This window comes from Nostoc sp., from assembly GCF_036917635.1.
Classification (GTDB): Bacteria; Cyanobacteriota; Cyanobacteriia; order Cyanobacteriales; family Nostocaceae; genus Nostoc.
Genome location: NZ_JBALCW010000095.1, coordinates 1 through 48,396, shown reverse-complemented (window position 1 = coordinate 48,396; position 48,396 = coordinate 1). Strand labels below are relative to the sequence as shown.

The following is a 48,396-nucleotide window of genomic DNA, read 5'->3' as shown; positions in this document are numbered from 1 at the left end:
GATGAAAATGTGGCAGCCAACACCGCCATCGGCACATTCAGCAGCACCGACCCAGATAGTAACACCTTCACCTATAGCTTAGTTAAAGGTACTGGCGATACTGATAACAATGCCTTCACAATTAATGGCACTAGCCTGGAAATTAATACTTCCCCCAACTTTGAAACTAAGTCTAGTTATAAAATCCGCGTCCGCACCACTGATGATGGTAATCTCACCTTTGAGAAGAGATTGACTATTAATGTTAATAATAATGTTGAAACACCCACCCGTCTTACTAACCCGGATGATGATGTCTTTAACATTACAGCTAATAATGTCAAAGTCAAACTGGAAATAAAACTCACTGGACACAGTTCTAAGAAGGTGAATGAACTGGGTTTATTTACTGTTGATGATGCTAAAGGTATGATTGACGGTATTGCCCCTGGTGCTGAAGGTTATGCCAAAGCAGCTTTAAAACGGTCAAAGGTAATTTTATCCGCGATCGCTAATACTCCTAATGGATTTGACTACAATAATCTCAGCAGTCTGCTGGAATTAAATTCTGGTCAGAGTTTTAGATTCTTATTAGTCCAAGACGGTACGCTTGATGCTGTACGCAACGATCCTAATTCCATCGGAAAATTACTGTTTTCTAGTGTCTCAACCCAAAAAATTACAAAGTTGGGTGATGATGGTTTCTCTCTAGGTTGGAAGGATACTTCTGGTAACAGTTCTACAGATTTTAATGATCTGGTAGTGAAAATTAAACAGACAGATCAAGCTTTACCTTTGGGTACAAATCTCCAAGATAAATTCCAAGGGGAAGTGATTGATTTGCGAGATGTCAAACAATCAGTCAACGCTAAATTTAACGTTTATAGAGAGGCGTCTTACAACAATTACGTCGGGTTCTATCAGGTAACTGATGAAAATGGTGGAATTGATACCAATGGCGACGGCAAGCCTGATATTCTCACCGGACAGGCTGGTTATACTCAGGCTGCTGTGCGTGGTAGGATTGCTGGTATTGATTTGAGTGTGAGTAATGAAGGTAGTGCTACTTTGAGTGGTACTTTCCAACCTGGGGCGATTTTTGTTCCCTTTATTATTGTTAACGGTAGCCCTGATGCGCTTTTAGATAAGGATTCTAATAACGATCCGGCGGTTTATTTTCCATTCTTGGGTGCTAATTCTGATAAATCGGCTCACATTCGCATGTTAGCAAGTAATACCTTTGGCTTTGAGGATTTGCCTGGTGGTGGCGACAAGGATTTCAATGATCTGATTATCAAAGTTAATTTGACAACTACAGTTTAGTCATCTTGGCAGAAAATTGCACTGGCTCCTCTTAGAGGATGTTCGCTTGATTACTTATTAAACCAGGAGTTCCCCTAAGAGCCTGCACTTAGGGGTTGGGGCTATACGGTTCGGTTAAAAATATTTGTAGGTTGGGTTGAACATTCGTGTTACCCAACAAACTGCACAATAAGTAATCAAGCGCACATGATAAGTAAGTGGGTCAAATTAAATATAAAACCTCACCCTCAATCCCTCTCCTTAGTAAGGAGAGGGATTGAGGGTGAGGTTTTTTCTTATGTTTAACTTTTTTCCTCGTCTCCCAACATTTTTAATAATTTTCTGGCAACTAAAACACCTACAACTCCAGCACCAACTAATTCAACTGCTTGCACCACTTTTTTCCCTACATCTTGAGGGTCGAGGTGCTGATGAAAAATATTTTCATCTACCCATTCAGTTGCTGCTTTAAAGTCATGAATTGGTGTTGGCAATAGCGTTAAATAAGTGGCTTGACGGATTAAATGTGCAGGTTCGCCTCCAACTTCAAAAACATTTAACAAGTTGACAGCAGCATCATTTATCCCCAACTTTAACAAAGTTCCCCGGATGTTAACTTTAGCAGGTTTGAGTTCTTCTCCTAGAGCGATCGCTTTCAAATTCCTAGCAATATTAGCTCCTTGTTGATAAGCAACTTGGGCTGTTGGTGGTAGCGAACTATCTTGAACTGCTGCACAATCACCACCTGCAAAAACTTCTGGGAAGTCGAGCAGTTGCATGGTGGGAGTAACTAGGGGACGATTATGATGATCCCGATGTTCTTGGGGAATTGCTAAATCTTGAATCAGTGGATGAATGGAAGTACCAGCAGTCCAAATAGCGGTGTATGTTGGCACTGTGTGAACTTGATTATTGCTCTTATATTCAATTGTATTGGGGTGAATAGCAGTGGCTTCTGCTCCCGTGAGGATTTCAATTGGGATAGTGCGTTTTTGTAATTCTGTCTCAGCAATTGGGCGTAGTGGATCGTTAATATCGCCATCAAGAATTTTTTGACCATGATTGAGTATAATTACACGGATGTCAGCAGAATTTCCTCCCAAAGCGCTATACCAATGTGGAAGCAAATCTGCTAAGGTAGCCGCCATTTCTACACCACTTGCACCACCACCAACTACGACTACTGTTAATAGTTTTCGGCGTTGTTCTACATCTTCGGTTTGGATGGCTTTTTGTAAACAGTCGCGTAAATGACGCTCAAGAGCGATCGCATCTGCTTCCGTCCAGAAAGCAAAAGCATTAACATTCGCACCCTCAACATGATGATAGGTAGTAACGCTACCCAAAGCTAATACTAAGTTACTGTAATTATAAGAGTTTCCTGATGCTAATTTAACTTCCCGTTGATGCAAATCTATAGACTGTACTGCATCTTGAACAAAGATGACACCACTACCTTTAAGTAATTCCGAAAAACGCGGTAATACTTGAAAGCTATCCATTTCGCCATCGAAATACTCATAAAGTAATGGCTTAAAGCAAAAACGCTCATTTTTATCAATCAAGACCACAGAGCGAGGATAATGTTCATGAGCTAGGTGTAAGGCTGTAAATAAACCGGTAAAACCACCGCCGATAATCACCGTTTGATAAACTGGGCTGTTCATAAAAACCTTTGAATTGCTAATTTGTTAGGTGTTTGAATTCTTTTTGATCGCGCAAAGGCGCTTTAAGAGCAAAATAACAAATAACTAATGAGAAATTAGCTATACCAATAAGAAGAAACCAATCAGAAGGGCGCTAAGAAAAATAGCGAACATTATAGCATATTCAACTCTGCGGCTAAAAAATCCCACAGCAGCAACGAGTGCGATCGCTAGCCCGATAATCCCAATATACTGCTCTTTTTGTAACCCACGAGCAATGAGTGGGTCTTGGTTATTACCAGGTGCTGGAGTTTCTTGGATTGCTTTTGGAGATGGTAATTCTTGCGCTAATAACTTCATAAAATTACTCCTTAAAATACTTTGATTTTCTGATTAATTATGCTTTCCAAAGGTAGAGAAATGAGAATAAAAACACCCAAATTATATCCACAAAGTGCCAAAATAAAGTTGTCGTACTTGCACCGAAGTGTCCTTTGTTATAGTTACCTACAATGAAAGAACGCACAAGCATAATTATTTGGAGAATCACACCACTAAGAATATGCAGACCGTGGAAACCCGTTAATAAGTAAAATGTTGAACCAACAAGTCCTGTGCTTAACTTAAAATCAAGTTTACTCCACTCAATTGCTTGGCCAATTAAGAAGTAGGTTCCCATGCAAATTGTCATCAGCCACATCCAGCGAAATTTTTTGAGCTTGCCACGCTTGAGAGCATTTTCTGCTAGTTGGATCACCAAGCTGCTAGAAAGCAATACCACCGTATTAATAATAACGAAGGTAGACAATTCTGGGCCAGAAATACCGGGTGGAAGCCAATCTTTTGAGTGCGTCAACCGCAGAGCAATATATGTAAAGATGAAACTCAAAAAAATTAAGCTTTCTGACAGCAAAAACACGGTAAACCCAAACATCCCTTTGCCATGATGGTCTTCAGAGTTTCCACCACCATTTGGCAAAAAGCGTTGTAACCAATTTGGTAGGCGGCGATGCAACCGCTCAAAACGGATGGGACTTTCATCTATATGGATGGGGCGACGGGTCATAGGTTAGGGATTGGGGATTGGAGATTGGGTATTGAGAGTGCTGAGTTAAGAGTTAAGAGTTAAGAATTATTCTCCTTGTCCCCTTGTCCTCTTCTTTCTCATCCCTATTACACTGATTCACCGTTGTCGGAATCTTCGATAACTGAATATTTGGGATCGCCATAGTCGTAGGGTGGTTTTATCACTATTGGAATTTCCTCAAAGTTATTTGCTGGTGGTGGTGAGGTGGTTGTCCACTCCAGTCCCGTGGCGTGCCAAGGATTGTTAACTGCCCTTGGGCCATATAGCCAGGAACCGACAATGTTAGCAATAAAGGGCAGTGTAGATACTCCCAACAAGAAACCCCCAAGGCTAGCTATAATATTCAATCCCTGATACTGTGGTTCATAGGAAGCAATGCGGCGCACCATTCCTTGTAAACCCAATGGGTGCATCGGAAAAAAGGTGAGGTTAGCACCAATAAAGGTTAACCAGAAATGCAACTTACCCCATCCTTCGGCATACATTCTCCCAGTTATCTTGGGAAACCAGAAATAAATGGCAGCAAAGATTGCCATCGTGATGGTATTAAAAACAACGTAGTGGAAATGACCCACTACAAAGTAAGTGTTGTGGACGTGAATATCAAACGGGGTTGCGGCAAGCATAACTCCGGTAATCCCAGCGAAAATAAACATTGCCGCACCTCCCATCGCAAACAGCATCGGTGTTTCTAAATGCAGCTTACTCTTCCAAATGGTAGCAGTCCAACCGAATGCTTTTACACCAGTGGGTACAGCAACTAACATTGATGTAAACATGAAAGTCATCCGCATCCAGTCTGGGGTAGCACTGGTAAACATGTGATGTACCCAAACAAAGATGCTCACTAAAGCAATACCTAAAGTAGCAATAGCTAATGACCGATAGCCAAACAAGGGATTACGAGAAAACGCAGGCAGAACCTCCGCAAAAATCCCGAAGGCTGGTAGCGCCATGATGTAAACTGCTGGATGAGAGTAAAACCAAAATAGATGTTGATAAATTATCGGGTCGCCATTTTCCAACGGTTTGAAGAAATGCGTACCAAAATTCAGGTCAAATAACAGTAATATCAATGCACCTGTCAACGAAGGCAAGTTAATCAGTTGCAATAACTGAGCGCTGAAAGCTGACCAAACAAACACAGGCATTCGGAAAAATGTCATCCCCGGTGCCCGCATCCAAAAGATGGTAGTGACAAAGTTGACAGCCCCCATGATAGAAGAAATGCCTAGCAGCACCAAACTGACAATCCAAATCAATTCACCATTAATCGGTTGACCGGGGGGAATTTGCAGACTAACTGGTGGATAAGACCACCAACCGGACTGTGCTGGACCATTGGGTAGCAAAAAGCTAGACACTAGCAAAATACCAGCAGGTGGAATTATCCAAAAAGAGATGGCATTGAGCAGGGGAAAAGCCATGTCCCGCGCTCCAATCATCAACGGTACTAGGTAGTTAGAAATACCTGCATTAAAGGGGATAATCCATAGGAAAATCATGATTGTCCCGTGCATGGTAAACAAGCCGTTGTAGAGGGGACGGTCTACTACATTTAATGCCGGCGTAATCAGTTCAGCCCGGATGAGCATTGCTAACAGCCCACCAATCAGAAAGAAAATGAAGGTCGTCACCATGTACTGAACACCGATAACTTTATGATCGGTGCTGAAGCTGAAGTAGGGTCGCCAGTTATTTAGAGATTCGTTAGCCTCAGCTATATTTGCAGTAGAATCATGTGTCATTATTCACTTTCCTTTCACCTGTAATTATTGATGGTTGCGCTGGTGTGACAGTGTACCAGCTAGTTTTAAACCATGCCTTCGTCGTTTGTGTATGCTCGGCAACTGCTTGATTTGTTGCTGTTGGTTGTTGAGCAGCAGTCTGGGTGAGCCATTGGTTATATGCTTCTTGGGATTCAACGTATACATTTGCATCCATCAAAGCAAAGTAAGTACCGCTAAATAGAGAATCTTTTAAATGGTATTTACCTGTGCGAATGGGCGTTAGCACAATATCAATATTGCGTCCGGGGACAATATACTGCTGTAAGCGGAATTCTGGGACGTAAAAACTGTGAAGCACATCTTTGGCGTGCATATTTAGACGAGTCGGAAGGTTTACAGGTAGGTGTAATTCATTACTAGTGAGATTATTTGGATATTGGAAAGACCAATCCCATTGCTTGACAAAAACACGAATAGTTTCAGATGCTGGTTTGGGTTTGTTGTCACTTGATTCGGCGTAGGCTGGTTCTTCTAGAGGCGTATGCAAATGTACAATTTGCTGCAAACCTGTGATATCTAACTGCTGATAAATATTAAAGCCTTGGAAAGCAATCCACAATACCAGTAGAGTTGGGGTTACCGTCCACAAAATTTCTAGCCTGACATCACCTCTAGAGGGGTGTCCTTCACTGTAGTCTTTTGGAGATGCCCGGAAAAAAATTACTGAATACACCATCATGCCAACAAGCCCAAGGAAGACGAATGCTCCCACTGAGACTAAAAAGCTAAACAAATAATCTACCTTTTGTGCTTCTGCTGTAGCTTCAACAGGCATCCAAGAATACGCTTGCTGCCCAATCCAATGACTGAAGACAAGCAAAACTGCAATACAACCAGCTATTAGGAAATATTCTAAAAATCTAACCATAATATTATATTTTGTTTATTTAAGCAGTAAATTCGGGTCTTTGCCGTTTTTGAGTAACTCAGCAGCAGTAATGTGAATCCCGAACTGCTCTCCTAGATGCGCCCCTAAAGTTCCGTGGACAAAAAATATCCCCATCATTGCAATACCTGCTAACAAGTAGCTCCACTGCACTTGCCTGGAAGCATCTTGACGCCAGCGATAGCGTTGTAAACCTCTCCATACAGTCATGGCAACGATCATCCCCAACAGCGAAACACCGCCTAAACCATGCAATAGCATTGTCCAACCAGGACTCAACCCCCAATCACTTTTTTGATTCACTGCTGGGTTTGCTAGCAGTAGCTCAAAAAAACCAAATGCGACAGTGAAAAATGTCACAATAGCCGCTCCTACTAGGTTGTACCAGCCAACATCAAAGAAGCTAGAACGGATGGCAGTTAAACCCAAAAATTTCAATATTGGTCGTTCTATGGGAAAAATAGCTCCTGCTATATCAAATAAGATGGCGATGATGAACAAACCCAATGTCAGATGCACCAACTGAGGATGCATGGGAATTTCATAGGGTAGTCCGTTTGCACCCAAACGCAACCTCAAAGAGTCAATCAGTTGCGAGTTCATTGTGAAACTCCCTGCTTCATGGCTTCAACCACAGGCTCGACATGCAAACCATATACCCAAAACAGCTTGCTTCCTAAATATACTTGTAAGAATACCAGACAAATCAAAAACGTTGCTGCCCCAAGATAAGCAGGTGGTACTTTCCTTGAGTTGCGGTTACGAATTACAAAGCGCCAAGCCGTGATGGCAACAACAAGCGCCGCCAGCGACCAACCCATGACTGTGTGAAAATTCAGTGTTGGCTCAACAGATGCGTAATTATTTGCTAGACCTGCTTCAAATTGACCAAAGATAACTGCTAAGAAAATAGCTCCTGAAGCAACAAACATATTCCAGAAACTTACTTCAAACAACCGCACGTTGTGGGTAAAATACCCGATCGCGTCACAGATATACGAAAATAACACCATCGCAATTACAAAGTGGACGAGGATCGGATGTATGGGGTCTGGATATGGGAGATTTTGACTATTGAGAGAGAGGCCAAGCATCGTTTTTCCCTTAAGGTATCTACGGGCTATGATGACTTCTGTTAGTAAAAATAAAATTCAGTGTTGAATTTTTAAGTCTTTTTATTAAGAAAAATGTTATAAAAATAATAATCTTACAGAATATCTAAAAACTAGAAAAAAACATACTATCTTAGGGATGATTTCTCTAAAAAAGCACATTTTAATATCTTTGATCGTTTTGATTGTAAAAATGACCTGTGAAAAAATGTTGGGTTTCGTTCTTCAAACGCCATTTGCAAGGCTCGGCGGGAAACTACTTTCTTCGCAGTGGCTCCGCAACCTACGATTCTCTTTAACCGAAGCGTATTGTTGTATAAATTAAGCCGACATCAAAAATTTCAATTTTTATAAAATCTATTGTATTTTTAGAAGATAAGTGCTGCTAAACCAAATCTAAGTTGAGAACCGTAGTTTTCACCCTCTCCCTAAATCCCTCTCCCAAATCTGGGAGAGGGAGTTTGAAATTCTGGCTCCTCTTGGACTATATATGGGGGATAGGTTGGGGGATGAGGGCAAATCCTTTTGAAAACAGTTGAACTACAGGTTTCAAGATAGACGTGGTTTATAAGGATTTTAGGGACTGACAAGAAATAAATTATTCCAATAAACGAACCACTTCAGACAAGGCAGCGCGGTCTTGGGGGTTTCCCCCATGAGCGACTGCCGCACAGAGAACGCAGAGAGAAGAAATAGAGAGAGTTTTTGCGTCAGTTTTGGAACATTTTTTTATTTGTCAGTCCCTTGTTCAATAATGAAAATTTTTCTAAGCCTTTAGTTAGATATATTTATTACTCCAATAGTTAGAAGCGATCGCCACTACAAACCCTTAAAGTAATCCCATAATCTGATAAATTTGCGTAACAATTAACTATTAATTAAGTAGCAGTTAATACAAGTATGTGATAAATTGATTTAGCAAGCAATTTTGTGATTGAGGCTGTCAAATCAGCGATCGCTCATGATTTCTGAATTCTGCTGTAAGTTTTCGCTATCAGAGACACTCAAGCTCTACATTCTGAGGAAATATTATGAGCTATTCTCCTTACCTGCTCAAAGGTCAAAAAGCACTTGTAACGGGTGCTAGTTCTGGCATTGGTGAAGCTATAGCTCGCAATTTGGCTTTGTCAGGTGCAGCAGTAGCTATTAACTATAATTCTGAAGCCGAATCAGCCCAAAAAATTGTCGATGATATTAAGGCTGCAAATGGTGAAGCTTTCGCCATACAAGCTGATGTCAGCAAAGAAGACCAAGTAAAGGCGATGTTTAGCCAGACAATTGAGCAATTCGGAACGATTGACATTTTGGTGAACAATGCTGGTCTGCAAAAAGATTCACCTTTTATAGATATGAGCCTTGACCAATGGAATACAGTCATTGGGGTGAACCTGACAGGACAATTCTTATGTGCTAGGGAAGCCGCAAAGGAATTCTTGCGTCGAGGTGTGCAACCGGAGATTTCATCTGCCGCAGGTAAGATTATTTGCATGAGTTCAGTACATGAAGTGATTCCTTGGGCGGGTCATGTTAATTATGCTGCTAGTAAGGGCGGTATCAATATGATGATGAAAAGTATTGCCCAAGAACTTGCACACCACAAAATTCGCATTAATAGCATTGCTCCTGGTGCAATCAAAACTCCAATTAATAAATCAGCTTGGGATACTTCAGAAGCTGAGGCGAAGTTATTACAATTGATTCCATCAAAACGAGTCGGTGATGTAGAAGATATCGCCAAAGCAGCAGTTTGGTTGGCTTCTGATGATTCTGATTATGTCAACGGGACAACACTGTTTGTAGATGGTGGCATGACTTTATATCCAGGGTTTACCGAGAATGGGTGAACTACTCCTAGTAGTCTATCCCAAAAGTTTTCAGAGGTTCGTGGTGTTCAGATCCCCGACAACTTCTGCGAAGTCGGGGATCTCGCAGCCCCGCAAAATTAATGGGACAGACCACTAGGGACTTCCAAATAAAAAAATACCCCACAAGATTGGGTAATTTATTTCTTGGAAGTCCACTAGGCTCGACGGGCGATGTCAAAATCCTTTTGGTGTAAGGTTTCTTGCTTAGTTGTATTGCCTTTTGGTCGGGTAGAAAGCCCCATCTCCTTGAGCAAACGGTTAATGTGGCAACTGCTAACCTTAATTCCCAATTCTTTTGCCAAATGCTTGCTTAACCATTGTGCTGTCCAGCGTTCAAATGAATAGCCAACAAGGCGCGGACTATGACTTACCAATTCTTTCAAGCGAACGAGGTATTGCTCATTCACAGTTTTAGGGCGTCCCATCAAGCGATCGCTCCATTTGTGAGCTTGTCCTGTTTGGGCGATCGTAATCCAGTAGCGTGCAGTCTCTTGAGAACATCCCAAAGCTTCACAGATTTGAGCCTGAGATTCACCTGCATCGAAAAGCAGCATAATTTCAATGCGACGGCGGTATTCTGCACGTAAGTCGCTTCCTAAGCTTTTCAGTAGGTATCTGCGCTGAAACGGTGTTAAGCAAAGACCTGGATTTTCCATAATGATTCCTCTTGGTAGAACTTGCACTCTTTGGAAGTTCGTTTAGCTTCTTTGCGAACCTCTGCTTACTTCTCGGAATTAAAAGTCTATGAATTCTGCAACTTGTTACAAAAATTTATAATTATCGGATGAATGGTCAGAAGTTAGGCTTTTCAGGCGTTGATGCTGTGACTGGTCAAAAGCAGCGATAAAAAAGCGACGATGAAATCAAAGATATAGCTTCAGTATCAAGGTGGGTGACTTGGATTATCTCAGAGCGTCAAAACACTTTAATTTACAAGACAAAAATACCTTCAACTTGAAATTTAAAAAAATTAAATAATGAAAACATAAGTACTTGAGTTATGCGAATAAAATCAGTTTTTGACCGTTGATTTTATTGATTTAATCTCAGAAGATGTAAATGGAGTTAGACAATTGATTACTAATTCCACGCTCTAGTCTTCTGACAACAGTTCTAGAGATTTGTGCTCAGACACAAGGAACAAGGAACTCTAACAACACTAAAGGATAAAACGATGGAAACGCTCAACTATCTTCATAATGAACACCTAATTGTTGAATTGAAACCTGAAGAAGCAGAAACTATGGAGGGAGGAGTCTCTTTTAAAACGTACACGACTAAGGATGTCTCTACTTACCTAAACTTTCGTTCTGGACCTGGCACCAACTACCCCAGTATTGGGCGCTGGTTTCCTGGTCAGCTCTACAACTTGCAAGTACCAGCTATCGTGAAGAACGGATTCCGTAAATTAGCTTCTTCTCTGAATGTGTGGGTATCGACGCGGTACATCAAGCCGGCATAGGCAGCCCTCTTGAATAGCCAGACACTTAGAAATCTAAGTTAAAAGCTGAACATTAGTGGTTCATGTCATTAAATTTGAGAGGTTTGTAGTGAGCGATTTATCGCTGATTTTCAAGGGCTAGATCCGCTTAATACGAACTTTCATAAGCCATCAAAACTAATGACATGAAGCACTAGCTCTAATCTGAGCATAATAATCTGCTTACACTCGCCAAGACCATATACATGACACCTGTTGGGGCGTAAAACGATCGCTCCTACATGAAATTTTTTATATTTAAAAACAAAGTTGGAAAATCAAAGTATTTTTTATACAAAAGATTTGAATAATCAAAACATAAGTCCTTTAGTTATGCAAATAAAATTACTTTTAAACTCTTGACTTTATAAAATGAATCTCAGAATATTTAAATGCAGTTAGACAATACATCACTAATTCCACATCAACATCAATCTAGAAAAGGAAAGTGACAATGTTAAACACCAAAGAATACTTCAAACAAATTGATGCAACTCTTGCCGTTAAGCAAGTTGATAATAAGACTGCTGCTTTAGACTCTCTGATTGAAGATATTTCAGATGACAAGTCTGCTTCTGTAGCAGGAGGAGCCGTATCAAATTTCAGTGGCACAGTTAATTACGCATCTGGGATATTACCAACGGTATATAAAACTACCCGCCAATTCAACGACATTTCAATTCGACTGACTAAGAACCCTTACGACTTATACGTTTATGCCCCGCGCCCTAGCGGTGGTCAGGTCAACACTTATGACAGGTTTATTCCTGCAAACTACCGTGGTGTCATCACTGTGGCGGCGGATGTGAAAGATGGAACCTCTTTCCGGCTAGGCTTTTATTCTCCATCGTCCTTTGCTACGTTTAAAATAGCAGGGCGAATAACCTATTAGCAAGATGGTGTCAGGTTTTCGCTGTTAATCTTGTCCGACTTTTGCACCAACGAATTTAATTAGGTTGACCTAACTTACTCATTTTTAAGTTGAGTCAACACCTCTAACATTTTGAAAACTAGCTCTGGTCGGGGCTTTCACCCCGACTCACTTTCTCTTTTGTGTAAGTTCTAAGTTATGAAATACCAAACTGTACTTCAACACAGCGAAGAAGACTGTGGTGCTGCAAGTCTTGCTACTATTGCCAAACACTACGGACGCACTTTTGCCATTAGTCGAATGCGGGAAGTAGTTGGTACAGGATCGCGGGGAACCAGCTTGCTGGGGTTGAGCCGGGGTGCAGAAACTCTAGGATTTAATACGCGTCAAGTCAAAGCCTCGGTGCAACTACTTGAGCAATTAAATAAAGCCCCTCTACCCGCCATCATTCACTGGAAAGGCTACCACTGGGTCGTTTTATACGGTCAAAAGGGGAAAAAATATGTAATTGCTGACCCTGGTGTAGGTATCCGCTATCTCACCCGCGAGGAGTTGCTAGAAGGGTGGGGTAATGGCATCATGCTGCTGCTAACGCCAGACGACAGCCGCTTTTATCAGCAATCAGATGATAAAATTGGTGGCTTTGGGCGTTATCTGATGCGGGTTTTGCCCTATCGCGCTATTCTGATTCAAGCGATCGCAATTAACATCGTCATCGGACTGCTCTCCCTCGTTTCTCCCTTGATGATGCAATTGCTTACCGATGATGTACTCGTGCGGGGAGATACCCAATTGCTAACCGTGGTGGCAATTGGAGCGATCGCTATGAGTCTATTTAGCAGTGCGATCGGTTTGGTACAATCTCACTTAATTGGTCACTTCGGTCAAAGGTTGCAATTAGGTCTGATTCTAGAATACGGACGACAACTATTGCGTTTGCCCCTCTCGTACTTTGAAGGACGGCGCAGTGGGGAAGTAGTCAGCCGGATTGCCGATGTGAATCACATCAATCAGCTAGTTTCCCAAATTGTCCTCGGTTTACCCAGCCATTTTTTTATCGCCTTGGTTTCCTTGGGCTTCATGCTCTTTTACAGTTGGGGGCTGACTTTGGCTTCCCTTGCTGCCTTTATAATTGTCACCCTTGTTAACCTGCTTTTTCTCCCAGCTTTGCGCCAGAAAACCCGCAGTGCGATCGTGTTGGGTACAGAAAACCAAGGCTTTCTCGTTGAAACTTTTCGCGGTGTCCAGGTGCTAAAAACTACCCAAGCTACTCCCCAAGCTTGGCAAGAGTATCAGGCGAATTACGGTCGGCTTGCTAACTTGGGCTGGAGTACGATGAAGCTGGGACTTTACAGCGGCACTATCACCAGTATTATTTCTACTTTTACTAGTATTGCCTTACTGTGGTTAGGGTCATACTTGGTAATTAATCGCACTTTGAGTATCGGTCAGTTGCTAGCGTTTAGTGGGATGAGTGGCAACTTTCTCGGCTTTTTGGGTTCAGTCATCGGCTTAGTTGATGAGTTTATCACTGCCCAGATTGTCATCCAACGCTTGACGGAGGTGATTGATGCTACCCCCGAAGACGACAAAGACGAGAAAAAGCCTTGGGCAGAACTTAAGGGCAATATAGATATTACTTGCACCAACCTTAATTTCCACCACGCAGGTAGAGTTGACTTGCTGCAAGATTTTTCGCTGATTATCCCTGGTGGTCAAGTTATTGGGCTGATTGGTAAATCCGGTTGTGGTAAAAGTACCCTCGCCAAACTGCTTGCTGGTTTATATTTCCTCCAATCTGGCAATATCCGCTATGGCATCTATAATCAGCAAGACCTCTCGATGGAATGTCTGCGGCAACAAGTGGTGCTAGTACCTCAAGAACCTCACTTCTGGAGTCGCTCAATTATGGAAAACTTCCGCTTCAGCTATCCTCAAATAGCCTTTGAACAAATTGTGCAAGCTTGCGAGATTGCTGGTGCAGATGAGTTTATTAGTAAACTGCCCGATAAGTATCAAACTGTTTTAGGCGAATTTGGCGCGAATCTTTCTGGTGGACAACGACAAAGATTAGCGATCGCTAGAGCTATAATTACTGACCCGCCGATATTAATTTTAGATGAATCTACTGGCGCTCTCGACCCAGTGAGTGAAGCCAAACTCCTAGATAGACTGCTATCTCATCGGCTGGGCAAAACCACAATTATGATTAGCCATCGCCCCAAAGTCATCGGGCGGGCTGATTGGATTGTATTGCTGGAAGAAGGACGTTTGAAAATTCAAGGCACTCCAGAGGCTCTGCGCCATCAACCTGGTGAACACTTAGACTTTTTAGACGGCGTTGAGCCATTTACAAATGGTTTAGTGTCTAAATCCTCTAACTCTAACGGTAAATTCAGCACAATCATTAACTAAAATAGCATGATTAGCCATTCCAACTCAGACTACTTGCCCCCAATTCAAGACAACGAGTTTCTCCCGCCGCTTGGTCGTTGGACTACTTGGGGCGGACTAGTTCTTGTCTGTGCTGTGGGGTTAGGCGTTCCACTTGCCTCTATTACCAAATATAAAGTGACGGTTAAAGGACAGGCACTTGTCCGTCCTGCTGGGGAATTGCGGCTGGTTCAAGCTGCTACCGAAGGTCAGGTGACGCGGGTTTTTGTTGCAGAGAATCAAGTTGTCAAAAAAGGGGATGTCATTGCCACTATTGACAACTCGAAGCTACAAACTAAAAAAAGCCAACTGCAAAGTAACATTGGGCAAAGTCGTTTACAACTATTTCAAATCAACGCCCAGATTAATGCCATTAATAACCAGGTTTTAGCTGAAACTGAGCGCGTCAACCGGGTTATTGCTGGTGCTGAAGCTGAATTAAGCGATCGCAGCCGGAACTATCAAGATAAAGTTATTACTACCGCTACTGATGTCGAAGAAGCGAATGCAAATGTAAATGCAGCAGATGCTAGTCTCAAAGCTGCCCAGTTAAAGCGAAATCGTTATCAGACTGTAGCCAAAGCTGGAGCCTTGTCTCAAGATCAATTTGAGGAAGCACAACTAGCTGTTCGCCAGCAAGAACAAGCACTCTTAGCGGCTAAAGCCAAATTGCAAAATGTCCAAACTTCTATTAATCCCAGTAATGCACAAGTAGCGATCGCTTATAATCGCATTGCCCAAGAAAAAGCTACCGGTCAAGCCAACATTGCTACTTTAGATAAAGAACGCCTTGCTCTAATCCAGCAACGAATTGAAATCCAAAAACAGCTAGAGAGCGACAAGAGCGAACTCGAACAAATAAATATCGACCTCAGTCAGACTAGAATTACTGCCACAGCAGACGGAATTATTTCTAAATTAAACCTGCGAAACTCTGGTCAAACAGTTCCTGCTGGACAGGAGATTGCCCAAATTGTCCCCACTGATGCCCCCTTGGAGATTAAGGCAGCAGTAGCACTTCAGGATAAAAATAAATTGAAACAAGGCCAAACGGTACAAATGCGGGTTTCTGCTTGTCCTTATCCAGATTATGGGACTCTCAAAGGCAAGGTTAAGACGATTTCCGCCGATGCGTTCGCACCTCAAGGGAATGCTGCTAATGCCACCGACACAACATCTGTCAGCCAAAAGATGGCTGCCGTTGGTGGGTTCTATGAGGTGATAATTGAGCCAGAAACCCTTTCTCTAGGTAGGGAAAAACACCAATGTGCTATTCAATTGGGAATGGAGGGTACAGTCGATATTATTTCTAGAGAAGAGACTGTGATGCAATTCTTTTTGAGGAAGGCGAGGTTGATTGCAGACTTGTAGTGCGTTGGCGTAGCCCGCCGCAGGCATCGCAGCGTAACTATTCGTAACTATTTCTCGCAATCCTACCGTGCGTTTTCTATCTATCCTTATAAAAAGGTGTAGTTTTCTTGCTAGTTATTTAAGGGTTGCAATGTCTAGAATGAAGCGATATAGGCAGCATTGGCGCTGGAAATTCGCACTGGGAAGTTTTTTGGTGATCGGTAGTGCGATCGGCGAAGCTGTATTGCAAACATTCGCTTTCTCTTTTAATTGTGCTTTTGCCCAAATTACCCCCGATAGCACTCTACCCAATAATTCGAGTGTTACAACACAGAATAACATCAGTACCATTGAAGGGGGAACCCAAGCTGGAAGAAACTTGTTCCACAGTTTTCAGCAGTTTTCTGTTCCAACTGGCGGCACTGCAATATTTAATAATACTGCGAATATTCAAAATATCATCAGTCGGGTAACGGGTGGGTCAGCTTCTAATATTGATGGGATAATTCGCGCTAATGGTACAGCTAACCTATTTCTAATTAATCCCAATGGGATTATTTTTGGTCAGAATGCTCAATTGAATATTGGTGGTTCTTTTGTTGCGACAACAGCGAATGCACTGCAATTTGGAAATCAAGGTTTTTTTAGTGCTACTAATAAAAATATCCCTTCACCGTTGTTGACTATTAATCCTTCAGCATTGGTGTTTAATCAGATTAATCAAAACGCAGCGATTCAAAATAACTCAGTTGCATTTGCAGGACAAGATACAGCAGGCTTTGATGCATTTGGTTTACGAGTACCAGATGGAAAAAGTTTACTGCTGGTGGGTGGTAATGTCAGCATGGATGGGGGAGAATTAAATGCTAGTGGTGGACGAGTTGAGTTAGGAGGATTGGCGGAACCTGGTAGTGTAGCGCTGGGTGTAGATGGTGATAATCTCAGCTTGAAATTTCCTGAGAATGTTGCACGAACTTCGGTATCCCTTACTAATCTAGCTGCGATATATGTAGAAGGCGCTGGTGGCGGTAATATTGCAGTAAATGCCAGAAATCTAGAGATTTTAGAAGGAACTGTCCTAAGTGCTGGAATTGGGGAAGGTTTGAAGACATCTGAAACTGTTGCAGGAGATATTACGCTAAATGCTACCGGAGAAATCAAAGTTGCAGGTGGAAGTGATGTTCGCAATCTTGTGGGTTTGGGGTCAAAAGGTAATGGGGGTAACATTACTATCGATTCTGGTTCTTTCTCGTTACAAGATGGTGCTCAAGTTCAAGCCTTAACTTCTGGACAAGGGAATGCGGGGAATATCAATCTTAATGTAACTGGGAAAGTTGATATTGCTGGGGAGAAAAATGGTTTTTTTAGTGCGATCTTCAGCTTTGTGCAAACTGGGACACTTGGTAATGGGGGTAACATTACTATCGATTCTGGTTCTTTTTCATTACGAGATAGCGCTCAACTTTCTGCCTCAACCTCTGGACAAGGGAATGCGGGGAATGTGATAGTTCGGGCACGAGATGCTGCTTCTCTTGCAGATAATGCTTCCATCTTCAGCACAGTGGAAGCCGGGGGTGTAGGTAAGGGAGGTAATATCGACATCAATGCTGCAACACTATCACTAATTGATGGCGCTCAACTGCAAACTGTTACTAAGAGTGCATCTGCTACCCAGCCAGCAGGACGGGGCGATGCGGGGAATGTCAATGTTAATGTAACTGGGAAAGTTGATATTGCTGGGGAGAAAAACGGTTTTCTCAGTGGGATTCGTAGCTTAGTGGAAACTGGGACACTTGGTAATGGGGGTAACATTACTATCGATTCTGGTTCTTTCTCATTACAAGATAGCGCTCAACTTACTGCCTCAACCTTGGGACAAGGAAATGCGGGGAATATAAATGTTAATGTAACTGGGGCTATTAATATTGCTGGGGAGAAAAATGGTTTTGTTAGTACAATTTTCAGCACTGTCGGAACGGGGACAGTTGGCAATGGCGGTAATATTACTATCGATTCTGGTTCCTTCGCGTTACGCGATGGCGCTCAACTTGCTGCCTCAACCCTCGGACAAGGAAATGCGGGGAATGTGATAGTGCGGGCACTTGATGCTGTTTCTCTTGCAGATAATGCTTCCATCCTCAGCACGGTGGATTCTGGGGGTGTAGGTAAGGGAGGCAATATCGACATCAATGCTGCAACATTATCACTCATTGATGGCGCTCAACTGCAAACTGTTACTAAGAGTGCATCTGCTACCCAGCCAGCAGGGCGGGGCGATGCGGGGAATGTCAATGTTAATGTAACTGGGAAAGTTCATATTGCTGGGGAGAAAAACGGTTTTGCCAGTGGGATTCTTAGCTTTGTGCAAACTGGGACACTTGGTAATGGGGGTAACATTACTATCGATTCTGGTTCTTTCTCTCTAAGTGATGGCGCTCAACTTGCTGCCTCAACCCTCGGACAAGGAAATGCGGGGAATGTGATAGTGCGGGCACTTGATGCTGTTTCTCTTGCAGATAATGCTTCCATCCTCAGCACGGTGGATTCTGGGGGTGTAGGTAAGGGAGGCAATATCGACATCAATGCTGCAACATTATCACTCATTGATGGCGCTCAACTGCAAACTGTTACTAAGAGTGCATCTGCTACCCAGCCAGCAGGGCGGGGCGATGCGGGGAATGTCAATGTTAATGTAACTGGGAAAGTTGATATTGCTGGGGAGAAAAATGGTCTTATCAGCGGGATTCTTAGCTTTGTGGACATTGGGACACTTGGTAATGGCGGTAACATTACTATCGATTCCGGTGACTTCTCATTACGCGATGGCGCTCAACTTGAAGCCTCAACTTCTGGACAAGGAAATGCGGGGAATGTGACAGTGCGGGCACTTGATGCTGTTTCTCTTGCAGATAATGCTTCCATCTTCAGCACATTGGAAGCCGGGGGTGTAGGTAAGGGAGGCAATATCGACATCAATGCTGCAACATTATCACTCATTGATGGCGCTCAACTGCAAACTGTTACTAAGAGTGCATTTGCTACCCAGCCAGCAGGGCGGGGCGATGCGGGGAATATAAATGTTAATGTAACTGGGAAAGTTGATATTGCTGGGGAGAAAAATGGTCTTATCAGCGGGATTCTTAGCTTTGTGCAAACTGGGACACTTGGTAATGGGGGTAACATTGCTATCAATTCTGGTTCTTTCTCTCTAAGTGATGGCGCTCAACTTTCTGCCTCAACCCTTGGACAAGGAAATGCGGGGAATGTAAATGTTAATGTAACTGGCGCTATTAATATTGCTGGGGAGAAAAACGGTTTTGTTAGTACGATTTTCAGCACTGTCGGAACGGGGACAGTTGGCAATGGCGGTAACATTACTATCGATTCTGGTTCCTTCTCATTACGCGATGGCGCTCAACTTGAAGCCTCAACTTCTGGACAAGGAAATGCGGGGAATGTGATAGTGCGGGTACTTGATGCTGTTTCTCTTGCAGATAATGCTTCCATCCTCAGCACGGTGGATTCTGGGGGTGTAGGTAAGGGAGGCAATATCGATATCAATGCTGCAACATTATCACTCATTGATGGCGCTCAACTGGCAACCAGTACTCGTGGTGCATCTGCTACCCAGCCAGCAGGACGGGGTGATGCGGGGAATATAAATGTTAATGTAACTGGCGCTGTTAATATTGCTGGGGAGAAAAACGGTTTTGCCAGTGGGATTCTTAGCAGTGTAAAAACTAGGACAGTTGGCAATGGCGGTAACATTACTATCGATTCTGGTTCCTTCTCATTACGAGATGGCGCTTTACTTGAAGGCTCAACTTTTGGAGAAGGGAATGCAGGCACAATTAAAGTTAATGCTGCTGATTTTTTCACCATTTCTGGCAAGAGTGCCAACTTTACCAGTGGCTTGTTCGTTAACTCCGAAAGTACGACGGGTACTGCTGGAGATATTCTTGTCACCTCACCTAGAGTTACCTTAGATAACGGTGGCAGACTCAACGCCCAATCTGCATCAGGTAACGGTGGCGACATCAACTTACAAACTGATTTACTTCTTCTCCGTCGTGGCGCTCAAATTTCTACCACCGCAGGCACAGCACAAGCTGGTGGTAATGGTGGCAACATCACCATCAAAGCCCCGTCCGGCTTCATTGTTGCTGTCCCAAGCGAAAATAGCGACATCACTGCTAATGCTTACACAGGCAACGGTGGAAGAGTAGATATTCAAGCCTTTGGTATTTATGGCATTCAACCCCGCCAGTTCCCAACTCTCTTTAGTGATATCACCGCTAGTTCTAAGTTTGGTATAAACGGCACTGTAGAACTTAACACGCCGGATATTGACCCTAACGGTGGCTTAGTTAACTTGCCAACCGTACCAGTTGATACCCAAGTAGCACAGACTTGTACCGCAGGTAGTGCTGTAACTAAGAGCAGTTTTACAATTACTGGACGCGGCGGCTTACCACCTAATCCGGGTGAAGCCCTCAACGCTGACGCAGTGCAGGTAGATTTGGTGGGGAGCAACCGAGAAGTAGGTAAACCCTCTACTCCAGCAGTTTCCACAAATTCGATTAAGCCAACACCAACTCCCATAGTAGAAGCTACTGGTTGGGCGATCGCTGCTAATGGCGATATAATTCTCACTAGCTCTGCACCCACCCTCACACCTCATTCTTCCTGGCAGAATCCAGCCGATTGTCGTGTGTTTAATCAACGTCAGGGAGGTTGAGCAACTTACACTGTCTATTTTTAGTAAAAACGCGGTGCAAGTGGGGGCAAAAACATGACAATAAAAAAATCTAGATTACGGAAAATCAAGCGCCTTTTAAGTGTACTGCTGCTTTTGGCTATGTTCTTAGGCGCTCTTTTGTTGCCCCCTACTTTCGCATCCGTAACTGCGGAAAACTCTAGTGTTCAAAGCTTGCTAAATGCCAAAAACTTCCTCGAGCAGGGCAGTAAATTTTATGAAGCCGAACGGTTTGCTGAAGCTGCTACTTCTTGGCAACAGGCTATCTCTGCATTACAAGCTAATGGGGAGGAATTGAGGCAAGCGATCGCACTGGGTAATCTCTCATTAGCTTATCAGCAATTGGGACGGTGGTCAGAGGCAGAAACTGCGATCGCTCAAAGTCTCAACTTATTACAAACTACTCAAAATATAGACACCAAAGACTCTTCGCAAATTCTAGCCCAAGTTCTAGATATCAAAGGTCGCCTGCAATTGGCTCAAGGCAAAGCTGAAGATGCCTTAGATACTTGGCGAGTATCACTTGACATTTATACAAAAATCGGCAATCAAAGGGCGGTTATTCAAAATCGGATTAACCAAGCCCAAGCTTTGCAAGCTTTAGGGTTTTATCGGCAAGCCGAGAAGACATTAAGAGAAAGTACCCAGATTCTCCAAAGTCAACCCAACTCTCCTGTGAAAGTCGCAGCTTTGCATAGTCTTGGCAATGTCGTGCAAGTCACTGGTGATTTAGAAACATCTCGGCAGATATTGCAGCAAAGTTTAGAATTAGCTTCATCGTTGCCAGATCAAAAAGCGATCGCTGATATTCTCCTCAGTCTGGGTAATACAGCCCGTGTTCAGCAAGACACGCAAACAGCTATAAAATATTATCAACAAACTATCAAAACTGCAACCTCACCCACTACACGCATCCAAGCTCAAGCCAATCAACTAAGATTACTGCTGAAAACTGAGCAATTGTCAGCTTTCCAAACATTGTCCTTCCAAATTAAAACTCAGCTTAACGACTTACCCATTAGTCGGACAGCAATTTCTGCGCGGATTAACTTTGCCCAAAGTCTAATGCAATTCCGAAAAAAAACCGCCGCAGACACGGACTCATGGTTGGATATTGCCCAATTACTAGCAACTGCTATTGAGCAAGCAAAAAGTTTACAAGATAAACGCACCCAATCCTATGCTATTGGTGTTTTAGGCCAAGTTTACGAACAAACTCAACAGTTGTCTGATGCTCAAAACCTCACCCAACAAGCCTTGCTTATTGCTCAAGATATCGATGCTAAAGACATTGGCTATCAATGGCAATGGCAACTAGGACGTTTACTTAAAACTAAAGGAGATATAAAAGGAGCAGTAGCAGCTTACACAGAAGCAGTTAATAACCTCCAAACCCTCCGCAGTGATTTATTTGCTGTCAATTCTGCGGTGAAATTTTCCTTTCGAGAAGAAGTTGAACCGGTTTATCGCCAGTTAGTTGATTTACTTTTGCAATCTCAGGGTAATCAAGTTAGCTCAGAAAATCTCGCAAAAGCCAGCAATACAATCGAATCACTCCAAATAGCAGAACTAGAAAACTTCTTTCGCAACAACTGCTTAAATGCTCAAATCCGTAATCCAAAAAAAGATCCAACGGCAGCAATTATTTATCCATTTATTTTACCAGACCGACTAGAGGTGATCGTTGAGTTGCCTCAACAGCGTTGGTTGCACTACACTACTCCTGTAGTTGAAAAAGAATTGGAAACTACTTTAGCGCAACTACAAGAAAATCTACCCAAACCACACACGCTGCGACAGGTTCAATCTTTATCCCAGAAGGTTTACAAATGGCTGATTCAACCTGCTGAAGCTGCCTTAGCTGAAAATAAGACTCCTACTTTGGTGTTTGTGCTGGATGGTTGGTTGCGAAATATTCCGATGGCAGTTCTCTACGATGGCAAACAATATCTAGTTGAAAAGTATAACATTGCACTCACCCCCAGTCTGCAACTGATTGAACCCAAACCATCAAAGAAGGAATTAAAGGTAATAGCCGCAGGATTGAGTGAAGCAAGTTCAGGATTTTCTGCACTACCCAACGTCGAACTTGAATTAGAACAAATCCGCTCTCAAGTCCCTAGCAGCATCCTTCTGAATCAAGAATTTACCAGCAAAACTTTGCAAAACCGGATTAATTCTCTATCTTTCCCTATCGTTCATCTTGCAACTCATGGTCAGTTTAGCTCCAAGGCTGAGGAGACATTTATTGTTGCTTGGAATGAGCGTATTTATGTGAAAAAGTTAAATGAGTTAGTGCGAACGTTAGAGCAAAATAGACCCGAAGCGATTGAATTGCTCATCCTTAGTGCCTGTCAAACAGCCGCCGGGGACGAACAAGCTGCACTAGGAATTGCTGGTGTTGCTTTTCAAGCAGGAGCACGCAGTACGATCGCTTCTTTGTGGAACTTGGATGATGAGTCTACTGCTGTGTTGATGAATCAATTTTACCAAGAGTTAGGCAACAAAAATCTAACTAAAGCTGAAGTACTCCGTCACGCCCAGCTAGCTCTTTTGCAAAATCCCAAGTACAAACGTCCCAGGTTTTGGGCCCCCTATGTTCTTTTAGGTAATTGGCTTTGAGCCATCACCACTTGAAGCGGTGGGATTCACGCTAAGAGTTGGAGTTAACTTTTTGTCCATTTATTTATGCAGATGCGATTGTATCGACTGACAATGCCATTGTATCGGCTGACAATGCCATTGCATCGACTGACAATTCGATTGTATCGGCTGGCAATGCCATTGTTTTGACCAACAATTCGATTGTATTGGGTGACAATGCGATCGCATCGACTAAGAATGCGATTGATCGCATCGGCTGATAAATTTATGTAAAGAAATTAGCAAGTTTTGCGTAAAACTAACGCGATCGCAACTGAGAATTATCCAGGGGTGACGCAGTAATACACACCTCGACCCTAACAACTACGTTCCTGTAGAACTTCAAGCAAACGCGAGGAGCGTCTCGTAGAGAGGAAAAATTAGGAGTGTGTATGCAAGCATGAACCTTCAGCATCGCTGCCTTCTCCCTTGGCGTTAGCCTCTCCCTTTGGGATTCGGAGAGACGCTAAAAGCGATCTGCCCTCTGCCTTTCTTTGTAATTCTTAGTTTTAGACCAAAGTGCTGTAGTCCAAAGAGCCATCTGCAAAGATAAAATTCTCAAAACCTGTTGTGGTCAGTGTAATAACATTTCCATTGTTATTGAAGCTGATGTTAGCTGGGTTTAGGGCATTGCCCGAAATTAGACCAGAAAAAGTGAGTTCAGAACGATTGAAAGCACTGAGGTCTAAGGTGTCAAAACCTTTTCCACCATCCACAGTCCCAGTACCAAACCCTTTGAAGTAGTCATTTCCAGTGCCTAGATCAATGTTGATACCGCCACCAATAGTAACTTTTTGTTGAACTCCATTGATGGTACTGGTGGATGTAATTTTGTCATTGCCATCGCCAGTCTTGATAGTTCCTTTTCCATAAATGCCATAATTCCCATAATTACTACCAAATTTTGCTGTAGCCTGTCCGGTAAGGATGTCACAACCATTGCCAGTATCAATTACTCCATCGTTGGAGATGCCTATGAAGATGAGGTCGGGGATTAAACCATTGCCATAACCAGTAATTGTGTCGTTACCCTGCCCTGTGGTGATGGTGGCACCTTTCATGTTCTGAATGCCAGTTCCATCATCAATTTTTTCCCTATAGATACCAATAGAAGTGCCAGTGCCTATGATCGTGTCTTCTCCGTCTCCGGTATCCAGTTTCTTACTGTTAATAATGCCAGTTCCACCAGTACCGCCGATGCCAAAAAAGCTGTCAAGGTCAGTTCCCGTACCTGTACCAGTGCCTGCGATCGTGTCATTTCCGGCCCCAGTATTGAGATTACCATTATTGCTGATGCCAGTCCCTACACCGCCATTGCCGGGTTCTAGAATATTATTGGCGGGAATCCCGGCAATACCGATGCCTGTGATCGTGTCTTTTCCGTCTCCGGTATCCAGTTGCCCAGTGTTGCTGATGCCAACCCCATCTCCACCCATGCTGCCATAGCGAGTCCCACCACTAGTGCTGCCCTGACCAGTGCTAGTGATAGTGTCATTGCCCAACCCAGTATTCAGTTTGCCACTGTTACTGATGCCAGTCCCAAATCCACCGCCGCCGCCAATGGAGAATGGACCGCGGCCGCTTGCGCCGTTGCCGCCAGTGCCATTGCTGATGATAGTGTCATTGCCCAACCCAGTATTCAGTTTGCCACTGTTGCTGATGCCTGTCCCTACACCGCCATTGCCGCCACCACCATCATTAGGAGGGGGCACATCCGCGCCGATGCCTCCAAGACCCCCAATACCGTTGCTGATGATAGCGTCATCGCAGGGCCCAGCATTCAGATTGCCATTATTGCTGATGCCGATTCCAGCACCGCCTTCGCTGCCATTGATGTCCTTACCGATAACACCATCAGCCCCTTTACCGCCAGTGCCGTTGCCTTTAATGGTGTCCAATCCTAAGCCTGTATAAATGAAACCTCCAGTTAAAATATCAATCCCAATTGCTGGAAATTTATTTAAATCTTCCCCTACTATTGTGTCCGAACCAGCAGTGCCTGTGAAATTGGGTGGAACCGTAAATCTAGGCATAATCAAAATCCTCTAAATTTAGATTAGTACTGAGCTTCTATACATGTAGGTTAAAAAATAATACCAGATACTGCATCAGTAAACCAAAAAGTTTTTTAGAAGCCTTACCATCTGCACATTTCTTCTTAGCCACCTACCTCGCCAATGCCATAACCCTGTTGGGTGCGATCGCATCAACTAACAATTCGATCGCATCGACTAACAATTCGATTGTATTGGGTAACAATGCGATCGCATCAACTAACAATGCGATTGTATTGACTTACAATGCCATTGCATCCATTTACAATGTTATTGTATTGACTTACAATGCGATCGCATCAACTAACAATGCCATTGATCGGCTTACATAATTTACAGCAGTCTTCATGTCTTTAGACCACACTCTTGATTTCTCTGTGCGCCTGGAGCGGCTTTGCGTGAGATAAAAAAGATGTGCTACATTTACCCGAAAATAGCTGTAAAAGCCTCCTGTTAGCTTTAGAGTTGTAATGGGCATATTAAATGTATACTTTATTACGGTATACATATATGCCTACCCAAGATACAACACGCCGTTTGCCTCCTCAATCAATTAGTCAAGATATTAATTCATTGCACGGTTTTCAAACCATCAGCACATACAATACAACCCGTGCTGATGCCTCTGCTGCAAACTTACAGCAAGCTTATCAAACTATGTTGAGTTTTCAACAAGCCGAAATTGAGAAACTAACTTTATACCGTGCTGCGGCTGATGCTGCGCGATTAGCAGAATGGGAATTTCACAATGCTGTATTAGCTATGAAAGAAGTTGTGCGCGGGCAATATGGGTCCGACAGCGATCAAGCTCAAGCAGTTGGACTGAAGAAAAAATCAGAGCGCAAGCGTTCTAACCGTAAAAAGTCAGTTGCGGCTGTAAGTTAATCAACTCAACCATTGAGTCAGTGTAGAGCATCGCTGACCTTTCTCCAAAAGCGATCGCTCTTCACTGCTAATTCTGGCGTTGCATAGTTGCGGGATTTATCTCGCACAAAGACAAGGCAGTGCGCCCTTGCGGCTCTGCCGATAGCCAAGCAACTGCCGTGCAAAGGAAACTCTATATAAATCATCCCACATTTATGCAACGCCCTAATTCTCTAAATTGCAGCACTCCACCTTTGGTTCAGTTGCAAAATCATTCAAACCAACAGCTTTTAACAGCGCCGTCCAAGAAGTATCTTGCGAATTGGTGCGACGCAGTTTACTAGCAACGCTCAACGCATCATACCAAATACCATTAGCCGCATAAAGGTTTACTTGCTGGCGTGGTGTTGCTTTTTCTAGTTGAGTTTTCAAAGCAGGCTTTAGTTGCTCCCGTTTTACATAGCCTTCAACATTAGCAATAATTTGCTTATCCTTCTGACAGTAGATGTTAAAATACCATCGGTATTGTTTGCCAATCTCTAAAGGTGCTGCTTTTGAGGGCAAACGAAGGTTTACTACTCCTGGTGTCCCCGTTAAAGAAGTTTTGTAAATAGTCTGATTTTGTGCATCATCTTCTAGCACAAGCTCTCCAGATACATAATCGGATGCATAAGGAACATAGAATAAGAAAGTAGGATACTCTGCGATCGTTGTGCCAAACACCAATTCTGAATTTGAATAAACAGGTACTAAAGCTGTGAGCCGCTTTTGAGAAGATGTCAGAAGCTTATTTATATCCTGCTCACAACCACGACTACCTGCTTCTGCTCTCTTACCTGGTTCCCCGATGTCTGGCGGTGGGGGTGGTGCTGCGAAAATCAATGATTGGTTTAATTGTCCGTTGGAATTTGCAGGCTGTGCCTGCACATCTACAGAGCTAAGGAGTATTAAACTAACAGTGAGCAAAATTTGAATCTTTTGCACAGATAACTTCATTTTTATTTATGCCTCAAGTTGTAGCTGACAATTCAGGTCATCTGGAAAACCTCACTTCTATTTCTCTCTTTCTTTGAGGAGATACTTTGAATTTTCCCACTTAGAGTGTCGGAAAGGGGGTTAGGGGGTTAGGTTAATCGTTAGCTTTTCCACATAACGGACTGACAAGAAATAAATTACTCAAATAAACGAACCACTCCAGACATAGAGAATACAGAGGAATAAGCAGGAGAGAGTTTTTTCGCTAGTTTTTTGGGTATTTTTTTATTTGTCAGTCCCTTGTGATAGGTAAATTGCCACTGTGCCGCCAGTAGCCACTAAAACCAAAGCTGACGGAACTAGCGGAACCCAAATCCCTTGGTAAAAGAGAATTAAGCAAAAAACGTATAAGACTCCAAGTAAACCTCCTCCCGCCAATACTAAATATAGTCTTGAGCGATCGCACCAAGCGATCGCCACTGATCCGGCATAGCCGACCGCACCTCCAACTACCGACCAACTCCAAACCCACAAAACTTCCCCCCAAACAGGCAAAACTGATATCAAAGGTCGCCCATCCATAACCGCACTCACCAACTGACTCACCATTTGTGCTTGCAAAATTACCCCTGGTATTTCTTCGGAAGCCTGCCCAGTCATGTAGGGGGTAGCACTATAATCACGAAAGCTTTGGGCAGTAGTACCAATGAGAACAATTCGACCTTTGACTTGTTCAGCATTGACTTTACCCCTAAGAACATCTGTGAGTGTGACTTTAGGAGCAATTTCTAAAGGAGAATTTTCAAAAGAGCGGTAATTGAGCAATATTTGGTAGCCCCCTGTATCCGCTTGTTGATAGCCACCTTTATGAGGCTGCAACCGCTTAAAAACGATGTTGCCTAACTGCAAATCCCCAGAATCATTGTATTTAGCAGAGATACCTTCTCCCTGCAAGTAGTGGAATGCCAGTTGGGCATTAAGGGCGTAGCGTGCAGTACAAGGGGAGGTTACATCTGCTGGTTGCATTGCCAATAAATGACGACGCAGAACGTGGTCTTTATCTGGAATAATATCACTAAATCCTTGGCGTTCTAGCGGAACCCCTAAAGGAGGTGAAATTCCCGGACGGTCTTTTGTGAGTTCTTGAACTTTGCAAATTGCAAAAAGTCTGTCATCTATTTTCAACCTAGTCGCTAAAGAAGCTTGATTGAGTTGTGATGACTGATCGTGATAAATATCCAAACCAATGGCTTTGGGTTGGAACTGTGCAAGTTTTTCCAAAAGTCTGGCTAGTGCTAGATCCGATAGCGACCCTCTTCTTTCCTTTTGCTCTGGTAACTGAAAATCTTCTTCGGTAACAGTGACTATCAACAGACGCGGATCTTGCTTTTCTTGGGGACGCGATCGCATTAATTGATCGTAAGCTTGTAATTCCCATGTTTGCAATCCTCCCATTTGCCGAACTCCTAGCACGCTGATGGTGAAAATCACACTCATTAGCAATCCCTTTATCAGTAGGCGACTGTTAAATTTAATTCCCGGCTTTGGCCAAGTCATCGATACAGCAGCAGGATTTTCACAAATTATCGGTAACCAACTTGCCTCTGGAAATTTGTCCTCTAATCCTTGCAGTTTTTCTCTGGCAGTGCGAACTGCAATATATAAAGATACACCTGAAGAAAAAGCTGCCAGAAAATGCTTTAAAAATGCTTGCGCCACAAGATCGGGTACAGGTTCCCGCATCACAATAATTTGGGGAATATGTAAATCTTGTAGTTCTCGCGCTAATCCCAATCCATCACAAGAGTTCAAAATCGCCAACTGTAACCCATTGGTAACAGCATTTCTCAGGGCATATTTCAGGTCTGCAATTGTTAAACTATCTTTGTCATTAATATAGATACGAGCAGTTTCACCCTCGCTTCTACTATGACCAGCGAAAAATAAAATGTTCCAAGGTTGATTCCACAACTGCTCGTTAATTTGATCGCGTTGGGGCTGTGTCAAAAAGGTTGTGGCTGCATTGGGCAATTTTTTTAGTAATTCGCAGTCTTCGTCTATATTAATACCAGCTTTATCGCCCAAAATCGCCAATATTTTGATTTTATGTCTGTAGGTAGATGTCTGCAATGCAGTTACTTGTTCTGACTCTGGAAGACTCAAAGCTACTTCAGCTTTGGTGTAGTCCCGATCGAGCAAATCCCATAGATGCCAAGGAAGTTTCTCTAGCTGCATAGAAGCAGTGCGAATCAGCACTCGCACTTCCTCATTGGGCATTAAGTATTTAAGCAATTTTTCCCGAATCCGCCAAAATGACTCTGACTCTAGCCAGTGGTTTAAGTGCGATCGCAACTCACAAGCTTTGTTTTGACAGTCATCACGCCGTTGGGTAATAGAACCATCGTAAATAATTTTTTTGGCTTTGATGCGGCTATTTCCTAGACTACGATAAGTTGACCGCCACTCGTCAATTGCTTTAGCTATTTTTAGATTGGGAGGTAAGTAACCAGATGTTTCTATGCTGGGGCGTTTGCCATCTTCTCCAATCTCCAGCGTTACCCGCACCCCTAACTCCAAATCCCCATCTAGCTTTAGAACAACTAACTTTCCCATTTGCAGCACCCCTATTGTTTTCGCTTCAGATGAGAAAACTTTCTATAACGCTAATATTGCCCAAACCCAATTTAATACTAAGTACATCTACTTGTTTTCTCCAGCCGTTAATCATAAAAGACCTCGAATTCAAATGCACCAACTTGCAAATCTGTATATATCTCATGTATAAATTGCGATTTTTAGACAAACTAAGCACAATTGTTACAAAACTTTTCGCTCAGACATTAAAGAAATGTATGTAAGTACAGTGTGAGCCTTCTTGCGATGGTAAAGGCTCCAATCTACCATTATATTTTTTCAAGAATCATTCTCTATTTTGTGGCATAAATTTAGTTAATGCGGGTGATATCTATACAGCAGCATTGAACACTAAGAAGTTCCTTATGAATAAATCCAGCTATCAGCTAGACAATTCTCCTTTAACATTACCGATTTCCCAATCAGCTCGCATAACTGCCCAGCAATTTGCTAACCAGCAGCCAAATTCTGAAAAAGCAGAGCAAGTTCGGCTGAATACATTGGCTGTGTGCGTGGTGAATGACTATTTAGCAATGATGGATATTCCTACTGACCTGCAAGCTAGTGACAGCTGGAACCCCATCATGCGTCTCTGTGGGGATGTAGCTGACTTAGAAATTCCCTCAATTGGTCGTCTGGAGTGTCGCCCTGTGCATCTGCATCAGCAGATATGTTCTATTCCTCCAGAAACCTGGGAAGAACGCGTGGGTTATTTAGTAGTTCAAATTGATGAATCGCTTCAAGAAGCCAAGCTGCTTGGTTTTATCCCTAGTGTCGAAACTGAAACGCTGCCTTTAGCGCAACTGCAACCATTGGAAGCGTTTATTGACCATCTGGATCAACTGCGCCAATCCCCAAATCCACTGGTGAATTTAAGTCAATGGTTTGCTGGTATATTTGAGACAGGTTGGCAGACTGTTGAATCCCTATGGAATTTGCCGGAACTCAGACCAGCTTATGCCTTTCGCAGTGCTGATACTGTAGAAATAAATGCCCTTAACCTAGCAGAATCAATTACTAAACGTGCAAAACTGATTGATTTGGGTATCCAAATTCTCAACCAACCCGTCATGTTGATTGTGCAAATCAGCCCAGAAAAGGATCAGCAAACCAGTATTCATCTACAATTGCACGCTACTGGGAATCACATCTACTTGCCACCCGGAGTTCATCTCACTGTTTTAGATAGTTCGGGAACAGTATTTCTAAATGCTCAATCTAGAAGATTAGATAACTACATTCAGTTGCAGTTTCGCGGTGAACCTAGAGAGCAATTTAGCGTCAAGGTAGCCATAAATGATACTAGCATTACCGAATATTTTCGGATTTAAAACATCTAGCTATCTTCCCTCTTTGTCGGTAACTTATTAAGTGTTAATTGATTAATTAAAAATTAAAAATTCAAGCCAGCTTTTGGGGATTTTGAAAAAAATCTGTAAATGTTTGTAGAGCTTGTTATGAGACATGAGAACAGGGCATGGTTTCGTACAGAGGGATAGCGACGGTCATGGGTAAGTTAGTGGTTCTAAAATTCGGAGAGGGTAGTTTTGAGCAAGGGTTTGCTGTCACTCTCGAAATTGGTGAAGAACGCGAGCGTGCTACAGCAGAAGTTACAGGGAAACTACCTTCATTTCCCGAAATGCCACTCTATTACAGTCATTGGCAGTCTAGTTATCGGCAGATAGGCAATCGTTATCGTCTTCATGCTGACGAAATGCAGGTGACGAATGTATCCATGATTCAAGACTGCGAAAACGCTTCTCATATTTTGCAGGCCAGCTTTAATACCTGGCTACGAGCAGAGGAGTTTCGCCCTTTGAGGGAAAAATGGTTAGAAAAATTGTCATCCACCGAAGAAGTGCGGGTGATTTTGCAAACAGAAAATAGCCAATTACAGCTATTACCTTGGCATCTGTGGGATTTGTTAGAACGCTACCCCAAGGCTGAAATCGCCCTTTCTTCACCATCTTACGATCGCATTCAAAAACCAAGCACAAAAAATTCATTAGTCAACATTTTAGCGATTGTGGGCAATAGTCAGGGAATTGACACCCAGGCCGATCAAGCTTTACTGCAACAGTGTAGTAATGCAGAGGTTACCTTTCTGGTAGAACCACAACGTCAGGAATTGACTGACCATCTTTGGGGAAAAAACTGGGATATTCTCTTTTTTGCTGGGCATAGTTCTAGTAACAAAAATGGAGAAAGCGGACGAATTTACCTGAATAAAACTGATAGCCTCAGCATTGGCGAGTTAAAATATGCTTTGAAGAAAGCCATTGAAAAGGGCTTGCAACTAGCTATATTTAACTCCTGTGATGGATTGGGATTGGCGCGAGAACTGGCTGATTTGCAAATCCCTCAGATAATCGTCATGCGTGAACCTGTCCCAGACCTGGTTGCCAAGGAGTTCTTAAAGTATTTTCTCGAAGGTTTTGCCAGTGGCAAGTCTTTATATCAAGCGGTACGCCAAGCGCGGGAACGGTTACAAGGACTTGAGGATAAATTTCCTTGTGCGACTTGGCTACCAATAATTTGCCAAAATCCCGCGCAGATACCACCCACTTGGGATGAATTAAGGTCTACAGAAACTAAAAATACGCCAAATTTAGCTTTGTCAATCAGACACAGATTGACAACAACTTTGTTATCTAGTTTGGCGATTACAGCCTTGGTTTGTGGGGCAAGATTGGTGGGATTGCTGGAAAATCCAGAGATTGCAGCCTATGACTTGATGATGCGTCAGCGCCCTGCACAGGGACTTGATTCCCGACTGTTGATAATCACAATTGACGATGATGATTTGGCAATTCAAAGAAAAAATAACGAGGATTTGATTGGAGCTTCCATTTCCGAAAAATCTCTCAACAAACTCCTGGCAAAACTGAATCAATATCAACCTCGGGCGATCGGCTTGGATATCTACCGTGATTTTAAAGCCAAACAACCAGATTTAATTACTCGTCTGCAAAAAACTCAGAATTTGATTGGCGTATGTAAAGGGAGCGATGTCACAGCAAATATCTCAGGCAATCAGCCACCGCCAGAAATCCCCACAACAAATCTAGGATTCAGTGATTTTATTCACGATCGTGATGGAGTTATCCGTCGGCATCTTCTGTTCATGAACCAAGAGGTGACATCGTTGTGTCCTGCTTCCTTTGCATTTAGTCTAAAACTGGCATCCTTCTATCTGCGCCCTTCAGGAATTGAACCCAAGTTCACCCCTGAAGGGAATTTGCAGTTAGGTAAAACTATTTTTGAGAACCTGAAATCTCGTAGTGGCGGCTATCAAAATATTGATGCCAATGGCGGTCAAATCTTACTCAATTACCGTTCCCCAAAACAAATAGCCCAACAAGTGAAGCTAACCCAATTTTTATCTAGTCCAATTAACCCCAGTGCTATTAAAGATAAAATTGTTTTGATTGGTGTGGTGGCAAAGGGGGATTCTCCAGACACCTGGCCTACACCCTATGGCATTCCTTTAGATGAGCAAATGCCTGGAGTGATAGTACAAGCGCAGATGATCAGCCAAATCCTTAGTGCAGTGCAGGATGGGCGACCATTGCTGCGGGTTTGGTCATTTTGGGCTGAGGTGGCCTGGATTTGGGGCTGGTCTTTGATCGGGGGAGTTCTGGCTTGGCGAAACCTTTCCTTACCTTGGTTAGGATTGGCAGTTATTATTACCTTTAGTGTTCTATATTTAGTTTGTAGTCTATTAATTTTGGGTGCTTGGGTGCCTTTTGTACCTTCGGCTTTGTCGTTGGTTGTCACGGTTGGCTTGCTCTCAATATATACAACAATAAAAGCTCGGGTGAGTGGGTAATAGGGCAATACACTTAGTTAAGAAAATTTATACATTTAGGCAGTTAAGGGAAAATAATCTGATAATTGGATTGGACAGAAAAATTTGGATAATTTAATTTTTGAAGTTCAATAGGGAATGGGAAAGATTATTTTATAAAATTTGTGGATAACCAGCAGATAAATCTACAAAGTTTGCATACTTAAGGGAAGGTTTTTATGAAGTTAAATTCACAACCGATAAAACGGTTTTTAGTACTAGCTTTTAGCTGTACCATTTTACTAGTTAGCCTGACTCCAGTACTGGCAAAACCAACTCTTGATTCTTCAGCTAGCGACCGCGCTGGTGTTAAAACTAACCTTGCTCAAGCCACAGCCTTTAATGAACCCACACTTCCATCGGGTCCTGCTCCTACGGGTCGCGTTCGTGGTGGAGCGAAGCGCGGACCGATATGTCCAGTTACTGTTACTAAACCTGACCTAACTGCTTTAGTGCCTTTTACTGAAGAAGCTAACTCAGTGACTAATGTTTGGGGACAGACAACCGTAGAACACCCAAGTTGGTTTTTCTATGTGCCGTATACCAAAGATTTGCCCTATGAAGTTGAATTTGTGCTGCAAGATCAGGACTCTAACGAGATTTACCAAAAAGCGATCGCTCTCCCAGATAAAGCAGGAATCATCCGCGTTTCTCTACCTACCAATGCTCCTGCTTTGGCGCTAAACAAACAATATCGCTGGTTTTTAACCGTTAACTGTGACCAGCAAGTGAATTCTTCCCCGATTTTCGTCGCAGGAGTAATAGAACGAATCGAACTAAAACCAGCCGCTCTCAAAGAGCTACAAACCACAGAACCTCTAAAGCGCTATGCTATCTATGCCCAAAATGGGATATGGTATGAGGCACTGATGACACTAGCCCAACTGCGCGATCAAAATCCTAAAGATGCAGCACTAGAAGCAGAGTGGGAGAATTTGTTAAGCAGCATCCATTTAAATGATATTGCAGCAGAACCGATTATTTCGGAAAAACCTTAGAGGATGTTTGAAAAGTCGAAAATTATACTATAAGCCCAGCTTCTATTCCTCTTATTGAAAGGTCGAGAGGGTTTGTAAACCCACATTCCCTTGTAGGGAAGGGTTGCTCAAGGGGTTAGATTTCTGAGGACTAGATGTTAGTAATAATACTTTTCAAACAATCTCTTAGGAAGAAGAATTAAATAACATTTATATCCCAAGCTTACCTCAGCCTCAATGCCTCTCCGATATATTGGAGAGGTATCGTGATAAACCAAATCTTAGTTGAGAACCGTAGTTTTCACCCTCTCCCTAAATCCCTCTCCCAAATCTGGGAGAGGGAGTTTGAAATTCTGGCTCCCCCAAATCTGGGAGAGGGAGTTTGAAATTCTGGCTCCCCCAAATCTGGGAGAGGGAGTTTGAAATTCTGGCTCCCCCAAATCTGGGAGAGGGAGTTTGAAATTCTGGCTCCCCCAATCCCAAATCTGGGAGAGGGAGTTTGAAATTCTGGCTCCCCCAATCCCAAATCTGGGAGAGGGGTTGGGGGATGAGGGCAAATCCTTTTCATCATGGAAGAACTATAGGTTTCAAGATAGACGTGGTTTAATTGATGAAGTTTTGCATTTTATTTAATCCACGTTCCTAATCTTCTTTTTGCAAGATATCATCATCAATGCGTCGCTCCCGATTAATATTGGGATTTTCTGCTGTCCAATTATCATCTGCTCCCAGAGAGTCAGGAAGCATCACAAGCTCAGTCTCTTTTGTATGGTCATTCCCCCATTCATCCAAAACATCTTTTATCAGTACTTCTTGCAACCAAATCTTAGCGACAACAGTCAGGGGTAGAGCCAGAAATAATCCTAAAAAGCCGAAGAAAGTGACGAAAAATAGTTGGGCAATTAAGGTGATAGCGGGTAGCAATGAGACTTGATGCGCCATGACAACGGGCGTGATAAAATTACTCTCAGTCTGTTGAATAAAAAAGTAGAGAATTAAGACAGCGATCGCTTTCCAAGGTTCATCCAAGAAGGCGATCGCCATTGCTGGTATTACACTCATTGTGGGGCCTAGATTGGGAATTAAGTTAAAAAATCCCGCTAAAACCGCTAAAGCCAATGCTGCCTTGACATGCAAAATTGATAAGCCAATCAGACTCATTAGCCCTACTACACAGATGGCAATAAAAGCGCCTGTAATCCATCCCTCCAAAGAGACTTCACATTTATCTAAAATTCCATCTACCCGCCGTCGATAAAATGAGGGGAAAAGCCGCACAAATACTTTGCGGTAAGCCACAGGATCGGCTAACATCATTCCTGTTAAAACCAACACTAGCAAAATCTTGAGGACAACTTCCAAAGAGCCAGATACAAAGGCGAAGGAGTTTCCCAGCAGGCGATTGACGATGGGCTGTACTTGTTGGATGAGGCTATTGATATCTGGGATGTAAGGAACTAACTGGTTAGGAATACGAGTTCTCAGGGCATCAATCCAGCCATTAAAGCGCTCAAACCCTTTAGGAACCTGATTGGTTAGTTCTTGAAACTGCTGTGCAAATGGCGGTACAATTAGCCAGAAAAAACCCACAATACCTGCAAAAAAGATAGCTACTGCGAGGAGGACGGCGAATCCACGCCTCATGCCAAAGCGTTGGAAGCGTTTCGCTAACCGATTTAAGGTGGTGGCTAACACAACTGCGGCAAACATGAGCAAAAGCACTTCCTTAATTTGCCACAGGATGTATAAAGAAAGAAGTATGGCGATTAAGCCGATCCATTGACCGAGGTTCACAGGCTGACTCCCAACGGTTGGCGAGATGCAATTTTTTGGTAATTCAGCTAGATTAACCGATTTTAGTCACTTGTGCGTGGATGCTTGCCTTGTTAATTTTGTTTCTGTGCTTGGAATCGCCACAGTAGCGCGATCGCTATAATTACAATCGGCAACAATATTATAATTAGCGCGTTGGTTGCTGTCGCCGGAATTGATAGACTTGGCCCTGCATATTTAATCAATACAGATAACAAAGCCGAGAGTAAAAGCAGTTTCAGAACCAATCCTAGTTGATTTTGCATAAAAGTACAGCATACAAATTTTTGTGGTACACACGAAGCGCTGTACCGCCCAGTTTCTACAATAAACCTACATATACAATCCTTTGCAACTTTCTTTGGGAAATGCGAACGCTTTATTTACGTCAAACTCAACCAGCCAAAAACTTGTTCTACAGTCAGTTCCAATTCGATACCCTCAAGAATGGGTAATTTATCAGCACCTTCGTATAATTCCAATCGCCCTCCAGAAAAAAGCCCTAGCACACTTTCGTCTTCTGGGTTGATTAACCAGCCGAGTTCAGTACCATTGTGCGAACAATGCAATAATTTACTCAATACTTTTTTTAACCTTTGGTCTGGGGAAAGAATTTCAATTGCCCAGTCGGGATGAATATCAAAGCGGTTAGCAATTCTGCCAGATGAAGTTTTAAGAATTCTATCCCAGCGAAACACAGACACATCAGGGACGATAGAAGCACCGCCAAAGGTACAACGCAGTTCTGAGAAAGCGTAAGCAATTTTTTGGCTTTCAGTTACGTTATTAATGACATTACAAAATTTAGTCTGTAGTCGGCTATGTTCACCTTGAGGCATAGGTTTTTGAATGATTTCTCCATTGATAAAATCTGATGCTGGTTCAGTTTCTGGCAGTTTGAGGAACTCGTCTAAAGTTCGTTGGGGTTGAATTGCGATCGCCATAAGTCAATAGTATAGAGGGGATAGTTTTATTATGGGCGTGCGATCGCCCAATATAGTTCGGGTAAGAGAAGAGACGCGATATATAATTTTCGTTATATATATCGGAGAGGGATTGAGGGTGAGGTAATGCTAGGGACATAAATTGTATGTTATTTAATTCTTGTTCCTTAGTTGATTGCTAACTTACAAAGATTTTTGCAGAGAGTGCGATCGCTATCTAACAAATATTTTTCCCTTGCCACCCTAATTACGAATTACGAATTACGAATTACGAATTACGAATTAGTCCTCAACCTGCCGCAGTTCCTCCAATTCCTCTGGCGTGAGGGGATTATTTCCTGACTTCAGTGCTTCTATCCAGCGTAGCCGTCGCTGCTTGACATAGTAATCAAGTGCGCCACTGTCTACAGCAGCCTGAAAGTCTTCTAATGCCCCCGCCAAGTCACCAGTTAGTACTCTAGCTAGCCCTCGACTGTCTTGATAGCGTTTATTATCAGAGTCTAAAGTAACAACTTTTTCACAAACAGGAAGAACATTTTTAGCATAACCGTGTAAACAGCCAACCCAGCAAATGCTATTCCAAAATTCAGCAGAGTTTTTCAAACTAGGGTCAAATGTTTGGGCTTGCTTGAAAGCTTCCTGTGCTTCTTTAATTTTGCCTTCTCTAACCCAACTGATGCCCTGACTCAAGGCAACCGCAGCCGCAAAAGCTGAATCTTGCGTCAATGGAGATACAGCGACTGCTTCATGCAGCCCTTTGGCATTGAGCCATTTTGTGTTACTGTTCCATACCACTGCTTCGAGGTTAGCATCGCTAAGGTTAGCTTGGATGAGGTAGGCATCGCTGAGGTTGGCATAGCTAAGGTTAGCTTGGATGAGGTAGGCATCGCTGAGGTTGGCATAGCTAAGGTTAGCGTTCATGAGGTTGGTTTGACTGAGATCAGCACCCTTGAGGTTAGCATCGTCGAGGTTTGTCTCACTGAGGTTAGCATTCCTGAGGTCGGACTTGCTAAGGTCTGCATCGCTAAGGTCTGCACCGCTGAGGTCGGCACTGCTGAGGTTAGCACTGCTGAGGTTAGCTTGGATGAGGTAGGCATCACTGAGGTAGGCAAGGCAGAGGTTGGCACCGCTGAGGTAGGCAAGGCAGAGGTTGGCACCGCTGAGGTTGGCACCGCTGAGGTTGGCACCGCTGAGGTTGGCACCGCTGAGGTTGGCACCGCTGACGTTGACACCGCTGAGGTCGGCATCCCTGAGGTCGGCACCCCTGAGAAATAATCCTAAGTTGTTTTTAAAGGCAAAGATACCCAGGCAGTGACTATAGCCGATAATTCCGAGCAAGCGTTCTGAGTCAAATTCATTACTATCAGGTTTACCGCAAGAGTGAAAGCTAATTTTATTTTTTAATTCATCTTTTATTTGGGCATAGCGATGCAACTCTAAAAGCACAATCATCACATTCAGCCCTGTACACACATCCACCTGTCGCAATCCCAAGTGATTTTCTCGGTCTGGTACTTGCTCCCGCAATTGTTTTTTCTTCATCTGGGGCAGATTTACATCTTCTGCATCAATAAATTCCCCATCGCACCAACGAAAGTAGAAATCCTCTAATCTTTGGAAGAGTTGACACAAGCGTTCTCCATCGTGAAATTCTAAACTCTCAGCCAACAATCCCATCAAATATTCCACGATCGCAGGCGTTAAATTACCATACCCCAATAAATCGTAAATTTGCCTTTCCATTGCGAATGTACTAACCAAGTCTTCTTCGCGCTGACGCTTGCTAACTTTTGTTGTCCAATCCACAAAGCTTTCTAGTAACCGTTCTGCAAATAAAAACTCGCTAAAACTCTTGTGAACAAACTCAACTGAGCCGCCTTTATCGCCGGAAGCTGGTTTAATATAAAATGCCGTCAACAAATTATTGAGTAGCTTGTCTTGTTGATTTTTTTGGGAGCCATTTTCCTGTCTGGCATCCTGAATTAACTTTGCAACTGGGTTTTGGCTGTTTTTGAGGCGTGTTTCTAACATCGTCACTCTCGCAGATTCATTCCCAGACTGCACGACACACAAAGCGGCTTCGGTGAGAAACTGCCGCAAATCTTCACTTTCAAATCCAGTCAAGCGAGAGTTATCATTCTGATTTTCACTCTCACGCTGTTTTTCTAATACCCACTTTATTGATTCATCATAGATGCGGATTTTTGCCTTAATACCCTCTGCGCCTGCAAACATTTGGACGTTGAGACGCTTGTCTCGGTGCATCCGCGCCAGTAAATAAAGTAGTAAGGGTTCTCGTGCTAATTTATTTTTGACTTCATCAGGGCAAGCCTGTAAAAATTCTTCAAACTCACTCTTGTTAACTTGAGCCGCAACTGCCCATTTTTCCAGCCAGATTTGCTGAATAGAGTCATCCATTGGCTGAAGTTCGACGCGCTTCAAGCTTTTAGTTTGTGACAGGAAGCGTTCATTTCCTTGCAGCGCCAGGGGACGACCGGTAACTAAAAATTGATGATGGCAAAGGCGGTCTTTTTGAAACTGTTCCACCTGTTCTAAAAATTCCTTCAAGCCGCCAGTTGCTCGTCCTTCCAGCAACAACTCGTCAAACCCATCCAGTAAAAACAAAAAGCGAGTATTTTTATCTGTCAGCCAGCCGGAATCACTGGTGACAAAATCAAGATGTTGTAAATAGTTCTCTAAAGTATCAGTTAAATTATCTTTTAGTACGCGCAAATCTCGCAACCGAATCAAAATTGGGGTAAAACTGGGATGTAATTCTCGCTGTACCCAAGCCGCAAACATCCGACAAAAGACACTTTTCCCCCGTCCGGCTTCGCCCTGAATAAACAAAACTTGTTTGTGTTTTGTATCTGAGTCATTCAGTATATTCTTAACCCACGCTTCCAGTTCCACATTTGCATTGTCTTTAGCATCCAATTCTTTTACTTGCAAAGGTACATACAAATCCCGAAATGTAATATGGGTTTCATCAAAAATGTTTTCTTCTGGCTTTGGTTTAATTACCTGTTCCAAATAATCTTCAATATTCAGATTTTTCTCTAGCTTTTCTTTTCCTCCGGCGCTATACCATTTCCAAAGTTTGTCCGCTTTATCCCCGACTTCTACCAATGCGTCTTGCATATTTTCATCGGTGTGACGCGCTACTCGTTCAGTTAAGATTTTTGCTTCTGTTTCATCTAATCCCGCCTCTTGCAAGCGTTGCTGTAAAATCTGATTAAATGATTCTGCTAGTTGAGATTCATGGAAATAGAGAATAGCTTTTTTCACTTCCCGCGCATCAAATTCTTGCTCACCTAATTTCTGAATCTGCAAAGCTAAAGCATCAGACGCTGGAAGGTTTTGATCAATTTTCTGGAGTAATTCCAAATCTTTTTTGACAATATCCTGAAAGCTATCTATGTAAGCAGCCTGACTAACTAGCAGCACACAGTTTTCTAAACTTGGCTCTTTGTTGGTTGCATCAATAATAAACTTTAGGATGGTAATGGCGACGGGTGCAAAGGGAATTACTTCTTTAGTAATTTGACCAAGGGGAGAATTAAATACATCTAATAGCGACGAAATTTGTTCTACATAAGGTTTGAAGTTTTGAATATTAGACTTTTGCTCTTTGATGGCTTTTGCCAAATCAAGCACAGCTTTAGCAGCTTCGGCTCCAATCTTTGTTACCTCTACGCCTTGTCCCCAGTTTAAATCTTGAATGTTTTGTAAAAACTTCCAGAGTTTCGTCATCGCCATAGACTATTCTCCAATAGCATCAAGTTGGTAAAAATGCACTTGTATAGCGCTTATCGTTTGTATGCACTAGATTTTGACCTCACTTCTATTCCTCTCTTCCTTTTAGGAGAGAGGCTTTGAAATTTACTCCCCAACGCTACAAGGGTTGGGGGTTAGGTTTATATAGGACTCAACTGAGAACCGCTATATTACTTAACTGCTATATAAAACCTATATAAGTATAGACTTTATTTCTTACTTCGTAGGGAGCATGGGAGCGGTTAGCCCTCTGTAAGCTTTCACGATGAAGCCAACCGTGATAAATTAATAGCTGCATTCAGATCACGATCCATAGTAGGATCGCAGATACCACATTTATAAACTCTTTTTTTGAGTGGCATATCTTGAATATGTCTACAGTTAGAACAAGTTTTGGATGATGGATACCAACGATCTGCAATTACTATCTCGCAACCGAACTTTTTAGCTTTATATTCCAACTGTCTTCTCAACTCACCAAACCCACAATCAGATATTACTTGAACTAGCTTATGGTTTTTAACCATATTAGCTACTGCAAGGTCTTCGATAACTACTATCGCGTGGTTTTTGCAAAGATAAGTAGTTATTTTATGAAGAGTATCTTTTCTGAGATTTGCTACCCTAGAATGATGTTTGGGACTTCCAAGAAATAAATTATTCCAATAAACGAACCACTCCAGACACAGAGAACGCAGAGAGAAGAAATAGAGAGAGTTTTTGGGTCAGTTTTGAAACATTTTTTTATTTGGAAATCCCTTTAGCTAGCTGTCACTTGGCTTTATGTTTATTAGCAGAATCATTAGATATCTCCGAAAAAGAATGTAGAGACGCGAAATTTCGCGTCTCTACAAGGGTTTCATCCAGTTCAAAGACTCGTTAACGGAGATAAAAGGTGGATTCATCCAGTTCAAAGACTCGTTAACGGAGTTCAAAATGGATGAACAGACGCGATTAATCGCGTCTCTACTAACTGCGTTGCCAAATTTTAATTGTTTTATCCAAACTCCCGCTAACCAACATCTCACCGGAAGCTGTGAAGGCTAATGCTGTAACTATATGAGTATGACCTGTAAACGTACCCAGCAATTCCCCGGTTTGTAGATGCCACAACTTGATGGTTTTATCAGCACTACCGCTAGCGATAATTTGTCCATCGGGACTTAATGCGATCGCATATACTCTATCTCTATGCCCTTTAAGAGTATGCAGTAATTCCCCACTCTCCAATTGCCAAACTTTAATCGTTTGATCCCAGCTACCACTCACCAGCATTTTACCATCTGCACTAATCGCCAAAGAACGAACGATGTGAGAATGACCCATGAGGGTATGCAGTGGTTGTGCATCCTTTAAACTTTTGACTCCCGTCTGGGGTAAGGTGCGCCAGACTTTAATTTTGCGATAGCTACCTGTAACCAAGGTTTCCCCGTCTCGACTTAAAACTAGGGAATGAGCAGCTGTATCATCTAAAGAGAGGGCGATCGCTACCTGACGTTGCATCAAATCCCAAAACAGAATTTTTCTATCATCTCCGCCTGTCGCTAACATTCTCCCATCTGGAGTAAAGGCAGCACACCGCACTACCCCATTATGTTTGTGCAAAATATCTATCAAGTCTAAAGCCCCTACATGCCAAAGCTTAATTGTGGAATCTGCACCGCAACTAACTAAAGTCTGTCCATCTGAACTAAAAGCCAGGGAATTTACTTCATCCACCAGCCCAGATATTACCCAAGGATACTCTGATAATGTATCTATTAATTCACCCTTGCTTAAATCCCAGAGTTTTGTCTCTCCCCGACTACCACTTGCTAATATGGGTAAAGCTTTGCCATTATTACACCCGGAACTGAAAGCTAGGCAATTAATGCCTCTGTTGTGTCCTTGCAAAGTTTGCCAGCATTCCCAGTCACCGACTATATTCTTGAGGCAATGCTCTGATGGTAGAGTTTGTATTGTATGTGCGATCGCTAAATCATTAATTAATGGCGACGTGTCTTTTTTACTAATAAGTGATTCTAAATACCAACCCAACCCCCCCGCATACAACAAGTTACTCGGATTAATGTAGAGTTTTGGTTCATTAAGTTCAATTTGATTTGCAGGTAAAAAGCCTGTAATTATGCTCTGTTTTTCGTCGTATCCTAGCTTCGCTGTAGATGGATAAAACAAACACAGAAAAATTAATACTTGGTGCTTTATTAAGTCTTCTTGAGTAACCGACCACCTAATTTTGTCTTTCTTAATACCATTAAAACTTTCTCCATCAGCAACATAAACTTGAATACTCAGCTGAGGATTATCTTTTAGTACATAAGAAAATTTGCTTTCGCCACCCAAATTTCCCTCATCATCTAAAACCATGTTTTCCACAGTATCTTGTGATACCTTTTTTACCAATTTACCCAAACGTTCAGTTATCACCCCGTCAACAAGATGCTCCCGTAAAAGATAATCTTGGGCTTGTTGTTGGAAGTATTTGGGAAAAGGTATGGTGCAGTCAGGAGGTTCAGGATATTCAGGCGGTGTCGGCGGCGGATTTTTGGCAAGAACTTCTGCTTGTTGGCGAGAAAGTTCTTGGAGTCTAGCCAATGGCTCGCCCCAAATAGCCATAATTTCAGTGTGACAACCTTTTACTTGACTTTCTAGCAAAGATAAGTCGTAAGTTTTAGGTTTTTTCACACGTTGAAGGAAGTCAGCTTGTTGAGATTTGAGTAAGCTAATCCAATCCATCTGCATTCCTGCGGCAAACTATTGCATACCTACGGTAAGCTATACCAATGCAATTACTCAAGTTTATAACCTTAGTTAATTAAAAATTCAGTAATTTTAGTAGTCTAATAAAACACAGCAATTAGCAGATGTTTTCGGGAAAGATAGAGATTATTGCACTTAGACATTTCATAAACTGATGCAGTTGAAGTATATAGAATTAAATGATGTCAGTCAATTCTAACGGAGAGAGAGAATAAGATACTGTTTCCTTAAAAACAGTTATAGCTGTAAAGGAAAATTTAAAGTTAGACGGATTTAAAAGGTTGCTGTCACGTTAAGTCAACAAATCCCTACACAAAAAGAACCTAGTGGTCTGTCCCAAAAGTTTTCAGAGGTTCGTGGTGTTTATTCGTGGTGTTTAGATCCCCGACAACTTCTGCGAAGTCGGGGATCTCGCAGCGCCGCAAAATTAATGGGACAGACTACTAGTAGAGAAAGGCGAAAGTAAACCACCCATTCCCAATCAATGAAACCCTTGCGGTATAATAATTACGAATTATTTTAACCTTTGCATTTTGCTTGTCTGGATGTAGTACTTACATCTACGAATTAGGTTGCCAAGCGTTGCCGAGGTACGAATTATTTAAGCACGCCACCGGAGTATTTGACCCTTGACAGGGTTCACAAATTCTCGTCCTTCTGCGACAGACTTGGCATACTCTCGCTTTAACTGGTAATACCACTGCGCCTGCATATCTGAGTCTTTAATCAGCCGTAGCACAGGATTATACTTCAAACCAATCTGCTGCTTTTCTACAACCGTTCGGTCTTGACCAATGAAAGTCCGCGCCAGCAGATGTAGCAGTGGTTTGAAAAATCCTACCCAAGGAAGTGTCCAGTAAAGAGCAAAAGTTACCTCCGTTTCTGTGTCTGAAATGGGTGTAACTGCGGTTAAATTCACGACTCGATGGTTGCCAATTGTGGTTTCTTCGATTCTGACTCCAGGTAAACGAAAAGATATCTCCGTTTCCGGCACACCACCGCCAATCAGCCAGTATAATCGACCCCCATTCGCTGGTAATCGGTGTCGTCGCATCGTAAAGCCGTAGGGCGAAGCATCGAATTGCTTCACTTCTTCGTGCAGTTTTTCACTTCGCCACCACCAAGCGCGATGAACATAAGGTGAATGAGCAGGGTCCATCAGACCTACCACTGCATGATCTATAAAACAAGGGAATTTTACCACCTCTACGAACTGGTGAGAGCGATCGTCAAACCCTGGAATTACCGGAATCTCCATCTCCGAAGCAGGTTGAGGGTTATCGAGATCGGCTATATATATCCAGATGTTCCCTTGGGCTTCTCGGACTGTATATGAATGTACGTCAAAGCGCCTCAAATCCATCTGCTGTTCCTCTACAAGAGATGGAATCGCAGTGCAGCGCCCAGCCGGATCAAAACGCCAACCGTGGTAACAGCATTCCACTTCTTGCCCATTGAATCTACCACAACTCAAGGGGACACCGCGATGCGGACAAATGTCCGTCATCGCAGAGACTTTACCATCCTGGCTGCGGACTAGCAGCACCGGTTCTCCCAAAAAAATGCGGCTGATCATCATACCTGGCTTAATCTGATTACTAGGCAGAGCATAGTACCAAGTATTACGTAATACAAAGTTATCGTTATTTTTCATCACTAATTGCGTCTGCCTTTGTCACAACGAAAGTTCTGGTTTGTGGAAAGGAAGGTTATGCTTGAGAACATTCTTTTAGGGTTTTAATTGCTGTAAGTAAGTGGGCGCAAATAATCATCACTAGCTCGTAGTTGCGTTTTAGCGCTAAAGCGCAACTACGAGCCAAATACAGAGATTTTACTTTTCGTTAGATAGTTTGGTTTTATCTTGCCTACCTACTTAGGTAATTCTCTCAGATTTAGGTTGCTCTGGGAGAATTGTACGTGTGAAGTTGGATTATTCGCCAAAAATTTGGACAAATACCGTTCTTTTGCGCGGCCCATCCAACTCAAAAAACAATACAGATTGCCAGGTTCCCAGAGCTAATTTACCATTCACAATGGGGATTATCTCACTAGTTGTCAGCATCATTGCCATTAAATGAGAGTGAGCATTAATCGGTTCATCTTCGGGGACATCTCTTAAATGCAAGTCATTATGCAAATAGCTGTCTGATTCAGGTGCTAATTTTTGCAAGAATACTTTTATATCTTCTAACAATCTGACTTCATCTTCGTTGATAGCTAAAGCTGTTGTTGTGTGTTGAGAAAATACTAAAACTTGTCCATTTTTAATTGATGTTGAAGCAAGAAAATCTTGAATTTGTGGTGTTATATTATGAATATTAATTTTTGGTGTAGTTTCAATTTCAATTAACTTATTAATAATTGGCATCTCTTCAACTTTATATTTGGGATTACCGACAAGATTTCCTTGTCTATCTACTTACCTGGTTTTAGTATCCCTTAATAGGGGACAACCGACTAGTACACCTTGCTTGAAAATAAACTTCTCCCACATTGTATGTTTGCAACAATGTCGGAGTATGTCAAGTTTAAATTAGACATCTCCGATAATGAATGTAGAGACGAGAAATTTCGCGTCTCTACAAGGGTTTCAGGTTACGCATATTTAATTTCTGGAGATGTCTGTTGATGGGTCAACAAGTTTAGTTTGTAGTAAGGACTTTAGTCCTTATTTTCTAAGCACTAAAGTCCTTACTACAAACCCTCAAAAATACCTTGACAAAGTAGTAGGAGTATGTACAGGAAGAGGCAGGCGGAAGGGGGCTTTTTAGCTGGGGGAAATGACTCCTTTCTCTTGCTGTGGAAATGAAGGGGGGAACATGTTCTTACGTCCCCCACTTCTATTAAGTGGCTCTCGAATTGATTGGGGCGAATCCCAATTCTTTTTTATCCCCCTTGCTCCCTGCTAAGAGATCCCCTGTCTCTTGTTCAATCAATCGAAATCTGTTGAGGTCCACTTGCTTTGCCATTATGTGCATCTGTTGTGGTGCGCGTGTAACTATTGGAGCGGATCTGTTTATCCAGCCAGCTTTTTACGGGATCTTCTGCAAGATTGAGCCGAAGCACACCAGAGAATAACCCACCGACAAATGAGGCTGGATGCTGGATAAATTCTTTGAATATAGGTGACAATTCATTAATGAACATTTAAAGACTCCTGGCACTGCCATAAAAAATTATTACTTCTTAATTGATCGTAACTTGTTAAGCAATATATGGTTTAGGGTAACGAAAGATACAAATTTTTTTAGAGTTATAGAACTTCATTGCTTGCCGATGCTCTGCCAGAGTGCTATAGGTATAACCAATATTGTGAAGCGTTGTTGCCTCACCAGAGCGATCGCTCATTGCTCGGCGTGTCAAAAGAACTTGATAGTAGAGCAATAGCGCTTGTTTCGGTTTTCCTAAATCACTATATATTGAGGCAATATTATTTAAAGTGGTTGCTTCACCAAGCAAATTATTTACAGCTCGTTGAATTGGAAGCGCTGCTTGAAAATATTCTAGAGCTTCCTCAAACTTGCCTAAGACATTATAAACAAAACCAATACCATTTAGGGTTGTTGCCTCACCAGAAAAGTCACCTAACAATCGCCGCATCCTCAAAATTTGGTGTTGTAGCAACAATGCGCGTTTCGGTTCTCCTAACCAGGTATAAATTAGTGCTACATCATTAAGAGTAGAAATTTCACTTTGAGTATCTTGCGATCGCCTGCATATTGGTAGTGCTTGGTCAAAATATTTTAACGCTTGCGAAAAGCGTCCAAGACGGCTGTAGGTAGAGCCGAGATTGCTAAGTGCAATTGCTTGTGCTGGTGCGTTGCCAATTTCAACAGCAACCGAAAGCGCTTGATGAAAGCGCTCTAATGCTTTTTGAGGTTGCCAGCAACTTAGGTGAGCTAAACCAAGGTCATTTAATGTATAGCCTTCTCTGGCTCGATCTGGAATTGATCTAGCCAATTGGATTAGCTGGTTTGGCAGGGTTTCAAATTTATAAAACGGAATCGGTTAACCCACGCTACATTCACCTACAAAATTTACTATCAGAAGGGAGATGGGAAGACGCTGATCATGAAACTGCTGACAGGATGTGGGAAGTTGCCGGCAAATGGGAAGAACGCAGTCTTCAAGCAAAAGACTTTGAGAATTTTTCGTGCGAAGACTTACGTACTATAGATAATCTCTGGACAAAATACTCCAAACAACACTTTGGTTTTAGTATTCAGAGCCGCATCTTCCAATCAAGTGATGTAAAGAATGATTTTTTTAAGTTTATGAGTCAAATTGGGTGGGGAAAGTTAGATGAGAAGAGTAATGTTTTTTACTACGTGCCAAAACCTGAATATTCTCTTAGCGCTCCAGAAGGAGAGCTCCCCTGGACAGTAACTTATCAGGGTAGTGGTGATCGTAACGCATATATATCTAGCCCACATTCCGCACTTCATCCTGTAGTACATATACTGACAATAAAAGCTTCTATTTAATTTAAGTAGAAAGACTTAAATTACTTAATAACTAATATCACCAGTATTAGAGACATCGATATTTGCTT

Annotated in this window: 35 protein-coding genes and 1 pseudogene; 13 read left to right on the top strand and 23 right to left on the bottom strand. The window is 42.5% G+C overall.

Annotated features, from left to right (window positions below):
* On the top strand, positions 1-1,302 hold a 1,302-nt coding region (locus V7K32_RS23130), incomplete at its 5' end, for a DUF4114 domain-containing protein (protein WP_334996327.1).
* Positions 1,303-1,583: 281 nt separating this feature from the next.
* Here the strand turns inward: V7K32_RS23130 and V7K32_RS23125 are convergent.
* The 7 genes from V7K32_RS23125 to V7K32_RS23095 all read right to left on the bottom strand — a co-directional run bounded on the left by V7K32_RS23125 (position 1,584) and on the right by V7K32_RS23095 (position 7,784).
* On the bottom strand, positions 1,584-2,948 hold the full coding sequence (locus V7K32_RS23125; RefSeq protein ID WP_334996325.1) for an NAD(P)/FAD-dependent oxidoreductase: 1,365 nt from the start codon (positions 2,946-2,948) through the stop codon (positions 1,584-1,586).
* 99 nt (positions 2,949-3,047) lie between these two features.
* Complete coding sequence (locus V7K32_RS23120) at positions 3,048-3,287, bottom strand: hypothetical protein (RefSeq protein ID WP_334996323.1); 240 nt, start codon at positions 3,285-3,287, stop codon at positions 3,048-3,050.
* A gap of 37 nt (positions 3,288-3,324) precedes the next feature.
* On the bottom strand, positions 3,325-3,993 hold the full coding sequence (locus V7K32_RS23115) for a cytochrome c oxidase subunit 3 (RefSeq protein ID WP_334996321.1): 669 nt from the start codon (positions 3,991-3,993) through the stop codon (positions 3,325-3,327).
* Between the two features lie 107 nt (positions 3,994-4,100).
* Positions 4,101-5,762 (bottom strand): cytochrome c oxidase subunit I, encoded by a 1,662-nt coding sequence (gene ctaD, locus V7K32_RS23110; RefSeq protein WP_334996319.1) that lies wholly within the window; start codon positions 5,760-5,762, stop codon positions 4,101-4,103.
* The gene (locus tag V7K32_RS23105) at positions 5,752-6,672 is read right to left on the bottom strand and encodes a cytochrome c oxidase subunit II (protein ID WP_334996317.1); all 921 of its coding nucleotides are present in this window, start codon (positions 6,670-6,672) and stop codon (positions 5,752-5,754) included. Before V7K32_RS23105 ends, ctaD begins: the two co-directional genes overlap by 11 nt.
* A gap of 15 nt (positions 6,673-6,687) precedes the next feature.
* A complete protein-coding gene (locus tag V7K32_RS23100; protein WP_334996315.1) occupies positions 6,688-7,293 on the bottom strand; it encodes a DUF2231 domain-containing protein in 606 nt (201 codons plus the stop codon).
* Positions 7,290-7,784 (bottom strand): DUF2231 domain-containing protein, encoded by a 495-nt coding sequence (locus tag V7K32_RS23095; RefSeq protein ID WP_334996314.1) that lies wholly within the window; start codon positions 7,782-7,784, stop codon positions 7,290-7,292. The genes V7K32_RS23100 and V7K32_RS23095 overlap by 4 nt, the downstream gene beginning before the upstream one ends.
* Positions 7,785-8,833: 1,049 nt before the next feature.
* On the opposite strand from V7K32_RS23095, the gene V7K32_RS23090 reads away from it, so the two are divergent.
* Positions 8,834-9,646 (top strand): SDR family oxidoreductase, encoded by an 813-nt coding sequence (locus V7K32_RS23090; RefSeq protein WP_334996312.1) that lies wholly within the window; start codon positions 8,834-8,836, stop codon positions 9,644-9,646.
* Positions 9,647-9,822: 176 nt separating this feature from the next.
* On the opposite strand, the gene V7K32_RS23085 is transcribed toward V7K32_RS23090, so the two are convergent.
* Positions 9,823-10,323 (bottom strand): helix-turn-helix domain-containing protein, encoded by a 501-nt coding sequence (locus V7K32_RS23085; protein ID WP_334996310.1) that lies wholly within the window; start codon positions 10,321-10,323, stop codon positions 9,823-9,825.
* A gap of 1,278 nt (positions 10,324-11,601) precedes the next feature.
* Between V7K32_RS23085 and V7K32_RS23080 the strand changes: the two genes are divergently transcribed.
* From V7K32_RS23080 to V7K32_RS23060, 5 genes are all read left to right on the top strand, one after another.
* On the top strand, positions 11,602-12,039 hold the full coding sequence (locus tag V7K32_RS23080; protein ID WP_334996308.1) for a hypothetical protein: 438 nt from the start codon (positions 11,602-11,604) through the stop codon (positions 12,037-12,039).
* A gap of 177 nt (positions 12,040-12,216) precedes the next feature.
* Positions 12,217-14,433: a peptidase domain-containing ABC transporter gene (locus V7K32_RS23075; RefSeq protein WP_334996306.1), complete on the top strand. Its 2,217-nt coding sequence runs from the start codon at positions 12,217-12,219 to the stop codon at positions 14,431-14,433.
* Positions 14,434-14,439: 6 nt separating this feature from the next.
* On the top strand, positions 14,440-15,822 hold the full coding sequence (locus V7K32_RS23070) for an HlyD family secretion protein (protein ID WP_334996304.1): 1,383 nt from the start codon (positions 14,440-14,442) through the stop codon (positions 15,820-15,822).
* 130 nt (positions 15,823-15,952) lie between these two features.
* The gene (locus tag V7K32_RS23065) at positions 15,953-20,539 is read left to right on the top strand and encodes a two-partner secretion domain-containing protein (protein ID WP_334996302.1); all 4,587 of its coding nucleotides are present in this window, start codon (positions 15,953-15,955) and stop codon (positions 20,537-20,539) included.
* 54 nt (positions 20,540-20,593) lie between these two features.
* Complete coding sequence (locus tag V7K32_RS23060; protein WP_334996300.1) at positions 20,594-23,179, top strand: CHAT domain-containing protein; 2,586 nt, start codon at positions 20,594-20,596, stop codon at positions 23,177-23,179.
* 64 nt (positions 23,180-23,243) lie between these two features.
* Here V7K32_RS23060 and V7K32_RS23055 read toward each other — a convergent pair whose 3' ends face one another.
* Both V7K32_RS23055 and V7K32_RS23050 read right to left on the bottom strand, forming a co-directional pair.
* Positions 23,244-23,414 carry a hypothetical protein gene (locus V7K32_RS23055; RefSeq protein ID WP_334996298.1) on the bottom strand — a complete coding sequence of 57 codons (171 nt, stop codon included), beginning with the start codon at positions 23,412-23,414 and terminating at the stop codon, positions 23,244-23,246.
* A 295-nt stretch (positions 23,415-23,709) separates the two neighbouring features.
* Positions 23,710-25,233 (bottom strand): beta strand repeat-containing protein, encoded by a 1,524-nt coding sequence (locus V7K32_RS23050; RefSeq protein ID WP_334996296.1) that lies wholly within the window; start codon positions 25,231-25,233, stop codon positions 23,710-23,712.
* A 158-nt stretch (positions 25,234-25,391) separates the two neighbouring features.
* Between V7K32_RS23050 and V7K32_RS23045 the strand changes: the two genes are divergently transcribed.
* Entirely contained in the window at positions 25,392-25,586 is a 195-nt protein-coding gene (locus V7K32_RS23045) for a hypothetical protein (RefSeq protein WP_334996294.1), read from the top strand.
* Positions 25,587-25,764: 178 nt separating this feature from the next.
* Positions 25,765-26,139 carry a hypothetical protein gene (locus V7K32_RS23040; protein ID WP_334996292.1) on the top strand — a complete coding sequence of 125 codons (375 nt, stop codon included), beginning with the start codon at positions 25,765-25,767 and terminating at the stop codon, positions 26,137-26,139.
* Between the two features lie 17 nt (positions 26,140-26,156).
* Here the strand turns inward: V7K32_RS23040 and V7K32_RS23035 are convergent, their stop codons facing one another.
* The 3 genes from V7K32_RS23035 to V7K32_RS23025 form a co-directional block, all read right to left on the bottom strand.
* A complete protein-coding gene (locus V7K32_RS23035; protein ID WP_334996290.1) occupies positions 26,157-26,324 on the bottom strand; it encodes a hypothetical protein in 168 nt (55 codons plus the stop codon).
* A gap of 19 nt (positions 26,325-26,343) precedes the next feature.
* Entirely contained in the window at positions 26,344-27,114 is a 771-nt protein-coding gene (locus V7K32_RS23030; RefSeq protein WP_334996288.1) for a DUF928 domain-containing protein, read from the bottom strand.
* Positions 27,115-27,378: 264 nt separating this feature from the next.
* Positions 27,379-29,706: a CHASE2 domain-containing protein gene (locus V7K32_RS23025; protein ID WP_334996286.1), complete on the bottom strand. Its 2,328-nt coding sequence runs from the start codon at positions 29,704-29,706 to the stop codon at positions 27,379-27,381.
* Positions 29,707-30,092: 386 nt separating this feature from the next.
* Between V7K32_RS23025 and V7K32_RS23020 the strand changes: the two genes are divergently transcribed.
* The 3 genes from V7K32_RS23020 to V7K32_RS23010 all read left to right on the top strand — a co-directional run bounded on the left by V7K32_RS23020 (position 30,093) and on the right by V7K32_RS23010 (position 34,572).
* The gene (locus tag V7K32_RS23020; protein WP_334996284.1) at positions 30,093-31,058 is read left to right on the top strand and encodes a DUF1822 family protein; all 966 of its coding nucleotides are present in this window, start codon (positions 30,093-30,095) and stop codon (positions 31,056-31,058) included.
* Between the two features lie 176 nt (positions 31,059-31,234).
* On the top strand, positions 31,235-33,556 hold the full coding sequence (locus V7K32_RS23015) for a CHASE2 domain-containing protein (protein WP_334996331.1): 2,322 nt from the start codon (positions 31,235-31,237) through the stop codon (positions 33,554-33,556).
* A gap of 197 nt (positions 33,557-33,753) precedes the next feature.
* Positions 33,754-34,572 (top strand): DUF928 domain-containing protein, encoded by an 819-nt coding sequence (locus V7K32_RS23010; protein WP_334996282.1) that lies wholly within the window; start codon positions 33,754-33,756, stop codon positions 34,570-34,572.
* Positions 34,573-35,193: 621 nt separating this feature from the next.
* Here the strand turns inward: V7K32_RS23010 and V7K32_RS23005 are convergent.
* The 10 genes and pseudogenes from V7K32_RS23005 to V7K32_RS22960 all read right to left on the bottom strand — a co-directional run.
* Positions 35,194-36,345 (bottom strand): AI-2E family transporter, encoded by a 1,152-nt coding sequence (locus V7K32_RS23005; RefSeq protein ID WP_334996280.1) that lies wholly within the window; start codon positions 36,343-36,345, stop codon positions 35,194-35,196.
* A 92-nt stretch (positions 36,346-36,437) separates the two neighbouring features.
* Complete coding sequence (locus V7K32_RS23000; RefSeq protein ID WP_292832581.1) at positions 36,438-36,629, bottom strand: hypothetical protein; 192 nt, start codon at positions 36,627-36,629, stop codon at positions 36,438-36,440.
* Positions 36,630-36,746: 117 nt separating this feature from the next.
* The gene (locus V7K32_RS22995; protein ID WP_334996278.1) at positions 36,747-37,307 is read right to left on the bottom strand and encodes a Uma2 family endonuclease; all 561 of its coding nucleotides are present in this window, start codon (positions 37,305-37,307) and stop codon (positions 36,747-36,749) included.
* 282 nt (positions 37,308-37,589) lie between these two features.
* Complete coding sequence (locus V7K32_RS22990; RefSeq protein ID WP_334996276.1) at positions 37,590-41,066, bottom strand: pentapeptide repeat-containing protein; 3,477 nt, start codon at positions 41,064-41,066, stop codon at positions 37,590-37,592.
* A 278-nt stretch (positions 41,067-41,344) separates the two neighbouring features.
* A complete protein-coding gene (locus tag V7K32_RS22985) occupies positions 41,345-41,767 on the bottom strand; it encodes an RNA-guided endonuclease InsQ/TnpB family protein (RefSeq protein WP_334996329.1) in 423 nt (140 codons plus the stop codon).
* 286 nt (positions 41,768-42,053) lie between these two features.
* Complete coding sequence (locus tag V7K32_RS22980) at positions 42,054-43,820, bottom strand: WD40 repeat domain-containing protein (RefSeq protein ID WP_334996274.1); 1,767 nt, start codon at positions 43,818-43,820, stop codon at positions 42,054-42,056.
* Between the two features lie 625 nt (positions 43,821-44,445).
* Positions 44,446-45,498: an aromatic ring-hydroxylating dioxygenase subunit alpha gene (locus V7K32_RS22975; protein ID WP_334996272.1), complete on the bottom strand. Its 1,053-nt coding sequence runs from the start codon at positions 45,496-45,498 to the stop codon at positions 44,446-44,448.
* A gap of 276 nt (positions 45,499-45,774) precedes the next feature.
* Positions 45,775-46,212 (bottom strand): secondary thiamine-phosphate synthase enzyme YjbQ, encoded by a 438-nt coding sequence (locus tag V7K32_RS22970; RefSeq protein WP_334996270.1) that lies wholly within the window; start codon positions 46,210-46,212, stop codon positions 45,775-45,777.
* 560 nt (positions 46,213-46,772) lie between these two features.
* Positions 46,773-46,991: a hypothetical protein gene (locus V7K32_RS22965; protein WP_334996268.1), complete on the bottom strand. Its 219-nt coding sequence runs from the start codon at positions 46,989-46,991 to the stop codon at positions 46,773-46,775.
* A gap of 108 nt (positions 46,992-47,099) precedes the next feature.
* Positions 47,100-47,810, bottom strand: a pseudogene (locus V7K32_RS22960) (tetratricopeptide repeat protein); the annotation flags it as partial.
* A gap of 8 nt (positions 47,811-47,818) precedes the next feature.
* On the opposite strand from V7K32_RS22960, the gene V7K32_RS22955 reads away from it, so the two are divergent.
* Positions 47,819-48,328 carry a GUN4 domain-containing protein gene (locus tag V7K32_RS22955; RefSeq protein ID WP_334996266.1) on the top strand — a complete coding sequence of 170 codons (510 nt, stop codon included), beginning with the start codon at positions 47,819-47,821 and terminating at the stop codon, positions 48,326-48,328.
* Positions 48,329-48,396 lie beyond the last annotated feature (68 nt).

Bases quoted from the DNA above. Each gene is read 5' to 3' on its own strand.
- V7K32_RS23125 (WP_334996325.1), bottom strand. From the start codon at position 2,948: ATGAACAGCCCAGTTTATCAAACGGTGATTATCGGCGGTGGTTTTACC.
- V7K32_RS23120 (WP_334996323.1), bottom strand. From the start codon at position 3,287: ATGAAGTTATTAGCGCAAGAATTACCATCTCCAAAAGCAATCCAAGAA.
- V7K32_RS23115 (WP_334996321.1), bottom strand. From the start codon at position 3,993: ATGACCCGTCGCCCCATCCATATAGATGAAAGTCCCATCCGTTTTGAG.
- ctaD (WP_334996319.1), bottom strand. From the start codon at position 5,762: ATGACACATGATTCTACTGCAAATATAGCTGAGGCTAACGAATCTCTA.
- V7K32_RS23105 (WP_334996317.1), bottom strand. From the start codon at position 6,672: ATGGTTAGATTTTTAGAATATTTCCTAATAGCTGGTTGTATTGCAGTT.
- V7K32_RS23100 (WP_334996315.1), bottom strand. From the start codon at position 7,293: ATGAACTCGCAACTGATTGACTCTTTGAGGTTGCGTTTGGGTGCAAAC.
- V7K32_RS23095 (WP_334996314.1), bottom strand. From the start codon at position 7,784: ATGCTTGGCCTCTCTCTCAATAGTCAAAATCTCCCATATCCAGACCCC.
- V7K32_RS23090 (WP_334996312.1), top strand. From the start codon at position 8,834: ATGAGCTATTCTCCTTACCTGCTCAAAGGTCAAAAAGCACTTGTAACG.
- V7K32_RS23085 (WP_334996310.1), bottom strand. From the start codon at position 10,323: ATGGAAAATCCAGGTCTTTGCTTAACACCGTTTCAGCGCAGATACCTA.
- V7K32_RS23080 (WP_334996308.1), top strand. From the start codon at position 11,602: ATGTTAAACACCAAAGAATACTTCAAACAAATTGATGCAACTCTTGCC.
- V7K32_RS23075 (WP_334996306.1), top strand. From the start codon at position 12,217: ATGAAATACCAAACTGTACTTCAACACAGCGAAGAAGACTGTGGTGCT.
- V7K32_RS23070 (WP_334996304.1), top strand. From the start codon at position 14,440: ATGATTAGCCATTCCAACTCAGACTACTTGCCCCCAATTCAAGACAAC.
- V7K32_RS23065 (WP_334996302.1), top strand. From the start codon at position 15,953: ATGTCTAGAATGAAGCGATATAGGCAGCATTGGCGCTGGAAATTCGCA.
- V7K32_RS23060 (WP_334996300.1), top strand. From the start codon at position 20,594: ATGACAATAAAAAAATCTAGATTACGGAAAATCAAGCGCCTTTTAAGT.
- V7K32_RS23055 (WP_334996298.1), bottom strand. From the start codon at position 23,414: ATGCGATCAATCGCATTCTTAGTCGATGCGATCGCATTGTCACCCAAT.
- V7K32_RS23050 (WP_334996296.1), bottom strand. From the start codon at position 25,233: ATGCCTAGATTTACGGTTCCACCCAATTTCACAGGCACTGCTGGTTCG.
- V7K32_RS23040 (WP_334996292.1), top strand. From the start codon at position 25,765: ATGCCTACCCAAGATACAACACGCCGTTTGCCTCCTCAATCAATTAGT.
- V7K32_RS23035 (WP_334996290.1), bottom strand. From the start codon at position 26,324: ATGATTTATATAGAGTTTCCTTTGCACGGCAGTTGCTTGGCTATCGGC.
- V7K32_RS23030 (WP_334996288.1), bottom strand. From the start codon at position 27,114: ATGAAGTTATCTGTGCAAAAGATTCAAATTTTGCTCACTGTTAGTTTA.
- V7K32_RS23025 (WP_334996286.1), bottom strand. From the start codon at position 29,706: ATGGGAAAGTTAGTTGTTCTAAAGCTAGATGGGGATTTGGAGTTAGGG.
- V7K32_RS23020 (WP_334996284.1), top strand. From the start codon at position 30,093: ATGAATAAATCCAGCTATCAGCTAGACAATTCTCCTTTAACATTACCG.
- V7K32_RS23015 (WP_334996331.1), top strand. From the start codon at position 31,235: ATGGGTAAGTTAGTGGTTCTAAAATTCGGAGAGGGTAGTTTTGAGCAA.
- V7K32_RS23010 (WP_334996282.1), top strand. From the start codon at position 33,754: ATGAAGTTAAATTCACAACCGATAAAACGGTTTTTAGTACTAGCTTTT.
- V7K32_RS23000 (WP_292832581.1), bottom strand. From the start codon at position 36,629: ATGCAAAATCAACTAGGATTGGTTCTGAAACTGCTTTTACTCTCGGCT.
- V7K32_RS22995 (WP_334996278.1), bottom strand. From the start codon at position 37,307: ATGGCGATCGCAATTCAACCCCAACGAACTTTAGACGAGTTCCTCAAA.
- V7K32_RS22990 (WP_334996276.1), bottom strand. From the start codon at position 41,066: ATGGCGATGACGAAACTCTGGAAGTTTTTACAAAACATTCAAGATTTA.
- V7K32_RS22980 (WP_334996274.1), bottom strand. From the start codon at position 43,820: ATGGATTGGATTAGCTTACTCAAATCTCAACAAGCTGACTTCCTTCAA.
- V7K32_RS22975 (WP_334996272.1), bottom strand. From the start codon at position 45,498: ATGAAAAATAACGATAACTTTGTATTACGTAATACTTGGTACTATGCT.
- V7K32_RS22970 (WP_334996270.1), bottom strand. From the start codon at position 46,212: ATGCCAATTATTAATAAGTTAATTGAAATTGAAACTACACCAAAAATT.
- V7K32_RS22965 (WP_334996268.1), bottom strand. From the start codon at position 46,991: ATGTTCATTAATGAATTGTCACCTATATTCAAAGAATTTATCCAGCAT.